Source organism: Curvibacter sp. GW821-FHT01G03, from assembly GCF_059422285.1.
Map to the genome: position 1 here is coordinate 1 of NZ_JBWKWP010000032.1, position 46,047 is coordinate 46,047.

The following is a 46,047-nucleotide window of genomic DNA, read 5'->3' on the forward strand; positions in this document are numbered from 1 at the left end:
CTCTGACTTTCGTCAGTTGAATCCCTCGGTCAGTCGATGACTGGGGGTTTTTTTTTGGCATGAAAACCACACGCAAAAAAGCCGCCACCCGAAGGTGGCGGCTTTGGCATTCAAGCGGGTTTGGAGAAGATCAGAAACGCACGCGGATGCCGGCGTCAATACCTGTGGAGGATCCATTCACGTTGGCGGCACCGTTCACGCCACCAAAGCCGGCCGAGCTGAACGAGGCAGCATTGAGGCTGGCGCCACCCGAATTGCTCACGCGCGACACGGTGCCGTAAACAGCGGTGCTCTTTGAGAAGTTGTACACATAACCCACGGCAAACTTGTTGGCCTTGCCGGCGCTGTCGAGTTTGGCGCTGCTCAGTTGGGCCAGCACATTGCCGGTGCCCACCGGTGCATTCACGCCCAGCGACCAGCCCTTGACGGCCTTGGTGTTGCCCAGGCTGATGAAGTCGTTGTACTTCTGCTGTGAGACTGTGGCCAGCAGTTTGGCCACGCCGAAGTCGTACGAGCCGCCGAAGTTGGTGTCGGTGTAGTTGCCGAAGGTGCCGAAGGCACCTAGGCTGTTGGTGGCATTTCCGAACGACTGGGCACCGTTGTTGATGTACTTGGTCTGGCCGTAGGCGGCTGCCACGTCGAACGGGCCCTTGGCGAAGCCGGCGCGCAGACCGTAGTAGCGGCCGTTGTCGGACGAATCCACGGTGGTGCCCGCACTGTTGACCTGGGTGGCGGTGCTGGCCTGGTTGCCGAAAGCGACCGTGCCTTGGCCGTAGAAGCCGCCCAGGTTGGTGGGCAGCAGGTAGCTCACGCCATTGGAGGCCCGCACAAAGGTGGCGGCGGCACCGGTGTAGTTGGTGATGATGGCGCCCACGCTGCCGGCCCCAAAGGGATCGAAGACGGTGTAGTTCCAGAAGCTGGGCACGATGTCGCGGCCCAGGCGTACTTCTCCGAAGTTGCCCGACAGGCTCACGGTGGCACGGCGGTTGAAGGTCAGGCCGCCGGCGGCCACGGCGCCTGTGGAGGTGGCGCCGTTATTGGTGTTGGTACCGCTGCTGCCGATGCCGCTGTTGGCTGCAATGGCGGCTTCCAGCCAGAAACTGGCGGCCAAGCCGCCGCCCAGGTCTTCGGTGCCGCGAAAGCCCAGGCGGCTGGCTGTGTTGCCCGATGGGGCGATGCCGCTTTGGCGGCCAGCGTTGCTTTTTACGCTTTCAAAGGCCAGGTCCACCACACCGAACAGGGTGACGGACGATTGCGCGTGGGCGCTGGCGCCCAAGGCCAGGGTCAGCACGGCGGCGGTAGAAAGGGCGGAGCGGACAAATCGAATCTGCATGGGTTTTCCTGATGGAGTTAATAGGTGAATCGAGGTGAAAGGTGATTTCAAGACCTGAACCCGGTCATGGGGCAGGGGGCGTCGGCCGATTCATTTCGGTCATGGGGCCTCTGTTCAGGTCTTAGGTTGTGACTCTAGAGAGCCCTCGGCCTGGCCCATATCAGGAATTCAAAGAACCATCGATGGATATTTTCGGCACACATGGGTTTTTGAAAGTCGCCTGTCATTAAATGGCTGAGTCTTGGCTTTTCAGATTAATTTGATGTGAATTGCAAGTAATCAAAACTGCATGCATGTGAAATTCAAATGACATCAGCTGGCCCCCTTTCTTCATCAGATATCGATATTCGAACCGGCTGTAGTCAAATCACCACAGTCTGGCTTTTGCCGCACCATGAAAAATGCCGGCCAGGGGCCGGCATGGGGCGAGTGGCTGGGCACCGTGCGGCCGCTCAGTCGCTCAGCAGTTCGCGCAGAAAGCCTTCCGGTCCGTCCAGGCGGCGGGCCGGCCGGCCCAGGGTTTGTGCCACGGTGTCGGTCACCGCGGCGGCCACACCGCTGCTGATCCAGTGATAGAACTGGGCGTGCACCTGTTGCAGGTAGCTGGGGTTGGGGGCCACTGGGGCCGGCGCAGGGGCTTGCCACCGGATTGGTCGGCCGGCCAGCGCGCTCAGGCGCTGGGCCAACTCGGCGTGGTTCAGGGCCTCGGGCCCGGTCAATTCAAGCGGTGTGCTGGGCAGGGCGCCCGGGTGGAGCAGGGTGTGCACGGCCACGTCGGCGATGTCGCGGATGTCGATGTACGACACCTGGGCCTCACCAAAGCCGCCGCCCAGCACATCGCCTGCCCGCAGCGCGGCGGCCAGCGGGGCCAGCACCACTTGGGCCCAGGCGTTGGGGCGCAGCACGGCGTGCGGCAGTCCGCTGTCGGCCAGGGCCTGCTCGACCTCACGGTGGGCGTCGCCGCTCCAGGTGCGGCCGTGCTCCAGGGTCCAGGCCGAGCCCGAGAGCTTGACCAGCCTGGGTACGCCGGCCTGGCGTGCCGCCTGCACAAAGTGGCGCTGGTGCCGGGCCAGATCGGGGCTGATGGGGGAGAGCAGAAACGCCGCCCTCACTCCGCTCAAGGCGCGCTGCAAGGTGCCCGGCTCGCCCAGCTCGCCCTGGCTGAGCTCCACACCGGCCTGGGCCAGGTGGACGGCCAAGGTGTTCTGCCGGCTCAGCACGCGCACTCGCACGCCCTGGGCCAGCAGGCCGGCCACCACCAGGCGACCCAGGCGTCCGCTGCCGCCACCCACCAGCACCGGACGCGGGTCCGGGTGGGGCCGTGGCGGGCTCATGCCGCCTCCGGCACGGGGTGGCTGAGGCTCTCCAGCGGCGTGGCGTCGACCCAGCCGGCCACATCAAAGTCGGCGACCAGAAAGCCCTGCTGCAGCAAGAAGCCCTTGAAATGGTCGACCGCGTCGAGCAACTCGGGTGCCAGGCTCAGACCCAGATGGCGATGCACCTCGGGCCCGTTGCTGGCCAGCACGGCCTCTTCGGTGCTGCCAATCTCGCGGGCCACGAAACGCAGCGTCTCGTCGGGGTGAGCTGCGGCCCACTCGCCGCTGCGGCGCACCACGGCCAGCAGGCGTCGCACCAGATCGGGCCGGTCGCGGGCCAGGGCTTCATCCACCGTCAGCAGCCGTGGGGTGCCGTTGTTGATGCGCACACGCGGGTCGGGATGACGTCCGGTCTCGACCACCGTCTGGGCGCCGATCAGGTTGGCCACCACGATGCCCTCGGCCCCCTTCACGAACACGGCATCGACCTCGCCGCGTTCCAGCGCGCTGATCTCGGCGAAGTAGGGGTGGCGACGGCGCAGGCCATGCAGGCTGGCGTGGCCGGGGCCCAGCAGCACGGGCTCGGTGATCGGCAGATCCACCGGAACGATGTCGCTCCAACTCAGGCCGGCCGTGCCCAGCGCCGAGTACAGGCCCTTGAGCGCGGTGGCCCGGTGGAAGTCGATGGTCTCGCCAGCGCGCAAGGGCACGCCCAGGCGTCGGCCGGCCAGGTCGGCCGCGCTGCGCAGCGTGCTGTCGCGCCGGGCGATCACCGCCTGGAATTCATCGGTCCAGGTCAGGGCCACCAGCCGGGTGGCGGCGCCCTGGGCGCGCGCCCACAACGGCGGGATGTTGCCACCTTGTCGGAACGACCAGGCCAGGTGGTGGCTGAAATGGCTTTCGCGGATGGCCTTCAACGGGCTGTCGATGATCGATTTGACCTGCAGGCCCAGGGGCTGGAACTCGGCCTCCAGCCAGCCCAGGCGGGCGGCGATGCCCAGCGGCGAGGGCACGGGGCATCGGGTGTACCAGAGCACGGTGCCAGGGGCGTCCGTGCTGGTGTCGGCCGGGGTGGCCTCGGTGTTGCTCATGGGGTCTCCGTTCAGGGTCTCAGGCCGCCAGCCACACATGGGCCAGGTTGCCGGCCACGCCCAGCGCACTCACGGTGTGCTGGTGCACACGGGGGCTGGACACGGTCAGGTTGTCGGGCGCCACCAGGGTGATGTCGGGCAGGTCGCGCACGATGGCTTTCTGGATGGCTATCCACTGCGCCTGGCGTTTGGCCAGGTTGGTTTCGATCGCTGCGGCCTCCAGCCATTGGTCGACCTCGGGGTTGGCATAGCCCGAGCCGTTGGAGAACGGCAGGCCGCGCTTGAAGTTCTTGGACCAGTACAGGCGCTGGATGCCCACCGTGGGGTCGAAGGTATTGCTCATGCCGCCGAAATTGAAGTCGAAGTCGCGGTCGGTGTAGATGCGCTTGATGTAGGTGCTGAAGTCGCTGCTGCGCAGGCTCACCTCGACGCCCACCTTGCCCAGGGCCTGCTTGATGTACTCGCTGGTGCGCAGGCCGCCTTCGTGGGGCATGGGGTCGTGGGTGATGCGCACCCGAACGCCATCGGCCCCGCGCGGGTAGCCTGCCTGGTCCAGCAGCCGGTTGGCGCGATCAGGGTCGTACACTGGCACGGCCAGGTCGGCATGGAAGAAACGCTTCAGGCCCGGCGCCACCGGCCCGGGAGGCGAGCTGGCCAGACCGTACCAGGCCGTCTTGACGATGGTCTGGCGGTTCAGCGCGTGAGCGAAGGCCTGGCGCACCCGCACATCCTTGAAGAAGGGGCGCTCCAGGTTGAACTCGAGCCGAAACACCGAGTTCACGTACTGGTAGCCCTCGCTGCTGAAATGCAGCTTGCCGGCCGCCCGCAGCCGGCCGACATCGGCCAGGGCCACCGGGGTGTTGGGCGCCAGGTGCACCTCGCCCGCCTCGAGGGCAGCGCTGCGCGCGGCGGCGTCGGGGATGAAGCGGATCACCAGGCGGTCCAGGTAGGGGCGCGGCTTGTCCCAATAGTCGGGATTGCGCTCCAGCACCAGGTGGCTGCCGCGCACCCATTCCCTGAAGCGGTAGGGCCCCGTGCCAATGGGGGCGTTGTTCACCGGGTTGGACTCGGCCCGACCGGTGCTGTAGAGGTGCTTGGGCACGATGGGTGATTCTGAGGCGGCCAGCGCGCTCAGCAGGTAGGGCACCGGGGCCGACAGGCGCAGTTCCACCGTCAGCGGGTCGGGCGTGCGCACTTCACTGAGGTTGGCGAAGGTGGCGCGGCCACGCGGATGCACTTCCTTGAGCAGGTTCAGCGAGTGCGCCACATCGGCCGAGGTGAAGGGCTGGCCGTCATGCCACAGCACCTTGGGGCGCAGCTTGAACACATAGCGCAGGCCATCGGGCGAGACCTGCCACGACAAGGCCAGCTGGGCTTGCGGGTTGAGGTCGAAATCGTAGTCCAGCAAGCCCTCAGTGACCTTGGCGCTGACGAAGTAGCTGTTGTTGGCCGTGTGGGCGATGGTGGTCAGCACCGGCGGCTCGGGGAAGATGGCCAGCACCAGGGTGCCACCGCGTTGCGGCGCGAGGGGCGGTGTGGCCGCCTGGGTCGGGGCCCAGGGCAGCAGGGCGCCCAGGCCGGCGGCGCTGGTCTGGGCCAGCAATTGACGGCGTGACAGGCCTGTGCCGGCTGTATCAGCTTCGGCGGTGGCGTGGAAGGGGTTCATGGCGTGTTCCCTTCCTCGTTGCTGTGCCAGCCCGGGGGCACGATGAAGCCGGCTTGCTGGGCCTCCAGCAACTCGGCAAAGCGGATGGGTGTCAGGTCTTCCAGGAAGGGGCCCACGGCCTGCCCGCCGATGGGCAGGCCATCCTCGTCCAGCCCGAGCGGAAAGCTGGTCGCGGGCAGGCCGGGCAGCACCGGCAGGCCGGCCCAGTGGAACAGGTCCAGAAAGCGCACTGGGCGCACACCGTCGGCGAAGGCCACGGGGTAGCTTCGTTCGTCCTTGGGCTCTTGCTGGTTGTGCTCGAAGGCGGGCAGTGGGGCCACGGGGCTGAGCACCAGGTCGAACTGCTCGAACAGGCGTGCCCATTGCGCGCGTACCTGCAGGCGGGCCTCGTCCAGGCGCAGCCAGTCGCGGTGGCTCAATGAAAACGAACGCAGCCAGGCAGCGTCGGCGCTGTGGTCTTCGGGCGTCAGGGCTGCCAGACGCTGTTGTGCACCGGTACTGAGCGCTGGCGGGTCGGCCAGCGATGAGCCCAGCAGGCTGCGGTAGAGCGCGTGCGCGGCCACCAGATCGGGCAGCAGGCCGGGGGCCAGTTCGCTCACCCGGCTGACCCGGCCGCCCGCGGCCTGCACGGCCTGCTTCAGCCGCTGGCTGACCGACTGCTCGCTGAGGCTGGCCTCCGTGCCCGGCCATCGATCGATCAGCAGCAGGCGGAAATCGCTCAGCCGTTGATGCCGTGGCGCCGGCAGGGTGGCGCGCCAGGTCTTGTTGCGACGTGGGTCGCAGTTGAGCAGCAGCGGCAAGGCCAGCGCCAGGTCGGTAGCGCTGCGGGCCAGCGGGCCCGCCACGGCCAGGTCGCGTTCACCTTGGCGGCCGGCGGGCAGGCCGGTGCCCAGCAGGCTGATCAGGCCCTGGCTGGTCTTGTGCCCATAGACGCCCGTGAAATGGGCCGGAATGCGGATCGAGCCCCCGATGTCGGTGCCCAACTCCAGCGCCACGAAGCCAGCAGCGAGGGCGGCGGCCGAGCCACCGGAGGAGCCGCCCGGCGTGCGGGCCGGGTCCCAGGGGTTGCGGCTCAGACCGTAGACCGCGTTGTAGCTTTGCAGATCGGCCAGCGCCAGGGGCACGTTGCTCTTGCCCAGCACGATGGCGCCGGCCTCGCGCAGACCGGCCACGGCGGCACTGTCCTGCGCGGCCAGGTTGCCGGTCTGGGCCGGGTTGCCCACCGTGGTCGGCAAGCCGGCGACATCGAAGTTCTCCTTCACGCTGACCGGCACGCCCAGCAGCGGGCGGCGCTCGCCCCGCGCCAGCGCGGCATCGGCGGCCCGGGCGTCAGCTCGGGCGCGCTCCAGGTCCAGCACCACGAGGGCGTTGATGGCCGGGTTCAGGCGCGCAATGCGTTCGATGCTGTGCTCCAGCAGTTCGCTGGCGCTGACCTGGCCTTCGGCCAGGGCGCGTGCCTGCTCGGTGGCCGAGGCATGGCTCAGGCGGTTGAGCAAGGCAGTCTTCAGGTGATGGGTGTCGGCGGGTGCGTTCATGGGCGGCTCGCTTTCGGTGAATCTGGTGGGATGGTGTTGCTGGCAGGAGCGGCTTACTTGCCGCCTTCCACCCAGGTGTCGGACCAGTCGCCCGCGTGCAGGTCGATGCTGTTGAAGAAGTTGTGCACGCGCTTGTTCAGGGCCGAGGGGCCGGGCACGGTCACCAGTGGGTACACCGGCAGCTCACGCCCCACGATCTGCTGGATCTGCTTGAACTGGCCTGCGCGCTTGCCTTCGTCCACCTCCACCGCGGCCTGGCGGAACAGCTCGTCCACCTGGGGGTTGTTGTAGTGGGCCGCGTTGATCCAGATCAGCGGGTTCTTGACGCCGTCGGACCAGTAGATGCGTTGCACGCCCACGATGGGGTCGAACAGGCGGCCCAGGCCATTGATGTTCAGGTCAAAGTCGCGGGCGGTGTAGACACGCTTGAAGAAGCTGGCCATGTCGCCGTCCTGCAGCTCGGCCTTGATGCCCACGCGCCCCAGCGCATTGCGCAAAAACTCCGAGCTGCGCTTGAAGTCGGCACCCGGGATGTTGGTGATGCGCAGCGCAAAGCGCTGCCCATTGGCCTGGCGCGGGTAGCCGGCCTGGTCCAGCAACTGGTTGGCCCGGGCCACGTCGTAGGGGTACTGGAAGGTGCTGTCGTCGTAGTAGCTCGACAGCACGCTGGGCACGGGCGAATTGACCACCTCGGCGCGCTTGTAGTAGACCGTGGTGCGCAGGGCGTTGCGGTCGATGGCGTGCGCAATGGCCTGGCGCACCTCGGGCTTGGCCAGGATGGGGTGTTCCACATTGAACTCGAGGAAGGCGGCATTGTTCAGGAAGCCGTCGTAGCTGTCATCCACCTGCACCTTGGGGTTCTGGGCCAGGCGGTCCAGATCGGCCAGGTTGATGTTGGTGGCCACGTCGATTTCGCCGGCCTCCAGCGCGGCCACGATGCTGGCGCGGTCACCGATGAACTTGATCACGGCGCGGTCCAGGTAGGGCTTGCCAGCCTGCCAGTAATGGGGGTTTTTCTTGAGCAGCACATGGCTGCCCCGCACCCATTCGGCAAACACGAAGGGGCCGGTGCCGATCGGCGCGCTCTGGTTCGGGCTGGTCAGCGGGTCGGCCTCGGTGTAGCGGTGGGCCGGCACGATGGGCAGCTCGGCTGAGCTCAGCGACTTCAGCAGGAAGGGCGTGGGCTTGCTCAGCACCAACACGGCGGTCAGCGGATCGGGCGTGTCCACCCGCTCGAGGTTGGCCAGGGTGATGCGGCCGCGCGGGCCCTGCTTTTTCTGGGCCAGCAGCGAGAAGCGCACGTCGACGGCGCTGAAGTCCTTGCCATCATGCCATTTCACGCCGGGGCGCAGCTTGAAGGTGTAGCGCAGGCCGTCGGGGCTCACCGTCCAACTGGTGGCCAGCAAGGGCTGGGGCTTGAACTGGCTGTCGTAGCGCAGCAGGCCCTCGACGATCTTGGCGCTGATGTTGCGGATGCGGGTGTTGGTGTCGAGAAAGGACACCAGCGATGGCGGCTCCAGGTCGGTGGCCAGGGTCAGGGTGCCGCCGCTTTGCGGTTTGGCGGCCGTGGCCTGGGCGCTGGCATTCAGGCTGGTGCCGGTCAGGGGCAGGGCGGCCAGCAGCAGGGCGATCAGGCGGCGGTTGAGTTGGGGCAGGCGCTGGGTCATGGTGGGTTCCAAAGTCGGTTTCTCTTGGTGTGATTTGGGTTTGATGGGGGGCGGTCAGAGGCGCAGGCCGGCCTGTTTGAGCAGCGGCAGGATGCGGTCGCCGAAGTACTCGAGGTCGGGCTTGAAGTCATAGAAGCTCAGTTGCAGGCCGTCCACGCCGGCTCGGTGCAACTGCACGAATTGCTCGACCACCTGTTCGGGTGTGCCCACCACTTCGATGTTGCCGCCGATGGCCCGGCGGCTTGGCGGGTCGATGCCGACCCGGCCTTTCCAGGCATGGGCGTCGCTGGCCAGGCTGTTGAAGCCCTGGGGCGTTGTCGGGTCCTGGTGGGCCACGATGGCGTCGTAGTAGGCACGGGTCTCGGCCTCGGTGTCACGGCTGATCACCAGCGGGTTCAACAGTGTGCGCACTTCGCGGCCCTGCTGACGGGCACGGGCCTTCAGGTCGGCGATGTGGGCGGGCAGGGCCTGCACGGCGCTCGCAAAGTCCGAGCCCGCCGGGCTGGTGATGAAGACGATGTCGGAGTAGCGGGCCGCGTACTCGAAGCCGGCCACCGAGCCGGTGGCGTTGACCAGCACCGGGCGGCCATAGCGGGGCTTGGGGCTGACGAACGCGCCCTGCAGCTTCCAGCTCGATTCGCGGCCATCGTAGCTGAAGTTCTCGGGGTCGCTCCACAGGCGTTGCACCACCTCGATGAACTCTGCCGTCAGGTCGTAGCGGTGGTCGTGTTCGATGCGGTCCCAGCCAAACATGCGGTGCTCCAGCTCACGGTGCCCGGTGACCACGTTGATGCCCCAGCGCCCACCCGAGATGTGGTCCAGGGTAGCGGCCCACTTGGCCAGGTGCAGCGGGTGCAAGGGGCCATACAGCACGTGCAGGGTCGAGATGAGGATGATGCGCTGCGTCACCGAGGTGAGGGCTGCGGTGGTCATGAATGAGTCGAGGGCGTTGCCATCGAACACGCCGCCATAGCCCCCCTTGGGCAGCCACTGCGACAGCGCGAACACCAGGTCAAAGCCCAGCGCCTCGGCTTTCAGCACCAGATCGCGGTTGTAATCGAAGCGCCAATCGGTGCTGCGCGGCAGTGTGGAAGCGCTCCAACCACCGGCCTGGATGGGCAGGAACAGGCCCAGCAGCACGGGCTGCTTCAGGGCTTGAGACAGCGGGCTGTCCGGGAAATCGGTGGGGGCGGCAAAGCGGTCCAGGCCGACCAGGGCCCCGGCATGAGATGGCAGTGACATGGTGTTTGAAGCGTGCTCGGGCAGGTGACAAGTGAGAGCGCATTCTGGGTCGCGGCGCTTCAGGTCCGCTATGCCGATTTCGGATGTCGATTCTTGGAAATCGTTGCTGGGCGGGGCTTGCGCGGGGGTGGTGCGTTCCTAGAATGAAAAAAGACCGCGTCACGGCAGGCCTGCGGCGCCTGTCGGCCGTGCCCTTTCTCCAACCTGGAAACCCATCCCATGACCTATCGTTACCTGGGCCGCAGCGGCCTGCGCGTGTCCCGCCTGAGCCTGGGCACCATGATGTTCGGCGGTGCCACCGACGAGCCCACCTCGCACCGCATCATCGCCAGTGCCCGCGAGCAAGGCGTCAACTTCATCGACACGGCCGACGCCTACCAGAAGGGCCGCACCGAAGAGGTGGTGGGCCGCGCCCTGCAGGGCGACCGAGACCACTGGGTGCTGGCGACCAAGCTGTCCAACCCCATGGGCCCGGGGCCCAACCAGCGCGGCACCTCGCGCAAGTGGATCGTGCAGGCGGTCGAGGCCAGCCTGAAGCGTCTGGGCACCGACTACATCGACTTGCTGTACCTGCACCGGGCCGACTTCGAGGCACCCCTGGGCGAGGCGGTCCGTGCGCTGGGCGACTTGGTGCGCGCCGGCAAGCTGCGCTATTTCGGTCTGGCCAACTTTCGGGGATGGCGCATTGCCGAGGTCGCCCACCTGGCGGATGCAGAGGGCATCGACCGCCCCGTGGCCAGCCAGCCCTTGTACAACCTGGTGGACCGCAGTGCCGAGGTGGAGCAACTGCCCGCCGCCGCTCACTACGGCCTGGGTGTGGTTTCTTACAGCGCGCTGGCGCGCGGTGTGCTGACCGCCAAGTATGACCCCGATGCGCCGCCGCCCGCTGATTCGCGGGCAGCACGTGCCGACAAGCGATTGCTTGAGACCGAGTGGCGCCCCGAATCGTTGCGCATCGCTCGCCAGTTGCGTGAGCACGCCGAAGCCCGCGGCATCACGCCGGCCGAGCTGGCCGTGGCCTGGGTGCTGAACAACCGGCTCATCACCTCCTTCATCGCCGGCCCGCGCACCGAAGCGCAGTGGCAGGCCTATGTGAAGGCACAAGACGTGGTGCTGACTCCAGAGGACGAGGCCCTGGTCAACCGGCTGGTGCCGGCAGGGCACAGTTCTACCCCTGGGTATACCGACCCTGGGCACCCCGTCGAGGGTCGGGTGCCGTTCGTGTTGCCGACAGCGTCCTGAGGACCCCAGGTGGCTTGGCCGCCCGTTGATTTCCAAGATTCCATCTCTGAAATCCGTCTAAGTCGGCGCCGGGGGCGTCGATAGGATTTGCGCGATCCCTCCCCAGGCACTGTCTGCCGGGGCGGTACCTGTTGTCTTCTGGAGTGAGCATGCTGATCCGATTGACACGCGAGGGGGCTCGCCCCGTCGCCATGCTGGCACTGTGCGCCGGCCTGGGGCTGTGCGGCGTGGCCGGTGCACAGACCGCTGCCGGTAAGGCCGTGCAGCCCGTGCATGGGGGCACTTTGCAGTTCGGCGTGGTGCCCGAGGCCGCCACCATCGTCTCGATCGACAACACCTTCGGCTTTCCGCAGAAGGTGGGCACCAAGGTGGTCGAGGGCCTGCTGGCCTATGACTTCGAATTCAAGCCCGAGGCGCGGCTGGCCACGCGCTGGCAGGTGTCACCCGACGGGCTTCAGTACCGCTTCGAGCTGCGGCGGGGGGTGAAATGGCATGACGGGCGCGATTTCACATCGGCTGACGTGGCGTTTTCCATCCTCACGCTCAAGGAGTTCCATCCGCGCGGTCGGGCCACCTTTGCCAATGTATCGGAGGTGCGCACGCCAGATCCTTACACCGCCATCATTGTGCTCAGCAAGCCGGCGCCCTATCTGTTGACCGCCCTGGCCTCCAGCGAATCACCCATCGTGCCGCGCCATCTGTATGAGGGCACGGACATCCGCACCAACCCCTACAACACCAAGCCTGTTGGCACGGGGCCTTTTGTCTTCAAGGAGTGGGTCAAGGGCAGCCACATCATCCTGGAGCGCAACCCCGACTATTGGGACAAGCCCAAGCCTTACCTCGACCGCATTGTGGTGCGCATCATCCCCGATCCGGCGGCTCGCGCTGCGGCGCTCGAGTCGGGCCAGCTCGATCTGGCCGGCGACACACCGGTGCCACTGGGCGATGTGGCCCGCCTGCGCACCCTGCCCACGCTGGACATCACCACGCGGGGCTACGAGTACGGCGGCCAGCAGTCTCAGTTCGAGTTCAACCTCGACACGCCCGTGCTGGCCCATCCCAAAGTGCGATTGGCGATCGCCCATGCGGTTGATCCCAAGGCCCTGGTCAAGACGGCCTGGTTCGGCTTTGCCGAGGGCTCGCCCACGCCCATCACGCCGGTGCTCAAACAGTTCAGTGATCTGCGCATCAGCCCGCATGCCTACGATCCGGCCTTGAGCGAACGCCTGCTCGACGAGGCCGGCTTTGCCCGCAAGGCCGATGGCAAGCGCTTCGCGCTGCGCCTCACTTACAACCCTTACTACCAAGAAGGCAATCGGCGCACCACCGAGTACCTGAGGCAGGCCTTGAACCGCATCGGCATCGACGCCAGCATCTCGGCCTATGACTTCGGCAGTTTTGTCAAGGCGGTCTACACCGATCGCAACTTCGACATCGCCGTGAACAACCTCAACAACAACTTCGATCCCACGGTGGGTGTGCAGCGGGGCTACTGGTCGAAGAACTTCAAGCCGGGCCTGGGCTTCTCGAACGCCAGCCATTACGCCAATCCCGAGGTCGATCAGTTGCTGGAAGCGGCGGCCATCGAGCCCGATCTGACGCGCCGGCGTGGGCTGTTCTTCCGCTTCCAGCAGATCATCCATCAGGACTTGCCCGTGGTGAACCTGGCCGCCTTCCAGCCCGTGACCGTGGCCCAGAAGCGGGTGCACCGCCACACCCTGAACTCGAACGGCCTCAACGATTCATTTGCCGACCTTTACCTGGCGCCCTGAGCGCAACCTGGAGACCGACCCATGGCCAAACGATCTGGCTTTCTGCGCTTTGGCGCCTTTCTGTACCCCACCGGCCACCACATCGCGGCCTGGCGTCACCCGGATGCCTTGCCCGGCGCAGGCCTCAACATCCGCCACTACCGCGAACTGGCCCAGATCGCTGAGGCCGCGCGTTTCGACCTGTTGTTCCTCGCCGATGGCGTGGGCACCCGGGGCGACCGGCCTGAGGTGCTGAGCCGCACGGCACACAGTTATGTGTCGCAGTTTGAGCCTTTGACCTTGCTGTCATCGCTCTCGGCCGTGACCGAGCGCATCGGCCTGGTGGGCACAGCTTCGACCAGCTTCAACGAACCTTTTCACATTGCGCGCAAGTTTGCTTCGCTGGACCACCTCAGCGGTGGGCGCTCGGGCTGGAACCTGGTCACCTCGTCGAGCGAGTTCGAGGCGCGCAACTTCAATCGGGAGCACCACCTGGCCCACGCCGATCGGTATGAGCGCGCGAGCGAATTTGCCGATGTGGTGCTGGGCCTGTGGAACAGTTGGGATGAAGGCGCCTTTGTCTGGGACAAGGCGGGTGGCCGGGTGTTTGACCCGGCGCGTCGGCACGTGCTCAACCACAAGGGCAAGCACTTCTCTGTGCAGGGGCCTCTGAACGTGGCGCGCTCGCCGCAGGGCCGGCCGGTGGTGGTGCAGGCCGGATCTTCCGAAGCGGGCAAGGCGTTGGCGGCGCGCACGGCCGAGGTGGTCTTCACCGCTCAGCAGACCCTGCAGGACGCAGTGAGCTTCTATGCCGATCTCAAAGGCCGCATGGCGGCCCATGGGCGCGACCCGGCCAGCCTGCTGGTGATGCCTGGGGTGTTTCCGGTGGTGGGCAGCAGCGAGAGCGAGGCCAAGGAGAAGTTTGAACAGTTGCAGTCGCTGATCGACCCGGTGCTGGGCTTGTCGCTGATCTCGGGACTGACCGGCGGGGTGGACCTGTCGGGGTACGACCTGGACGGCCCCATCCCCGAGCTGCCCGAGACCAATGCCAGCAAGAGCCGGCAAGACCTGACGCTGAAGCTGGCCCGCAGCGAGAACCTCAGCATCCGCCAGCTCTACCTGCGCGTGGCGGGTGCCCGGGGGCACTGGCAACTGGTGGGAACGCCCGAGCAGATCGCCGACCAGTTGGAAGAGCGCTTTGTGAACTATGGGGCCGACGGCTTCAATGTGATGGCGCCCGTGCTGCCCAATGGCTTGCGCGACTTTGCAGAGCGTGTGTTGCCCGAGTTGCGTCGGCGGGGCCTGGCGCGCCGTGAGTATGAGGGCACGACACTGCGGGATCACCTGGGTTTGTCGCGCCAGGTGGCTTGATCTGCGGCGGTCAGCGCTTGCGGGCGCAGGTCTCGGCCTGGTTGGCACTGACCAGGACCGTGGCGGGTTTGAGCGAGAAATGGCCTGATCGGTGGTTGCAGGCCTCGCACATGGGGATGATTCTTTCGCCACTCACGGCAGGGTTGATCACATGCGCGCCCAGGGTGGGGCGGCTGGCGCAGGCTTGCACCGCGCATTGCGCTGGCCAGGGGCGACCCGAGAAGTTGAGCCAGTGCTGCTTCCAGGTCTGGCAGCTGCAGGCCCGTTCGGCGGTGCCGGCTTTGTTTGACCAGCCATCGTTGGTGATTGTTGGGGACATGAAGGCCTCCTGAGGGTTCGGGAAGCCACGGTTCTAAGGTTCAACCCCGCGTGGGCCCACGCCCTGACGACCAAGGTGGTTGTTCATCGGTCGGGCGGCGGGCTTCAGGCACCGCCGCTTCAGCCCAGCTTGTAAGTGGACAGCAGCAAGCTGGTCTCGGTGTTGGCGATGCCAGGCACGGTGCGCAGGGTGCCCAGCACGCGGTCGAACTCTTCGAGGTTGTCGGCCCGGATCTCGGCCAGCAGATCCCAGCGGCCATTGGTGCTGTACAGGGCCACGATGTTGGGATGGCCGCGCAGGGTGCGTTGCACCTCGGGGCCATGCGCGCCCTCGACGGCGATGCTGGTCATGGCGCGGATGCGCTGCGCCTCGGCGGCCGGTCGCAGGCGCACGGTGTAGCCCACGATGGTGCCGTCGGCTTCCAGTCGGGCGATGCGGTTCTGCACCGTGGCCCGGGCCACGCGCAGTTTGGCAGCCAGGGCGACCACTGGCAGGCGGGCGTTGTCACGCAGCAGGGCCAGCAATTGGCGGTCGATGTCGTCCATGGGCAGATTGACGGTTGAATAAAGCAATCTGTGCATTAAACCGTAAAAAGTGACAGATTGAAGGGTTCATTTTGGCGCGTCTCACGGGAAAAATTCTGTCATCCCCACTGGCTGAGCGCAGCCTGAAAGACCCTGCCATGACCCGCTTCATCGATGTCCCGACCATGTCTCGCCTGGTGCAGGAGGTGGGCGTGGCCCGCTTTGTGGGCGAACTGGCCGATGCCATCCGCGACGATTTCGTGCGCTGGGCCGATTTCGACAAATCGGCCCGCGTGGCCAGCCACTCCGACATCGGTGTGATCGAGCTGATGCCCGTGTCCGATGCAAAGCACTACGCCTTCAAGTACGTCAACGGTCATCCTGGCAACACGGGGCGGGGCCTGTACACGGTGATGGCCTTTGGGGTGCTGGCCGAGGTGGCCACGGGCTACCCGGTGCTGTTGTCGGAGCTGACCCTGGCCACCGCGCTGCGCACCTGCGCCACCTCGCTGATGGCAGCACGGGCCCTGGCCAGACCCGATTCACGCTGCATGGCCCTGATCGGCAACGGGGCGCAAAGCGAGTTCCAGGCCCTGGCCTTTCACCACCACCTGGGCATTGATGAGATCGCTGCGTTCGACCTCGATCCTCGGGCTACCGACAAGTTGGTGCGCAACCTGGCCCATTGCCCCGGGCTGCGGATCCGGCGCGCCAGTTCGATCGCCGATGCCGTGCGCGGGGCCGATGTGGTGACCACGATCACGGCCGACAAGCGCTGCGCGACCATTCTCACGCCCGAGATGATCGAGCCCGGCATGCACCTGAACGCGGTGGGGGGCGACTGCCCAGGCAAGACCGAGCTGCATGCCGATGTGTTGCGGGCCGCTCGCGTGTTTGTCGAGTACGAGCCGCAGACCCGGGTGGAGGGTGACATCCAGCAACTGCCGGCCGACTTCCCGGTGGTGGACCTGTGGCGGGTGCTGGCCGGCACTGAAGCCGGGCGCCAGAGTGCCGAACAGGTCACAGTGTTTGATTCGGTGGGCTTTGCGCTGGAGGACTACGCCACCTTGCGCTACGTGCTGGCACAGTCCACCCGCTACCAACTGGGCGTGGAGGTCGAACTGGTGCCTGAGGCCGATGACCCCAAGGATCTGTTTCGCCACACCCGTGCCAGTGCCGCGCGGGTCGCCTTGCGCCGCGTGGCCTGAGCGGCCACGGCCGCCCCGCGCTTTTTCCCGTTGCTTGCACACCGTTGAGCCCATGCCTTCCATGCCCTCGATCCAGGCCCCGGCGGCCGTCGTGATGGTGCGTCCGCACCACTTCACCCCCAACCCTGAAACCGCGGCCGACAATGCTTTCCAGCAGGCGGCCGAGCGTGAGGCGGCCCAGCGCATCGCCGAAGCCGCGCGTGACGAGGTCACCGCAGCAGCGGCCCGGCTGGAGGCCGAGGGTGTGCGGGTGCATCTGTTTGAGGACCATGGCGAGCGCGACACCCCCGATTCGGTGTTCCCGAACAACTGGTTCTCCACTCACCCGGGCGGCCATGTGGCGCTGTATCCCATGCACTCGCCCAGCCGCCGGCGTGAGCGCCGCAGCGATGTGATCGAGATGCTCAAAAGCACTTATCGGGTGCAGGACGTGATCGATTACTCGGGGCTGGAGCCCGACGGGCTGTTTCTGGAAGGCACAGGCGCCATGGTGCTGGACCACGTGGCCCGGGTCGCCTACACGGCCCGCTCCAACCGGGCCGATGCGGTGGCCCTGGAGCGTTTCTGCACCCATTTCGGCTTCGAGCCCCTGGTGTTCGACACGGCCGACGCCCAGGGCCAGCCGATCTACCACACCAATGTACTGATGTGCATTGCCACCCATTTTGCGCTGGTCGGTCTGGACCTGATCCCCGATGCCAGGCGTGCCGCCGAACTGCGGGCCCGGCTGGAAGAGTCGGGCCGCGAGGTGATCGCCCTGAGCGCAGGCCAGATTGCCGAGTTTGCAGGCAACGCGCTGGAGTTGTCAGGCCGGGAAGGGCGCCTGCTGGCCCTGTCGCAGCGTGCCCACGACAGTCTGACGCCGACCCAGAAGGCCCTCATCGGCCAGAGTGCCCGGCTGCTGCCGCTGAACGTGCCCACCATCGAGATGGCCGGTGGCTCGGTGCGCTGCATGCTGGCTGGGATTCACCTGGCGCCCCGGCGTTGACCCGGGTCGCGCGGGCAGTATCAAATGCCCGTGAGGCCCTGGCAGCACTTGGGGTCGCTTTGATCAGGCGGGGGTGCCAGGGGTGCGCCGTGTGGGTCCGCATGTCACTCGGATCGGCTCACATTTTGAGCCGTATGGGGTGAAATGCGGCTCGCACCGAGGCCATCCCTCGTGAAAAGCCCCACTCAAGCCCACGCTCAGGCCGTCACAGCGTCCAGCGTGGGGTAGTCGGTGTAGCCCTCGGTCCCGCCGCCGTACAGCTTGTCGGCGCGCAAGGGGTTCAGCGGGGCGTCTTCGCGCAGGCGTCGCACCAGATCGGGGTTGGCGATGAAGGGGCGGCCGAAGGCCACCACATCGGTGGTGCCGCTGGCCACGGCCTCCAGGGCCTCGCTGCGGCTGAAGCCGTTGTTCACGATCCAGGTGCCCGGGAAGGCGCGTCGCAGCGCGGCGTAGTCAAAGGCAGGGGCCCCTTCAGGCTGGCGCGCCCCACCGGTTTCGCCCTCGATCACGTGCAGGTAGGCCAGGCCCAGCGAAGCCACCTGTTGCACCACGTGGCCATACAGGGCCTGGGCCTGGCTGTCCACCGGGGCGCTGCCGCCGAAGGTGGTGATGGGGCTCAGGCGCAGACCCGTGCGGCCGGCGCCGATCTCGGTGGCCACGGTGCGCACCACTTCCAGCAGCAGTCGGGCGCGGTTTTCGATCGGGCCACCATAGGGGCCGCTGCGGTCGTTCACGCTGTCGCGCAGAAACTGCTCCAGCAGGTAGGTGTTGGCGCCGTGCACTTCAACGCCGTCAAAGCCGGCTTCGATGGCGTTGCGTGCGGCGCGGCGGTAGTCCTCCAGCAGGGCCGGGATCTCGTCATCCGCCAGGGCCCGAGGGGTGGACACGGGCACAAAGCCTTCGGCGGTGAACGTGTGGGTCTTGGCGGCCACCGCGGTGGGCGACACCGGGGCCGCGCCGCCCGGCAGCAGCGAGTTGTGCGAGATGCGGCCCACGTGCCACAGCTGCAGCACGATGCGTCCGCCCTGGGCGTGCACGGCGTCGGTCACCTGCCGCCAGGCCACCACTTGCTCGGTCGAGTAGATGCCGGGGGTGTCGAGGTAGCCCTGCGCCATGGGGCTGATCTGGCTGGCCTCGGCAATGATCAGGCCAGCGCTGGCGCGCTGGGCGTAGTAGTCGGCCATGGCAGCCGTGGGCACGCCGCCGGGGGCACGGTTGCGGGTCAGTGGGGCCATGGCGATGCGGTTGGGCAGGGCGATGTCGCCGGCTTGGACGGGGTCGAACAAGGTGGTCATGAGGTCAAGGACTTTCAGGTTGAGAGAGCCACAGGGGCCCGGGTTGAGGCAGACAGAGAAAGGCAAAGGGTGGGGACGACCGCGGTGCCAACGGCCCGGGGCGCCTGGGTGCGGCGGGTGATGGCGTGAGTGTTGTCCATTTAAATTAGACCGGTCGTCTAGTTTGGGTTTCAAAAAATCCTGAAAGGCTGAGCCGATTCAAGGGGTGAGGAGTTGCCGAGTGAACGCCATGGCCTGCTCCAGCGATTGGGTCTGCCGGTGCACCTTGCTCAGCAGGCTGGCACCCAGCCACAGCTGGTAGAGCAGACCCGCGGTGGCCTCGGGTTCGAGCTTGGCCATCGAGCCATCGGTCTGCCCAGCGCGGATCACCTCGGCCAACCGTGCCGTGACGCGCTGGGTGCCGTCATGCAGCGCCATGCGCATGGGTTCAGACAGGTCGGACACTTCGGCACTGAGTTTCACCACCTGGCAGGGCTGGTCGCCGCCGCTGGGGCATTGGGTGGACTGCCATTGCTGCCAGTAGGCGAGCAGGCGTTCGCGGGCGTTCAGATCGGTGCGTTCGAACAGGCTGTCGATGCGGCCCAGATAGCCTTCAAAAAACGATTCGAGCAAGGCTTCGCCAAACTGCTCCTTCGATTTGAAGTAATGGTAGAACGATCCCTTGGGTACCTCGGCCGCCTGCAGGATCTCGTTCAGACCCACGGCGGAGAACCCCTTGCTGGCAATGATGCGATTGCCAGTGTCCAGAATGTGCTGGCGGGTGTCGGCGTGGGCGGGTTTCATAGGAGTGAATGGTACGGATGTATTAGACCAGTCGTCTATTAGCCAGTGAATATCCCAATCGTTCATGGGGTTTTGCGGTGAGCCGAGGGCCTGACCCGGTGCTTGGCCGTGCAGAGGAGGGGGATCCCCCGCCCAAGAGGCAAAAGGCAAAAGGCGCTCGCAACAAGGCCGCATAAGCGCCGCGCCGAGGCTGCACGGATGGCGGTGTCACGGATCAGGCGTATAAATTGCGCAAGGTCATTCTTCGGGGCGCTCACCTGCCCCACAGTTTCAGACATGTCCGCATCCCCGACCGAGCCTTCCCAAGCGACAACGCCACCCACCGGCCTGGAGCCTGCCGCAGCGGCCCAGCGTCTGCGTGACGAGGGCCCCAACGAACTCGGTGTCAGCCAGCGGCGCACGCTGCGCGACATGGCCTGGGATGTGGTGCGTGAGCCCATGTTCCTGTTGCTGCTGGGCGCGGGCGTCATTTACCTGGCCATGGGCGATGCCCATGAGGCGATGATCCTGTTGGGTTTCGTGGTCGTCATCATGACGATCACGGTGCTGCAGGAGCGCCGCACCGACCAGGCCTTGAACGCATTGCGCGACCTGTCCAGCCCGCGGGCCCTGGTGGTCCGTGGCGGTGTGGCGCAGCGGGTGGCGGGCCGCGAGGTGGTGCGCGAAGACCTGCTCATGATTGCCGAAGGCGACCGCATACCGGCCGATGGCACCCTGCTGCAGGCCCATGAGCTGGCCACCGACGAATCCATGCTCACCGGCGAATCGGAATCGGTGGCCAAACAACCTGGCCAAGCCGTGTACGCCGGCACCCTGGTGGTCAGCGGGCAAGGGCTGCTTCAGGTCACCTCGACTGGCCAGCGAACCGAGCTGGGCCGCATCGGTCAATCGCTGGACACCATTGCCTTGCAGGCCTCGCCGCTGCGCGAAGAGATGGCCAGGCTGACGCGTCAGCTGGTGTTCATCGGCCTCGCGTTGTGCGCCTTGCTGGTGGGCCTGCTGGGCGTGTTGCGGGGCGATTGGCTGCAGGCCGTGTTGTCAGGCATCACCCTGGCCATGGGGCTGCTGCCGCAAGAGCTCCCGGTGATCATGATCGTGTTTCTGGCACTTGCCGCCCGGCGCATGGCCGCCCAGCAGGTGCTGACCCGGCGCCTGAATGCCATCGAGACGCTTGGCCAGACCACCGTGCTGTGTGTGGACAAGACCGGCACGCTGACGCAGAACCGCATGGCCGTGGCAGCCTTGTGTGCCGGCACCCAGACACTGAACACCCTGGACCCGATGGCAGAGGGCCCTGACGCGCTGCCCGAGGCCTTTCACGAGCTGTTGGAGTACGCGGTGCTGGCCAGCGAGATCGACCCGCACGATCCCATGGAGCAGGCCTTTCACCGCTTTGCAGGGGCCCATCTGGTGGGCACCGAGCACCTGCACCCCGAATGGCGCCTGGTGCGCGAGTACGAGCTGTCGCCTGGTTTGCTCGCCATGTCGCACCTGTGGCGTGATCAGAACGGCCCGGTTGACTGGGTGGCCTCCAAAGGCGCGCCGGAAGCCGTGGCCGATTTGTGCCACCTGCCTGAGGCTGAGCGTTCTGCGGTCAGCGCGCAAGCGGCGCAACTGGCCGACCAGGGCCTGCGGGTGCTGGGGGTGGCCAAGGCCCGGCACCGCAGTGCCCAGGACTGGCCGGCCGGCCAGCACGATTTCGAGTTTGTCTGGCTGGGCCTGGTCGGGCTGGCCGACCCGTTGCGACCTGAGGTGCCGGCCGCCATCGCGCAGTGCCGTCAGGCCGGTATCCGGGTGGTCATGATCACGGGAGACCACCCACGCACTGCCCGGGCCGTGGCGGCCCAGGCGGGCATGGCGCACGATCAGGTCATCACTGGCGACGAACTGGCCAGCCTGTCCCCCACTGACCTCGCGGGCCGCCTGGGCCAGGTCAGTGTGTTTGCACGCATCAGGCCCCAGCAAAAGCTGGCCTTGGTCGAGGCGCTCAAGGCCCAGGGCGAAGTGGTGGCCATGACCGGCGACGGCGTCAACGACGCACCCGCGCTCAAGGCGGCGCACATCGGCATCGCCATGGGGCAGCGTGGCACCGATGTGGCCCGCGAGGCGGCCTCTCTGGTGCTGCTGAACGACGACTTCTCAGCGATCGTGCAGGCCATTGCGCGTGGCCGGCTCACCTTTGCAAACCTGCGCCAGGCCATGGTCTACACCCTGGCCGTGCATGTCCCGATCATCGCTTTGGCCCTGCTGCCAGCTTTGTTCGGCCTGCCGCTGGTGCTGGCGCCCCTGCACATTGCTTTCCTGGAGTTGGTGATCGACCCGGCCTGCTCCATCGTGTTCGAGGCCGAGCCTGGGGCCACCGGTCTCATGGACCGGCCGCCGCGGCGCACCGACGAACCGCTGCTCAGCCCGCGCCACGTGTTGCTGAGTTTGTTGCAAGGGGGGGCGGTCAGTGGGGCGGTGGTGGGCGCCTATGCATGGCTGCTCAGCCAGGGCCACCCGGCGGGCCTGGCCAGCACGGTGGCCTTTGTGTTGCTGGTGGTGGCCAATGCCGTGTTGATCCTGCCCAGCCGCCAGGGCCGCGTGAACGGGCTGAGTTTGTTCAAGGGCCTCACACCGGTCAGCCTGTGGGTGCTGGGCGGCACGCTGCTGGCGCTGTGTGCCATCACCACCGTGCCCTGGTTGGCGGCCCCGTTCCACTTTGTGGCGCTGGCGCCCGGGCCCTGGCTGACGACGCTGGCGGCCGGGTTCAGCCTGATGCTGGTCTTTGTGGGCAGTCAGCGGCTGCTGGGCAAAAGGCCGGGTTGACAGCACTTGGCGGCCGGGTGGCCTGTGGGCCTGCGTCAAGCCATCAGGGTTGCGCCACACGCGCCCGTGCGGCGTGCAGCTTTTTGTAGCTGTCGAGCAGGCGCTTGTGGCGGTCCAGGCCATCGAGCTGCAGGCTGGTCGGCGTCAAGCCAAAGAAGCGAACCGTGCCGTCGACCGAGCCCGTCACGGCGTCCATGCGCGGGTCGCCGAACATGCGACGGAAGTTGACCATGTAGTCGTCGAGTTCCAGGTCTTCGTCCAGGACCACATCGAGCACCGCATTCAACGCTTGGTAGAACAAGCCCCGGTCAACCGTGTTGTCGTTGTACTGCAGGAAAGACTTCACCCCTTCGTGGGCTTCCTCCAACCTTTGCAAGGCCAACTGGATCAGCAATTTCAACTCGAGAACGGTGAGTTGCCCCCACACGGTGTTTTCGTCGAAATCAATCCCGATCAGGGTGGCAATGTCGCCATATTCGTCCAGCTCTTCGTTTTCCAGGCGATCCAGCAGGGCCTCCAGTTGATCGTCGGTCAATTGATGCAGATTCAGCAGGTCGTTGCGGAACAGCAAGGCCTTGTTGGTGTTGTCCCAGACCAGGTCTTCCACGGGATAGACCTCCGAATAACCCGGCACCAGAATTCGACACGCTGTGGCGCCCAATTCATCATGCACCGCCACATAGGTTTGCTTGCCCATTTTGTCGAGGATGCCGAATAAAGTGGCCGCTTCCTGCGCATTGGAATTTTCACCCTTGCTAGAAAAATCCCATTCGACAAATTCAAAGTCAGATTGCGCGCTGAAAAACCGCCAAGACACCACGCCGCTGGAATCAATGAAGTGCTCCACAAAATTATTGGGTTCAGTCACCGCATTGCTGATGAAGGTGGGTTGAGGCAAGTCATTGAGCCCTTCAATGCTGCGACCTTGCAGCAACTCTGTCAGGCTGCGCTCCAGTGCCACCTGCAGGCTAGGGTGTGAACCAAATGAGGCAAAAACGCCCCCCGTGCGAGGGTTCATCAAGGTGACGCACATCACGGGGTAACGCCCCCCGAGAGAGGCATCCTTCACCAGAATCGGAAACCCTTGTTCCTCCAGGGCTCGAATGCCCGCCAGAATGCCTGGGTATTTCTCCAGGACCTGCGCCGGCACATCGGGCAGGGCCATCTCGCCCTCGATGATTTCACGCTTCACCGCGCGCTCGAAAATCTCTGACAAGCATTGCACCTGCGCTTCGGCCAGCGTGTTGCCGGCACTCATCCCGTTGCTGGCATAGAGGTTTTCAATCAGATTGGACGGAAAGTACACCACCTTGCCATCCGACTGGCGCACATAGGGCAGTGAGCAGATGCCACGCGCGGCGTTGCCAGAGTTAGTGTCGACCAAATGCGAGGCACGCAACTCGCCGCTCGGGTTGTAGATGGCCAGGCAATGCTCATCCAGGATTTCAGGTGGTAATTTGTCTTTTTTACCGGGCTTGAACCAACGTTCATTCGGATAATGAACAAAGCTGGCTTCGGCAATGTCTGACCCCCAGAATGAGCCCGCATAAAAATGATTGCAGCTGAGCCGTTCAATGTATTCGCCCAGCGCTGATGCCAGGGCGCTTTCCTTGGTGGACCCCTTGCCGTTCGTGAAGCACATGGGTGAGTGCGCATCGCGAATATGCAGCGACCAGACATTCGGAATGATGTTGCGCCAAGAGGCAATTTCTATTTTGATGCCCAAGTTGGCCAGCAAGCCAGACATGTTGGCGATGGTTTGCTCCAGAGGCAGGTCTTTTCCGGGGATGTAGGTGGCAATATCAGAGGTTGAATTAACCGTCAGCAACGATTGCGCATCGGCATCCAGATTTTCTACTTCTTCGATTACAAACTCGGGGCCGGTCTGAACCACTTTTTTGACCGTGCAGCGCTCAATGGAGCGCAAAATACCCAGGCGATCCTTGGCCGTGATGTCCGGTGGCAACTCCACCTGAATCTTGAATATTTGCTGATACCTGTTTTCTGGATCGACAATATTATTTTGTGACAACCGGATGTTTTCGGTCGGTATGTTTCTGGTGTTGCAATACAGCTTGACAAAATACGCGGCACACAGGGCGGAGGATGCTAGAAAATAATCAAAAGGCCCTGGGGCCGACCCATCGCCCTTGTAGCGAATGGGCTGATCGGCGATCACCGTGAAGTCATCAAATTTGGCTTCAAGACGAAGCTTATCCAGAAAGTTGACTTTGATTTCCATGGGGAAAATGTCCAAAAATAATATTTGCAGGTTTCGCAGGCCGCATCTCAAATGCGAAAACTGCTGTCATGGTTGCAGGCGTCGCGCAGCAATCGGGGGTGAGATCGTTGGCATCTGATCACCCGATTGTCCATGCAGACATGGAACGCAGGTTGGAGCTTGAAAATAGGCCTTTGGGTATGACGAGGGCACCGGTTCAAAGGCCGGTGTGAAATGCTGCAGGCAGCGGGCCTGGTCAAACGCCCCCTGCTGCATCCCCGCCCAGTGAGCCATAGGGCGCGAACGGGCTCTCGTGCTCGTCCACCGCCAGGGCGCGGCCCACAAAGGGAAAGGCGCGCTGCGGGCAGTTATGTCGTTCGCAGACCTTGCAACCCATGCCGATGGGCGTGGCGGCCGCCGGGTCTTGCAGATCCAGGCCGCGCGCATAGACCAGGCGATGCGCGTGGCGCAAATCGCAGCCCAGTCCGACCGAGAAGGTGCGCCGCGGTGAGCCATATCCGGCCTCGCCGTGGGTGACCGCGTGTGCCACCCACAGGTAGCGGCGACCGTCGGGCATGCTGGACAGCTGTGCCAGGATCTGACCCGGGCGCGAGAAAGCCTCGTACACATTCCACAGCGGGCAGGTGCCACCGATGCGGCTGAAATGAAAGTGGGTGGCTGACTGGCGCTTGGAGATGTTGCCAGCCCGGTCCACCCGAACAAAGGAGAAGGGCACGCCCGGTGCGCCCAGGCGCTGCAAAGTGCTCAGTCGGTGGCAGACCGTCTCCAGGCCGACGCCGAAGAGCCGGCCCAGCAGCTCGATGTCGTAATGCAACGTCTCGGCCGCCTGCAAAAAACGTCCATAGGGCAGCAGCAGTGCGCCTGCGAAGTAGTTGGCCAGGCCCAGGCGGGCCAGTTGGCGCGCTGGCTCATGGCGGGTGAATGGGGTCACCTGGGTCAGGGCATCAAGCTCGGCGGGGAACTCAGTCAGCGCCAGCTGGGTGGCCATCTGGAAGGCTTTCTGGGCGGGATCCAGGCGGCCAGCCAATGTCAGTGTCGAGTGCCTGGCATCGAAGCGGCGCTTGCTGCCTTGCGGCCCCGGATCGTGCCGCACCAGGATGCCGTGCCCGGCCAGGCGCTGCGTCAGCCAGGCGAGCCGCGCGATTGGGTCATCCCCACTGTCGGCCTCTGCTGCCAGGCGCTCGGCTGCGCGGTCCAGACCGTCGAAGTGGTTCTGGTGGTTGAAGAAGAAATCCCGCACCAACTCGAAAGGTTGGTGGACGACAGGTTCATCCAGGCTTCGGTTGTCGCCCAGTTGCAGCGACAGGGCTTCCAACCGGCCCTGCAGTTCGTGCTGGCGCCGCCGCATGTCGATCACCGCTCGCGCCACCGCGGGCATCTGGGAGGCCAGCTCCTGGAACTCTGGCAGCGAGATGGGCTCCGGGGCTTCGGCCAGGGCTTCTTGCACCCCCGCCATCAGGCGGGCTTCTTCATCCTCAGAGAACTCCTGGATGTCGACACCCAGCGCCCGGTTCAGCTTGAGCAGCACCGAGACCGTGAAGGGGCGCTGGTTCTGCTCCAACTGATTGAGGTAGCTCGGCGACAGGCCCAGGGCCTGGGCCAGGCCGATCTGCGACAGCCCGCGCTCTGCGCGCAGTCGGCGCAGTTTCACGCCCATGAAGGTCTTTTTCATCCGCAGTGGCTTTCCTGAAAATTCGCAAAATTTGCTGATTTGCGAAATTCATTCGCAAATATTCGCCTTTTCAGGCCTGTTTGAACGGGTGCATTTTGCGTAAATTGCGAAGCATGACAAGCCCCCCTGGAACCGTCGAGCTCAGAGAACTGGTGTTGCCCGCCCTGGCCAATCACCACGGCACCCTGTTTGCAGGCCAGGGCCTCCAACTGCTGGCCAAAGCGGCCTTTCTGGCCGCGCGCAGCCTGGCGCAGCGTGAGGTCGTGATGGCCGGTGTCAGCGCTGTGGATTTCCACCACCCCGTGCCGGTCGGCCATCAGTTGCTTTTGCGGGCCTGGGTCAGTCGCGTTGGGCGCAGCTCGATGACGGTCTGCGTCACCGGCCTGGCCGATGCGCCCGGTGTGCCGCTGGACGAGGCCCTCAGGGGCGTGTTTGAGATGGTGGCGGTCGATGCCTCAGGCCGCCCCGCAGCGATGGATCGTTTTGATAACCAACAGGAGACCCCGCATGAGTACCGAGACCGTGCAAGCCCCGGCGCCAGCCACCTTCAAGCCGAAGAAATCGGTCGCCCTCTCGGGCACCGCTGCCGGCAACACCGCCCTGTGTACCGTGGGGCGCAGCGGCAACGATCTGCACTACCGGGGCTATGACATCCTGGACGTCGCCACCACCTGCGAGTTCGAAGAAGTGGCCCACCTGCTGGTGCACGGCAAGCTGCCCAACCAGGCCGAGTTGGCCGCCTACAAAGGCAAGCTCAAGTCCTTGCGCGGCTTGCCGGCGGCGGTCAAGACCGCGCTCGAGCAACTGCCCCCGTCCACCCACCCGATGGATGTGATGCGCACCGGCGTCTCGGTGCTGGGCTGCGTCAAGCCCGAGAAGGAAGACCACAACCACCCCGGCGCGCGTGACATTGCCGACAAGCTGATGGCCTCGCTGGGTTCGATGCTGCTGTACTGGTACCACTTTGCCTATAACGGCAAGCGCATCGAGGTGGAGACCGATGACGACTCGATTGGCGGCCATTTCCTGCACCTGCTGCATGGCGCGAAGCCGCGCGACAGCTGGGTGCGCGCCATGCACACCTCGCTCATCCTGTATGCCGAGCACGAGTTCAATGCCTCCACCTTCACCTCGCGCGTGGTGGCTGGTACCGGCTCTGACCTGTATTCGGCCATCTGCGGTGGCATCGGCGCCCTGCGCGGGCCCAAGCACGGTGGCGCCAACGAGGTGGCCTTCGAAATCCAGAAACGCTACGACAACCCCGATGAGGCCGAAGCCGACATCCGTGACCGCGTCGAACGCAAGGAGGTGGTGATCGGCTTCGGTCACCCGGTCTACACCGTCGGTGACCCGCGCAACGGGGTGATCAAGAAGGTGGCCCACGAGCTGTCGCTGGAGCAGCGCAACACCAAGATGTTCGACATCGCCGAGCGCCTGGAATCGGTCATGTGGGAGGCCAAGAAGATGTTCCCCAACCTCGACTGGTTCAGCGCTGTCAGTTACCACATGATGGGCGTGCCCACCGACATGTTCACGCCCCTGTTCGTGATCGCCCGCACCTCGGGCTGGTCGGCCCATGTGATCGAGCAGCGCATCGACGGCAAGATCATCCGCCCCAGTGCCCAGTATGTCGGCCCCGAAGATCAGGCGTTCGTGCCCCTGGATCAGCGCACCTGAGCCCATCCGCGCCACAATTCCTCTTCAGCAACCTGCCATGAATTCCTGTTTCAGATCCCCTTTGCCAGGCCTGGGCCTGAGCTACTTCGACGCCCGCGCCGCGGTCGATGCCCTGCAGCCTGGCGCGTGGGCGCGCCTGCCTTACACGGCTCGGGTGCATGCCGAAAACCTGGTTCGCCGGGCTGACCCGACCCAGCTCGACCGCTACCTGCGCCAATTGATCGAGCGCCAGCGCGAGATCGACTTTCCGTGGTTTCCGGTGCGCGTGGTATGCCACGACATCCTGGGCCAGACCGCCTTGGTGGACCTGGCCGGCCTGCGCGATGCCATCGCCAACGAGGGGGGCGACCCGGCCGCCGTGAACCCGGTGGTGCCGGTGCAATTGATCGTCGACCATTCGCTGGCCGTGGAGTGCGGCGGCTTTGACCCCAAGGCATTTGCCAAGAACCGGGCCATCGAAGACCGGCGCAACGAAGACCGCTTTCACTTCATCGAGTGGACCAAGAAGGCCTTTGCCAACGTGGATGTGATCCCGGCGGGCAACGGCATCATGCACCAGATCAACCTCGAGAAAATGTCGCCGGTGGTGTACGTGCAAGACGGTGTGGCCTTCCCCGACACCTGCGTCGGCACCGACAGCCACACCCCCCATGTGGACGCGTTGGGCGTGATCGCCGTGGGCGTGGGCGGGCTGGAGGCCGAGAACGTGATGCTGGGCCGCGCCTCATGGATGCGCCTGCCCGACATCGTGGGTGTGCGCTTGACGGGGCGCCGCCAGCCCGGTATCACCGCCACCGACATGGCGCTGGCCCTGACCGAGTTCCTGCGCGCGCAGAAGGTGGTGGGCGCCTATGTCGAGTTCTTTGGCGAAGGCGCCGACAGCCTGTCCATCGGTGACCGCGCCACCATCTCGAACATGTGCCCCGAGTACGGTGCCACGGCAGCGCTGTTCTACATCGATCAGCAGACGCTGGACTATTTGCGCCTGACCGACCGCAGCCCCGAGCAGCTTCAGCTGGTGGAGACCTATGCCAAGACGGCCGGCTTCTGGCACACCGATCTGGCCACGGCCGAGTACGAGCGGGTGCTGAGCTTTGACCTGGCCCGTGTGGTGCGCAACATGGCGGGCCCCAGCAACCCGCATCGGCGCCTGCCCACCACGGCGCTGGTAGAGCGTGGCATTGCCGGCCCCGACAAACTGGCCGCCGCCCGCGCCGAAGAAGCACAGGGCCTGCTGCCCGATGGCGCCGTCATCATTGCTGCCATCACCAGTTGCACCAACACCAGCAACCCGCGCAACGTGATCGCCGCCGCCTTGCTGGCCCGCAACGCACGCCGCCTGGGCCTGGCGCGCAAGCCCTGGGTCAAGTCCTCGCTGGCCCCGGGCTCCAAGGCCGTCGAGATGTACCTCAAAGAAGCCGGCCTGCTGGCCGATCTGGAGGCCCTGGGCTTTGGCATCGTGGCCTTTGCCTGCACCACCTGCAACGGCATGAGCGGGGCCCTAGCCCCGAAGATCCAGCAAGAAATCATCGATCGCGACCTGTACGCCACCGCCGTGCTGTCGGGCAACCGCAACTTTGATGGCCGCATCCACCCCTATGCCAAGCAGGCCTTTCTGGCCTCGCCGCCGCTGGTGGTCGCCTATGCCATTGCCGGCACCATCCGCTTCGACATTGAGAACGATGTGCTGGCCGTGGTGCAGGGCCGTGACATCCGCCTCAAGGACCTGTGGCCCAGCGATGAAGAGATCGATGCCATCGTGGCCCAGGCCGTCAAACCCGAGCAGTTTCGCGCGGTGTACGAGCCCATGTTCGCCCTGCGCCGCGACGACGGCGAAGCCGTGCGCCCGCAGTACGACTGGCGCCCGCAGTCCACCTACATCCGCCGTCCACCCTACTGGGACACCGAGGGCGTAGGCGCGCTGGCGGCCCACCCGCGCACCCTCAAGGGCATGCGCGTGCTGGCCTTGCTGCCCGACAACATCACCACCGACCACCTCTCGCCCTCCAACGCCATCTTGCCCGACAGCGCGGCCGGCGAGTACCTGGCCCGCATGGGCCTGCCTGAGGAAGACTTCAACTCTTATGCCACCCACCGGGGCGACCACCTGACCGCCCTGCGGGCCACCTTTGCCAACCCGCAACTGGTCAACGAGATGGCCGTGGTCAACGGCCAGGTGCAAAAGGGATCGCTGGCCCGCATCGAGCCCGAGGGGCAGGTGGTGCGCATGTGGGAGGCGATCGAGACCTACCTGAACCGACGCCAGCCCCTGATCATCATTGCGGGTGCCGACTACGGCCAGGGCTCCAGCCGCGACTGGGCTGCCAAGGGCGTGCGCCTGGCCGGGGTCGAGACCGTGGTGGCCGAGGGCTTCGAGCGCATCCACCGCACCAACCTGATCGGCATGGGCGTGCTGCCACTGGAGTTCCTGCCCGGCACCACCCGCCTGACGCTGGGCCTGGATGGCCGAGAAACCTACGCGGTGGCCGGTGAGTTGGCGCCGCGCGCGCCCCTGACCCTGGTGGTGACGCGCCGTGATGGCAGCCTGCTTCAGGTGCCGGTGCGCTCGCGCCTCGACACGGCCGAAGAGGTCTCGGTCTACCAGGCCGGCGGCGTGCTGCAACGTTTTGCCCAAGACTTTCTGGCCCAACTACAAGGAGCCGCGGCATGAGCCATGCACCCCAGATCAAGATCGCCGCCACCTACCTGCGTGGTGGCACCAGCAAGGGCGTGTTCTTTCGCCTGCAAGACCTGCCTGCGGCGGCCCAGGTACCGGGCACGCCCCGTGACCGCCTGCTGCAGCGCGTGATCGGCAGCCCTGACCCCTTCGCCAAGCAGATCGACGGCATGGGCGGCGCCACCTCGTCCACCTCTAAAACGGTGATCATCTCGCCCCCAACCCAACCCGGGCACGATGTGGACTACCTGTTCGGCCAGGTGGCCATCGACAGCGACTTTGTCGACTGGTCGGGCAACTGCGGCAACCTGTCGGCCGCCGTGGGGCCGTTTGCCATCGCCAACGGCTTCATCCCGGCCGACCGCATCCCCGACAACGGGGTGTGCACCGTGCGCATCTGGCAGGCCAACATCCGCAAGACCATCGTGGCCCATGTGCCCATCACCCATGGCCAGGTGCAGGAGACGGGCGACTTTGAACTGGACGGCGTGACCTTTCCGGCCGCCGAGGTGGCGATTGAGTTCCTCGACCCGGCCGACGAAGGCCAGGGTGACGACGGTGGCAGTGCCATGTTCCCCACCGGCCAGTGGGTGGACACGCTGGATGTGCCCGGCGTGGGCCGCTTTCAGGCCACCTTCATCAACGCCGGCATCCCCACCATCTTCCTCAACGCCGCCGAGCTGGGGTACACCGGCACCGAGCTGCAAGTGGCCATCAACGGCGACGCCGCCGCGCTGGCCCGCTTCGAGACGATCCGTGCCCACGGCGCCCTGCGCATGGGCCTGATCCGCGACCTGGGTGAGGCTGCCAAACGCCAGCACACGCCCAAGATTGCCTTTGTGGCCCCGCCGGCCAGCTACACCGCCAGCAGCGGCAAACCGGTGCAGGCCGGCGAGATCGATCTGCTGGTGCGCGCCCTGTCGATGGGCAAGCTGCACCACGCCATGATGGGCACGGCGGCAGTGGCCATCGGCACGGCGGCGGCCGTGCCAGGCACCCTGGTCAACCTGGCCGCGGGCGGCGGTCCGCGCGAGGCGGTGCGCTTTGGCCACCCCTCGGGCACCCTGCGCGTGGGGGCCCAGGCCGAGCTGCGCGACGGCCAGTGGCTGGTCACCAAGGCCTTGATGAGCCGCAGCGCCCGCGTGCTGATGGAAGGCTGGGTGCGTGTGCCCGGCGATGCCTTCTGAACGCGCGCCCCTTGATTCCAAACCTCACCGGATTCCAGTTCATGTCCCCACGTCAACAACTCAAACAACTCGTCGAAGCCCGCCGTGGCCTGATCGTGCCCGGCGCCTTCAATGCGCTGTCGGCCAAGGTCATCGAAGACCTGGGCTTTCAGGCCATCTATGTCACCGGCGCCGGGGTCACCAACATGTGGTTCGGCATGCCCGACCAGGGCTTCATGGGTCTGGCTGAGATCGCCGACCATACCGCGCGCATCCGCGATGCGGTGAGTGTGCCCCTGCTGGTCGATGCCGACACCGGCTTTGGCAACGCCCTCAATGTCTACCACACGGTACGAACCCTGGAGCGCGCCGGCGCCGACTGCATCCAGCTCGAAGACCAGGTGGCGCCCAAGCGCTGCGGGCACTTTTCAGGCAAGGAGGTCATCTCCACCGAAGAAGCGGTGAGCAAAATCAAGGCCGCCGTCGACGCTAGGCGTGACCCCAACCTGCTCATCATGGCCCGCACCGACGCCGCCGCCACCCACGGCTTTGAGGCCGCGGTGGAGCGCGCCCAGAAATTTGCCGAGGCCGGTGCCGACATTTTGTTTGTCGAGGCAGTGACCCAGGCCGAAGAGGTGCGCGCCTTGCCCCAGCGCCTGGCCAAGCCCCAGCTCATGAACATGGTGATCGGTGGCCGCACCCCCATCTTCAATGCCGAGCAATTGGGTGAACTGGGCTACGGCATCGTGCTGTATGCCAACGCGGCCCTGCAAGGCGCGGTGGCCGGCATGCAAAAGGCCTTGACGGTGCTGCGCGACGAGAAGGAGGTGCAGGAGTCCAGCGGCTTGGTCACGCCGTTTGCCGAGCGCCAACGTCTGGTGGGCAAGCCCGGCTGGGACGCCCTGGAGAAGCAGTACACCTGAGTGTCGGGCGGGTCCAAGCCAGGAGCACCATGCGGCGTTGCGCCTGAACAGGCGTATGACAAAGCCAAAGGGGCGTGTCCTGTGATGGGCACCCCTTTTCTCGCTCATGGTCCGGACGAATGGGAAATATCGGCCGGGGGCGGTCTGCTGGCCTTTGGGAGCGGGGGGGGCAGCTTTAGGCTGACAGCTGTCTGTTGCATCCAAGGGGTGATAGTCAGCTGATGTCGAAAGCGGCCAAACTGCGAAACTGTTTCGCACATGGCGAGCCAACGACCTAGGTGGCGATCAGTTATTCCGCGCTCAGTCGTGCTGCTACGCCCATTCTCCGTCGGCTCGGTTCAAGCCGCCCATAGCAGGCTGTCTAATTTGCCCGCGGGTACAGCTCGGCGTCTCCTTTACATCGGCCGCTTGTGCTCGTCCTCAAGGGGCAGTAGCTCCATAGCCGCAGTTGGACCGGCTGAGGGCGACTTGCACTCCCGCCGCAGCTCCTCCGCGTGCACTCCCAGACTCAGATAGATGAGGGCCTCACGCGCCAGCTGAAGCACATGCAGACTCCGCTGTTCTAACTGCACTCTTGAAATTGAGTATGCGAGCGTGTCCTTGAAAGGGTCAATCGCGGTTGATGCGGCGGACCACTCCGGTACTTTCAGCCAGTGCACCTTTATGTATTTATGCTCCAGGTGATGCCGCATCTGCGCGAGCTCCTCGGCTTCCGGCTCCGCAACCTCAGACAAGCTGTTTTCGAACAAATCCTTGCTGAGCCAATAGAGCCCACGCAGCGACCAGTTGCGCGAGGCCTCCAAGGACTGTCGAACTCGCGGATTCTTGTCGTTGCCTTCCAGCCAAATCTTCTTGAAATTGACCTGATTTTCCTTGATGCCAAGTACCAGGTAGTGATTTAGGAAGTAGGCGACCTTATCCAGCAGCGAGTAGGCAAGCCTGAACGCCGTCTTGAGCTTCTCTACCGCTAGACCGAATGCGGTGTAATCGAGGGTGTTGGTCAAGAGCACTTGGCTGTCCGAAAAGTGCGACTCACCTTCAACGAGCCCTTCGTAGAGAAGCCAACGCGCGGTGGCGAACTCCTGCTTGAGTTGGTTGTAGAAGCCGATCAAGACCGGCGGCTCTCCAACGGCAACCCTGAGGTCAGGCAATAGAAGAACGTCTTGCGCGGCAATCGAGTAGGGCCCCAGATCATTAAGTGGGTTCAAAAAGAGGGTTTCGTTCAAACACCACTCCCTATACGCGCGCTCCGCATCATCGCGTCCGAGGTCGAACTTCTCCTCCAAGTTCTCAAGAGCAGAGGCGACAGTGATGCTCTGTCCGACTAGGTCCATCTGTCTCTCGAGGTGCTTGTTCAATACCGACACGTCACCAAAGCTCGGATGCTTCTCCATGTGGGCCAGAGCCATCTTCATCTCCCTGTGGGCAAAGGCCGCAATCAGCGCCTTGTGCCCGTGGTCGTAAAGTGCGTCCGCGTAACCCAGTACAGCCCGAGCGCGGTTGCCACGAGCCATCCAGAAGCTTGAAAGCTCATGCAACGCCTTGGTGTACACGCGCTGGCCAGCGACCGGACGCCCAAGCGTATCGAGTTGATTACCAAGATTGGTCAGAACCTGGCACCGGTGGAAGTCCACCAGCCCGTCGCGACGCTCCGCTCGAAGGGCGCGTCGCAGGTGGTACACCAGCTTCGTCGCAGCCGGCTGGTCCCATTGCCACGCCGCCTCTACAGTCTGCTGTGAAGCCATTTGACGGAACGCCCATGCGTTTGCGCGGAAGTAGTCCAGCCGCGTTCGTTGCAGGGAATCCATCCGTAGTTCCAACTCGTCACACCATCGCAGGGCCGTGGCGACACCAAACAGGCTGCCGTCGTCACTTGCGAAGTCCACGAGCTGCGCAACCACGTCGAGTGCCGCTTCGGAGTCCAGGGAAGACAGGTTCTCGAGCGCAAGGATTTCCTCGAGTGAATTCATAGTGTCCCTCTCACATGAACGTCCCGTTGACCATTACTCGAATGCGGCGCAGCAGATGATTGGCCTGCGCGAAGTTGTCCAGTCGGCACATCGTGAAAGAGCCTTTGGTGTAAGAGTATGGGCGGCTCATCTTTTGGTCGATCATTAGTCTCCAACGATACCCGAACGTTTCAGCCGAGAATGTGAGGTACTCCAGTATGGGAATACCCTCGTGTCGCGACCACTGCCCGCATTCAACCTGCAGAAGATTAGGCCCCATGGGGGAGCTCAGTACCACGGCTTTGAGGAACTGTGCACTCAGCTCCTTTCTCTTGAGCCCAGGCCAACGAGCGCATCCTTCCATCGAAAGGGCGGCAGTGCCGACGGGGGCGTTGAGGCGTACGTCGAGTTTGATACCGGCGACCAGCATTGCCTACAGGCGAAGTTCTATAGTCAGTTCACTTCCGGCCTCGCCAGCAAGCTGACAGCCTCGCTTACCCAAGCACTCGACAACCATCCAAGGCTCGTTAAGTACATCGTCTGCCTGCCGTTCAACTTGCGTGACCCCGGGCTAGGCCCAACCAAAACGGAACTTGGCAGATGGCGAGTATGGAGGGATGAGGCGCAGGCTGAGGCGCGGAGGCGATCACGGGTGCTCGAGATCGAGCTTTGGGATGCGAGCGCTATCCACATGAAGCTTACGTCCAGCGACGGTCGCTACGCCGGAAGGTTGAGGTACTGGCTCGACCACGAGGTCTTCACCGAAAGTTGGTTCACCCTGCGCTGGCAGGAGAGCAAGGCAATCCTCGGGGAGCGCTACCTTCCTCAGTTCAATGTTGATACACCAGCTCGTCAACTCATCGAAGCGCTTGTGCGGAGCCCCGACTTTTTTGCCCACTTAGAAGCATTGTCAGAGCAGGCGCTCGACGTTGTAGCGAGCGTGCGCGGTTCGCTTGCGGGGGCAGTCAGAGCATTCCCGGCAGCAACCCCTCCTGCGATTGACTTTCTGGCTCCGGTCGTTGATTTATTTGGCGTGTTGAACCCTCGCGACATCGCCATCGAAGGCTTCTATGACGTAGAGGCGTGGCGAGATGCTGCGAAAGTGGCGCGCCAGTCCGTGAGCGACCTCCTACGTTGGTCTTGGGATGTAGCCAGCAAGCCGACCGACGACCACTGGCGCTGGCTGTCTCACTACACATACAAGCTCATTGACCTGCTGGATGACATCTCCCTGGAGGTAGCAAGTGAAAGGTGGGATGCAGCGAACAGGACGGCGCTCTTCTTGACCGGGCCAGGAGGCGCTGGAAAGTCGCATCTCCTTGGGGACGCAGTTCAGTCCATCTTGGAGGGCAAGCGACCCGCAGTGCTTGTACCGAGCAGCGTACTGGGCGCAAATTCGACAGGCTGGTTGAGCGTCGCTGAAAGGCTCGGTCGCGGGGCGCCGCTGAGTGTCGACGAGCTTTTGGGTGCGCTGGACGCGGCAGGGCAGGCTGCGGAAACACGAGCGCTTCTGGCGATTGATGCAATCAACGAAGGACCAGCTCGTCACTGGTGGCCTGAGCAACTGGCTGAGTTCCTCATCGAGGCGCAGCGCTATCCCTATGTGTCTGTCGTGCTTACCTGCCGGGACACCTTCGTTGATCGGATAGTGACGACTAGCGCTGCGAGCACTCTCGCGTCGAAATGGGCTCGCGGAGTTGTAAGGGGCTTCGAAGACTCCACTGGCGAACTGGCTCGGCGTTACCTCAAGATGCGCGGAGTTACTGGGTGGCTGGGGGTGCGACCGGGCCCGGAGTCGGCCAATCCCCTGTTCCTACGTACCTGCTGTGATGCCGTAATCGCAGCAGGAGGGCATGAGCTACCTCGAGGTCTTGAAGGCATCACTGCGATGTTCTCCTTTTACAAGGGGGAGGTGGCAAGCTCAGTGGGGCGCAGACTCGGGACGATACCTCGAATGCGGGTTGTCGAACGGTTCGTCGCCAGATTCGCGGAGCTTGTAGCGGCTTCCGCTGACAGATTCCTTCTCTATGAGGACGCATACAAGCTGGCCGAAGACACCTTTGCTAGTGGAGGCGTCGCGGACAAGAACCTTCTAGCGGCGCTAGAGGCCGAGGGATTACTTGCTGTCGAGCCCGGTGTCGGCGCCGACCCTAGTCTGGACTATGTTCGCTTCACGTTCGAGCGTATGAGCGACCACGAAATCGCCCGAGCAATCCTTCGTAAGCACTTCGAGCACTACGGGCTCGCTGACGCTTTTACCCCAGGCACGCCGTTGGGGGACACCCTAAGAAGCCCGGACTGGGGGCTAGGGAGCGTCATCCAGGCGCTGGCAATCCAGATTGCCGAAGAGCACGGCGTTGAGTTGGGAGACATCGTACCGGCACGGTACGCTCCAGGCATATGGGGCGGGCGCGAGAACTTTCTTGACACGGTGCACTGGCGCTCCGCGCGGAGCGTCACCCACAGAACGCTTCACTGGATTGAAGATGCTATCGACACAGACGGGTTGGCGGGCTTTTACATCGAATTCGGTCCGCAGATTGGCAATGCCTTCAACGCCGATTGGCTCCATCAGCGGCTGGCGGGCTTGACGATGGTTGAGCGCGATGTCGATTGGACAGTGACCGTCAATCGCCTTGGATTCGAGGAAGGGGGGGCCATTCAGACGGTTGTCGACTGGGCCTTGGCCAGCGGTCGGAGAATCGGTGACCCTGTGCGTGTCGAACTTCTCGGTACTACTTTGACCTGGCTGCTGACGGCGAGCCATCGGGAGGTTCGAGACAAGGCGACGAAGGCCCTCGCTTGCGTACTAGCCGGGAATTCGACGGCTTCGCTGAGGTTGCTCGAGAAGTTCCAGGCTGTCGACGATGGCTACCTTCATGAGCGACTATATGCGGCAGTCTATGGGGCGGCATTGCAGGCGAGTTGGCCTGCGGCTGAGTACGCACCAATCGTCGATTTTGTATTGAAGCGTTTCTTCGGACCTGACGCAACAACTCACGTGCTCACGCGGGACTATGCGAGAGGCATCGTCGAAGTTGCCGTGCGCATGGGTGCTATTACCGACAGCCAGGCGGCGGTCGCTCGACCACCGTACCAAAGCCGTTGGACTGTTGACCTCGTCCCGGAGGAGGCTCTCGCCGGTTTCGTGTGGCCTGTGGGCAGCGATATCAGCGATGGCGTCGTAAGTTCGTGTCTGCACGATGACTTTGAGCACTACACCATTCCAAGCAGAACTCAGAGGTTTGGTTGCTCACCTAGAGAGGCCCCGCGTGCCATTTCAAACTACCAGTTGGCGGCCCTCTGGCGCAAGCATTTCGACTCTTGGGCTGAAGGGGCGGCGCGAGAGGCGTTTGAGGCGCTTCTCAACGCCAGGCGCGAGGTAGTCGTCGCAGGCCGGAGCAACTGGGAGCGTCGGAGCAAGTTGGAAGACGCAGCCAAGTTGGTACTCGAGCGTTTCAAGACCGAGGTAGGAGTGCTGGTTGCTGAGAACTTCAGAGTCTGCACTTCCTCAGGCGACCTACTTGTGCCTGAAGCTGACTATGTCGATGGGCGCGCCCACTTCGACAGGTTGTGGGCGGCCAAGTGGGTAGCTAAACGCGCACACGACCTTGGTTGGTCTGCCAAAGAATTCGAAGGCGCCGAGCGAGCATTTCGACCCACACGAGATCGTATGGACCATCGAATCGAACGGCTGGGAAAGAAGTACCAGTGGCTTGCTTTGCACGAACTCGTTGGGCGCCTGTCAGACAATGCACAGCTTCTCACAGGTTGGTCGGAAGGTAAGTCTGAACCGTACCAGGGGCCATGGCAGGTGAGTGCCAGAGACATTGACCCGTCGATGTTGCGTAGGACTACCAAGGACGATGGCTGGAAAGCGTGGTCCCCTACATGGTGGTCGCCCAAGCAAGCGAAATTGCTTTGTCGTACACCACAGGAGGCCGTGCAGTGGCTTACCTCTGAAGTTGATGTCATCAATGACGAAAAGCTCATTGATCTCATCGACATTGATGGGCGACGTTGGCTGTCGCTGCACGGTGCGGGATCCTGGAGCCGCATGGGGAAGCGTCAACATCAGCAGGAGGTGACGCGCAAATCGTGGGTCCACCTACATTGCTTGATCGTCAGTCCGACCGACGAAGAGAAGCTAGTGGCCGCACTCACCAATAGCAAGGCCGAGCATCATCCAGACCTTCCTGATGGTGAAGGGTACTCGGAAGCATTCCTTGGGGAGTTCGGCTGGCATCCCTCCGTCAAGGTTCTAGACGAGTGGCACGCAGCCAGCGATTGGCAGCAAAGGCTCCCGCGGCTCCTGGTGCCGACCATGCGGTATTCCCACTCAAAGGGATACGACTACTCCACCGATGGGACCTGCAACTTTCGGATGCCAGGGGCTTGGCTCAGCGCAGGTCTGGGACTACGACTTTCAAACGGGGCCGACCTTACATGGACAGACGGAAAGCGAACGACGTTCTTTGATCCGGCGGTGACGCTGGATGGTCCGTCGGTAGCCTTAGTTGACAGGGATGCTTTCCTTGGGCTCGTGCAGCGCGAGGGATTGCGAGCGGTGTGGGTGCTCTACGGCGAGAAAGAGCTCTACGGCCCGGACTCTGGTGGAGATGCGTTTGGAGGCAGGCTTCATCATCTTGGTGTGTATCGACACGAAGGTGCTGATAACTGGAAGGTCGAAAAGCATCGCTGGCATCTGAAGCCAAGCGCTGGTCAGCTTGCGGCATTCATGAGGTGCTGCTGACCGATAGGAGGTGGATCGCTTCACGGTGGCGATCGAATGCGCAGCCTTTGAGTTCAGGTATCAGGGTCTAATGACTGTTTGGTGCTACAAAGCGTGATTACACCAATCGGTGGTCACCGACGACAACCGCTGCACAACTGTCGTTGAGGTTCGTTGCGCATATTCGGATCCCCCCTCAGTGCGCAGCCTTCGCCCCTCCCCCCCCGGGGGTCCCACACAGCCCAATCAGGTCAGCTCTGCCCGCAGTGCCTGGGCCGCCGCCACCATGTGCGTCAGCGCCGGGATCACCTCGGGCCATTGGCGGGTCTTCAGGCCGCAGTCGGGGTTGACCCACAGGCGCTCTGAGGGCACGCGTTCGGCGGCCTTCTTCATCAGATCGATCATGTGCTGCTCGCTCGGGATGTTGGGCGAGTGGATGTCGTACACGCCGGGGCCGATCTCGTTGGGGTAGCTGAAGTGATCAAAGGCATCGAGCAGTTCCATGTCTGAGCGCGAGGTCTCGATGGTGATCACGTCAGCATCCATGTCGGCGATGGAGGCAATGATGTCGTTGAACTCCGAATAGCACATGTGGGTGTGGATCTGGGTTTCGTCGCGCACTCCGTTGGCGCTGATGCGAAAGCTCTCCACCGCCCAGTCGAGGTAGCTCTGCCATTGGGCCCGGCGCAGCGGCAGGCCTTCGCGCAGGGCGGCCTCGTCGATCTGGATCACGCGCACGCCGGCCTTTTCCAGGTCCAGCACTTCGCTGCGGATGGCCAGGGCCAGTTGCCGGCACGACTGCGAGCGCGGTTGGTCGTCGCGCACAAAAGACCAGTTCAGGATCGTCACCGGGCCGGTCAGCATGCCCTTCATGGGTTTGGGGGTCAGCGACTGGGCATGGGTGGTCCACTCCACCGTCATGGGGTGCGGGCGGCTGATGTCGCCGAACAGGATCGGGGGCTTCACGCAGCGCGAGCCATAGGATTGCACCCAGCCGAACTGGCTGAAGGCATAGCCGTCAAGTTGCTCGCCAAAGTATTCGACCATGTCGTTTCGCTCGGCCTCGCCGTGCACCAGCACGTCCAAGCCCAGGGCCTCCTGCTCGCGTACCGCACGCTCAATCTCCTGGCGCATGGCGGCTTGGTAGGCCGGCAGGTCCAGCCGTCCAGCCTTGAATTCGCTGCGTGCCTGGCGGATCTCGGCCGTCTGCGGGAACGAGCCAATGGTGGTGGTCGGAAACTTGGGCAGCTTCAGCAGCGCAGCCTGTTTGGGGGCGCGGTTGGCATAGGTGCTTTCACGGCGACCCAGGTCTTGGGTGATGCGGGCCACGGCCAGTTTGACGGTGGGGTTGTTGACGCGTGGCGAGGCGCGGCGGGCCGCCAGGGCGGCCTGGTTGGCGTCCAGGGCCTCGCGCACCGCCTCGCGGCCCTCGTTCAAGGCCTGGGCCAGCACCTGCAGCTCGACCAGCTTCTGGCGCGCAAAGGCCAGCCAGGACAGGATCTCGGCATCCAGCTTTTGTTCACTGGCCAAATCCACCGGCACGTGCAGCAGCGAGCATGAGGGTGCGATCCACAGGCGCTGACCCAGTTGCTGAGCCAGGGGCTCCAGCCAGTCCAGGGTGGTATGGAGGTCGGTTTTCCAGATGTTGCGGCCATTGATCACGCCCAGCGACAGCACCTTGTGCGCGGGCAGCAGGTTGATCAAGGGTTGGACGCCTTCGCGGTCGTTGATGGCGTCCACATGCAGGCCGGCCACCGGCAGGTTGGCTGCGAGGTAGGCGTTTTCTTGCAACTGGCCGAAGTAGGTGGCCAGCAGCAGCTTGACCTTGGCCGCCTTGAGGTGGTGGTAGGCGGTGTTGAAGGCATGTTGCCAATCGGCATCCAGCTCGGTCGCCAGAATGGGTTCGTCGATCTGCACCCATTCCACGCCCTGGGCGGCCAGGGCGTCGAGCAGCTCGGCATACACCGGCAGCAGGCGCTCCAGCAGGCTCAGTCGATCCGAGCCGTCCTTGCTCTTGCCGATGGCCAGGTAGGTGATCGGGCCGATCAGCACGGGCTTGGCCTTCACGCCCTGGGCCTGGGCCTCGGCCAGTTGCGCCAGCAGGCGGCTGCCATCGAGCTTGAACGCGGTGGCCGCCGTGAACTCGGGCACGATGTAGTGGTAGTTGGTGTCGAACCACTTGGTCATTTCGCCGGCCGCGACACCGCCACCACAGCCACTACCGCAGCCCGCATGGGCCTCGGCCGTCTGTGCCGAGCGGCCGCGGGCCACGCGGAAGCAGTTGTCCAGCGCGTCGCCCTGAAAGCCGCGCACCCGCTCGGGCAGATTGCCCAGGGTGAAGCTCAGGTCCAGCACCTGGTCATAGAACGAAAAGTCGCCCACGGGGGCCAGGTCCAGGGGGGCCTGATCGGCCCAGTTCTGCTGTCGGAGGGCGGCCCCCAAGGCCTTCAGATCGTTCAGTGTGGATTGACCCTTCCAGTACGCCTCCAGGCCGAACTTGAGTTCGCGTTGGGCGCCGATGCGGGGAAAGCCGAGGTTGTGTGTGCGGACCATGCTGTCTTCTTCAATGTCATCAAGGTTGGAGATGACGCAAGGTTAGAGACGACATGCGATGACGTAAAATGATCTTATTTCAGAGTTCGATAAATTTTGCTCATGGATCGGCATGATTGAACGCATTCACCTGGCCATCATCCAGGCCGTGGATCGGCAGGGTTCGATGACGGCCGCAGCCTCGACCCTGTGCCTGACGCAGCCCGCGCTGAGCCACGCCATGAAAAAGCTGGAGCAGTTGATGGGCACCGACATCTGGTTGCGCGAAGGCCGCAGCCTGCGCCTGACCCAGGCTGGCGAGTACTTGCTGGCAGTGGCCAACCGGGTGCTGCCCCAGTTGGATCTGGCCGAGGCCCGCATGAAGCAGTTTGCCCAGGGTGAGCGCGGCACGCTGCGCATTGGCATGGAGTGCCACCCCTGCTACCAATGGCTGTTGAAGATCGTGGCGCCCTACCTGGCGGCCTGGCCCGATGTCGAAGTGGACGTGAAGCAGAAGTTCCAGTTCGGGGGCATCGGTGCGCTGTTTGGCTACGAGATCGACCTGCTGGTCACGCCCGACCCGGTGTTCAAGCCGGGCCTGCATTTCGAGCCGGTGTTTGACTATGAACAGGTGCTGGTGGTGGGCCGGGGCCATCGGCTGGCTGACCACCTCTTTGTCGAGCCAGCTGAACTGGCGTCTGAAGTGCTGTTGAGCTACCCCGTATCGCCCGAAAGGCTCGACATCTACCAGCAGTTTCTGGTGCCTGCGGGCGTGCTGCCCCGGCGCCACAAGCCGATCGAGAACACCGACATCATGCTGCAGATGGTGGCCAGCGGGCGGGGCGTGGCCGCGTTGCCACGCTGGCTGGTGCAAGAGTACGCGGCCCGCTTGCCGATCCAGCCGGTGCGCCTGGGTGAGCAAGGCATTGCCAAGCAGATCTACCTGGGCGCCCGCGAGGCCGATGTGCAGGTGGACTACCTGCAGGCCTTTGTGGCGCTGGCACGCAGCAGCGATGTGCGGGGGGGCACCGCGAAGGCCCCGGCGACCTGAAACGGCCCCCGGGCCGCTGCCTCAGGTCACAGCACCCGCTGCGAACGCCGCCACACCCCCAGGCGGGCGGCATCCTGGATCAACTGCTCCCGAAAATCCGGGTGTGCGATGTTGATCAGGGCTTCGGCCCGCTGCCAGGTCGATTTGGCCTTCAACTGGGCGCAGCCGAACTCGGTCACCACGTAATGCACCAGCGAGCGCGGGCAGGTGACGATGGAGCCTGGCGACAGCGTGGGCACGATGCGCGAGGCCAGCGTGCCATCTTTTTGCCGGTAGGTGGAGTTGAGGCAGATCAGGCCCTTGCCGCCTTCCGATTTGTAGGCGCCCAGGATGAAGTCCAACTGCCCACCGGTGCCCGAGATCTGTCGGGTGCCGGTGGACTCGCTGGACACCTGGGTGAACAGGTCAATCTCGATGGCGTTGTTGATCGCCACCACCTTGGGGTTGCGGCCGATCACGCAGGGGTCGTTGGTGTACGACGCGGGGTAGATGGCGGCGGCCGGGTTGTTGTGCAGAAAGTCGTAGAGCTTTTGCGAACCCATGGCAAAGGTGTAGACCATCTTGCCGCGGTCCAGCGCTTTGCGTTGGCCGGTGATGCGGCCGGCCTCGTACATGTCCACATACGAGTCGGCCAGCATCTCGGTGTGCACCCCGAGGTCTTTCAGGTCGCTTTGTGCGATCAGCGCGCCCACGATGTTGGGCAAGGCACCGATGCCCAGTTGAATCGTGGCGCCGTCTTCCAGCAAGCCCATGACGTAGCCGGCGATGGTGGTGTCCGCCGCACCGGCCTGGGTGGCCGGCAGTTGCAGAAGGGGGCTGTTGGGGCCCTCGATCACGCCATTCACCTGGCTCAGGTGGATGCCCTCATCGAGCCCGCCCAGACAGCGCGGTGCGCGGGTGTTCACCTCCACCAGCACCTTGCCGGCCTTGCGCAGGTAGGCGGGCGTGAGCGAGCAACTGGTTGAGAGGTTGAAGAAGCCATGGGCATCCATGGGCGTGACCTGCACCACCGCGACCTCGGGCTCTTCGTACAGCATCACGTTCTGCGGGCCCTGGTGGTAGCACAGGGGGATGTAGCTGGCCAGGCCTTTTTCAGCGGCCTGGCGTGCCAGGCCCGAGAAATGCCAGTCGTTCCAGACGAAGGCCTCGCGTTGGGGGTCGGCTTCAACGCACTTCAGAGGTTTGGCGCGGGTGGTGGTGATCAGGTTCACGTCACGCAGCACGCCGGCGCGCAGGGCCAGGGCCGCGTCAAAGGCCTCCACGCTCTGGGCAAATTCGCCCAGAAACACGGTGTCACCCGATTGCACCAGGGCCGCGGCGGCGTCAGCGCTCAGTCGTTTTTGCCGGTAGAGCGCCTGCAGGTCTTGTGTCATGTTGGCAGATCCGAGGCAGGTCAGAACAAATCGGCGGGCATGGCCTGGGTGTTGCCCCCGGCTTGCACGATGGCGCTGGCCAGGGCATCGGCCAGGGGCAACAGTGACTGGGCATAGAACACCGCGGTGTGCACCTTGGCACCGTAGAAGGCGGGGTCTTCGTTGCGCTTTTCCAGGGCCACCATCAAGGCACGGGCCATCTGCCAGCCGCACAACACGTAGCCGGCCAGCTTGAGGTAGCTCACCGCGCCGGCGTACACCGACTTGGGGTCGGTCTTGCCATGGGCCAGCACGTGCGCCACGACAGCTTCCAGCGCCTGCCGTGCCGGGGTCAGGGCCGCGCGCATCAGCGCGCATTCGGGCTCGCCATGCACGGCCAGGTCTTCTTCGGTGCTGGCCACCAGGGCGCACAGGTGCTGCGCCATGGCGCCGCCATCGCGCAAAGTCTTACGCCCCACCAGGTCATTGGCCTGGATGGCGGTGGTGCCCTCGTAGATGCTCAGGATGCGGGCGTCGCGGTAGTGCTGCGCCGCGCCGGTTTCTTCGATGAAACCCATGCCGCCGTGCACCTGTACGCCCAGGCTGGTCACGTCGATGGCCAACTCGGTGCTGAAGCCTTTGACCACCGGCACCAGGTAGTCGTACAGCGCCTGGTACCGGGCACGCCGCTGCGCATCGGGGGCGTGGTGGGCCTGGTCGCTGGCGGCGGCCGTCACATAGGCCAGGGCGCGTTCACCCTCGGTCAGCGCACGCATGGTCAAGAGCATGCGCTTCACATCGGGGTGCTCGATGATGGCCACGGGCCCGGCAGAGCCTGCCAGGTCACGGCTTTGCACGCGTTGGCGAGCAAAGGCCACCGCTTGCTGGTAGGCCCGGTCGGACACCGCGATGCCCTGCATGCCCACGGCAAAGCGGGCCGCGTTCATCATGATGAACATGTACTCCAAGCCCCGGTTTTCTTCGCCCACCAGGTGGCCCACCGCGCCGCCATGCTCACCAAACTGCAGCACGGCCGTGGGTGAGGCCTTGATGCCCAGCTTGTGTTCGATGCTGATGCAGTGGGCGTCGTTGCGCGCGCCCAGGCTGCCGTCCGCCTGCACCAGGTATTTGGGCACCACGAACAGGCTGATGCCCTTCACGCCTTCGGGCGCTCCCGGCACCCGGGCCAGCACCAGGTGCACGATGTTCTCGGCCATGTCGTGCTCACCGTAGGTGATGAAGATCTTGGTGCCAAACACGCGGTAGCTTCCATCGTCCTGACGCTCGGCCCGGGTGCGCACGGCGGCCAGATCCGAGCCGGCCTGGGGTTCGGTCAGGTTCATGGTGCCGGTCCACTGGCCCGAGATCATCTTCTCCAGGTAGATGCGTTTGAGCTCGTCGCTGCCCGCCGTCAGCAGGGCTTCGATGGCACCATCGGTCAGCATGGGGCACAGCGCAAACGACAGGTTGGCCGCATGCAGCATTTCCATGCAGCCCGTGGCGATCAGCTTGGGCAAGCCTTGGCCACCGTGCTCGACGGGATGCACCACCCCTTGCCAGCCGCCGGCCGCGAATTGTTCGAAGGCCTGCTTGAAGCCCGGCGTGGTGCTGACCTCGCCATCCTTCCAGGCCGACGGGTTCTTGTCGCCGGGCGCGTTCAGAGGTGCGACCACGCCTTCACAGAACTTGGCAGATTCCTCCAGCACGGCTTCGGCGGTGTCCCGGCCGTGGTCTTCAAAGCCGGGCAGGGCGGCGATGCCATCAAGGCCGGCCAGGTAGTCCATCACGAACAGCATGTCCTTGAGGGGGGCTTGGTATGTCATGTCTCTCTCCAGAGTGTCTTGGGGTGTCGGGGGCGCCTGAGGCCGGGGGCCTCAGGTCAAGGCTCACAGGGGGGCGTTCAAAGCTGGCTGATCAACTCAGGCACAGCCG

Annotated in this window: 29 protein-coding genes and 1 pseudogene; 13 read left to right on the forward strand and 17 right to left on the reverse strand. The window is 64.5% G+C overall.

All coding sequences use genetic code 11. The features are described 5' to 3' along the window. Window positions 1-130: 130 nt before the first annotated feature. From AC07VS_RS27780 to AC07VS_RS27810, 7 genes are all read right to left on the reverse strand, one after another. On the reverse strand, window positions 131-1,333 hold the full coding sequence (locus tag AC07VS_RS27780) for a porin (RefSeq protein ID WP_494752574.1): 1,203 nt from the start codon (window positions 1,331-1,333) through the stop codon (window positions 131-133). Window positions 1,334-1,785: 452 nt separating this feature from the next. Further along, window positions 1,786-2,667, reverse strand: coding sequence for an NmrA family NAD(P)-binding protein (locus AC07VS_RS27785; RefSeq protein ID WP_494752575.1), 882 nt, complete (start codon window positions 2,665-2,667; stop codon window positions 1,786-1,788). Then, window positions 2,664-3,740 (reverse strand): ABC transporter substrate-binding protein, encoded by a 1,077-nt coding sequence (locus AC07VS_RS27790; RefSeq protein WP_494752576.1) that lies wholly within the window; start codon window positions 3,738-3,740, stop codon window positions 2,664-2,666. The genes AC07VS_RS27785 and AC07VS_RS27790 overlap by 4 nt, the downstream gene beginning before the upstream one ends. 19 nt (window positions 3,741-3,759) lie before the next feature. Further along, complete coding sequence (locus AC07VS_RS27795; protein WP_494752577.1) at window positions 3,760-5,406, reverse strand: ABC transporter substrate-binding protein; 1,647 nt, start codon at window positions 5,404-5,406, stop codon at window positions 3,760-3,762. Beyond that, entirely contained in the window at window positions 5,403-6,941 is a 1,539-nt protein-coding gene (locus tag AC07VS_RS27800) for an amidase (protein ID WP_494752578.1), read from the reverse strand. The genes AC07VS_RS27795 and AC07VS_RS27800 overlap by 4 nt, the downstream gene beginning before the upstream one ends. 53 nt (window positions 6,942-6,994) lie before the next feature. After that, a complete protein-coding gene (locus tag AC07VS_RS27805; RefSeq protein ID WP_494752579.1) occupies window positions 6,995-8,608 on the reverse strand; it encodes an ABC transporter substrate-binding protein in 1,614 nt (537 codons plus the stop codon). A gap of 54 nt (window positions 8,609-8,662) precedes the next feature. After that, complete coding sequence (locus tag AC07VS_RS27810; RefSeq protein ID WP_494752580.1) at window positions 8,663-9,850, reverse strand: LLM class flavin-dependent oxidoreductase; 1,188 nt, start codon at window positions 9,848-9,850, stop codon at window positions 8,663-8,665. A gap of 219 nt (window positions 9,851-10,069) precedes the next feature. On the opposite strand from AC07VS_RS27810, the gene AC07VS_RS27815 reads away from it, so the two are divergent. The 3 genes from AC07VS_RS27815 (at window position 10,070) to AC07VS_RS27825 (ending at window position 14,217) form a co-directional block, all read left to right on the forward strand. Next, window positions 10,070-11,092 carry an aldo/keto reductase gene (locus tag AC07VS_RS27815; protein WP_494752581.1) on the forward strand — a complete coding sequence of 341 codons (1,023 nt, stop codon included), beginning with the start codon at window positions 10,070-10,072 and terminating at the stop codon, window positions 11,090-11,092. A gap of 149 nt (window positions 11,093-11,241) precedes the next feature. Beyond that, complete coding sequence (locus AC07VS_RS27820) at window positions 11,242-12,867, forward strand: ABC transporter substrate-binding protein (protein ID WP_494752582.1); 1,626 nt, start codon at window positions 11,242-11,244, stop codon at window positions 12,865-12,867. 21 nt (window positions 12,868-12,888) lie between these two features. Beyond that, entirely contained in the window at window positions 12,889-14,217 is a 1,329-nt protein-coding gene (locus AC07VS_RS27825; RefSeq protein ID WP_494752583.1) for an LLM class flavin-dependent oxidoreductase, read from the forward strand. Window positions 14,218-14,227: 10 nt separating this feature from the next. Here the strand turns inward: AC07VS_RS27825 and AC07VS_RS27830 are convergent, their stop codons facing one another. Beyond that, the gene (locus AC07VS_RS27830) at window positions 14,228-14,536 is read right to left on the reverse strand and encodes a hypothetical protein (RefSeq protein WP_494658518.1); all 309 of its coding nucleotides are present in this window, start codon (window positions 14,534-14,536) and stop codon (window positions 14,228-14,230) included. 119 nt (window positions 14,537-14,655) lie between these two features. Further along, window positions 14,656-15,081, reverse strand: a complete 426-nt coding sequence (locus AC07VS_RS27835; RefSeq protein WP_494658517.1) for an Lrp/AsnC family transcriptional regulator — start codon at window positions 15,079-15,081, stop codon at window positions 14,656-14,658. 137 nt (window positions 15,082-15,218) lie between these two features. Between AC07VS_RS27835 and ocd the strand changes: the two genes are divergently transcribed. Together ocd and ctlX are read left to right on the forward strand one after the other, a co-directional pair. Further along, window positions 15,219-16,268 (forward strand): ornithine cyclodeaminase, encoded by a 1,050-nt coding sequence (gene ocd / locus AC07VS_RS27840; RefSeq protein ID WP_494752584.1) that lies wholly within the window; start codon window positions 15,219-15,221, stop codon window positions 16,266-16,268. A gap of 52 nt (window positions 16,269-16,320) precedes the next feature. Next, on the forward strand, window positions 16,321-17,256 hold the full coding sequence (gene ctlX / locus AC07VS_RS27845) for a citrulline utilization hydrolase CtlX (RefSeq protein WP_494752585.1): 936 nt from the start codon (window positions 16,321-16,323) through the stop codon (window positions 17,254-17,256). 197 nt (window positions 17,257-17,453) lie between these two features. On the opposite strand, the gene AC07VS_RS27850 is transcribed toward ctlX, so the two are convergent. Both AC07VS_RS27850 and AC07VS_RS27855 read right to left on the reverse strand, forming a co-directional pair. Continuing rightward, window positions 17,454-18,551, reverse strand: coding sequence for an alkene reductase (locus AC07VS_RS27850; protein WP_492349755.1), 1,098 nt, complete (start codon window positions 18,549-18,551; stop codon window positions 17,454-17,456). A 198-nt stretch (window positions 18,552-18,749) separates the two neighbouring features. Continuing rightward, entirely contained in the window at window positions 18,750-19,334 is a 585-nt protein-coding gene (locus AC07VS_RS27855) for a TetR/AcrR family transcriptional regulator (RefSeq protein WP_492349756.1), read from the reverse strand. 276 nt (window positions 19,335-19,610) lie between these two features. On the opposite strand from AC07VS_RS27855, the gene AC07VS_RS27860 reads away from it, so the two are divergent. Then, the gene (locus AC07VS_RS27860; protein ID WP_494752586.1) at window positions 19,611-22,142 is read left to right on the forward strand and encodes a cation-translocating P-type ATPase; all 2,532 of its coding nucleotides are present in this window, start codon (window positions 19,611-19,613) and stop codon (window positions 22,140-22,142) included. Window positions 22,143-22,185: 43 nt separating this feature from the next. Here AC07VS_RS27860 and AC07VS_RS27865 read toward each other — a convergent pair whose 3' ends face one another. After that, window positions 22,186-24,384, reverse strand: a complete 2,199-nt coding sequence (locus tag AC07VS_RS27865) for an OsmC domain/YcaO domain-containing protein (RefSeq protein ID WP_494752587.1) — start codon at window positions 24,382-24,384, stop codon at window positions 22,186-22,188. A 235-nt stretch (window positions 24,385-24,619) separates the two neighbouring features. Then, complete coding sequence (locus AC07VS_RS27870; protein ID WP_494752588.1) at window positions 24,620-26,056, reverse strand: short-chain fatty acyl-CoA regulator family protein; 1,437 nt, start codon at window positions 26,054-26,056, stop codon at window positions 24,620-24,622. 113 nt (window positions 26,057-26,169) lie between these two features. Here AC07VS_RS27870 and AC07VS_RS27875 point away from each other — a divergent pair. The 5 genes and pseudogenes from AC07VS_RS27875 to AC07VS_RS27895 form a co-directional block, all read left to right on the forward strand. Then, a pseudogene (locus AC07VS_RS27875) lies at window positions 26,170-26,559 on the forward strand (acyl-CoA thioesterase); the annotation flags it as partial. A 4-nt stretch (window positions 26,560-26,563) separates the two neighbouring features. After that, window positions 26,564-27,733, forward strand: a complete 1,170-nt coding sequence (gene prpC / locus AC07VS_RS27880) for a bifunctional 2-methylcitrate synthase/citrate synthase (RefSeq protein WP_494658509.1) — start codon at window positions 26,564-26,566, stop codon at window positions 27,731-27,733. A 37-nt stretch (window positions 27,734-27,770) separates the two neighbouring features. Then, window positions 27,771-30,404, forward strand: coding sequence for a Fe/S-dependent 2-methylisocitrate dehydratase AcnD (gene acnD, locus AC07VS_RS27885; protein WP_494752589.1), 2,634 nt, complete (start codon window positions 27,771-27,773; stop codon window positions 30,402-30,404). Beyond that, window positions 30,401-31,597 carry a 2-methylaconitate cis-trans isomerase PrpF gene (gene prpF / locus AC07VS_RS27890; protein WP_494752590.1) on the forward strand — a complete coding sequence of 399 codons (1,197 nt, stop codon included), beginning with the start codon at window positions 30,401-30,403 and terminating at the stop codon, window positions 31,595-31,597. Before acnD ends, prpF begins: the two co-directional genes overlap by 4 nt. A gap of 41 nt (window positions 31,598-31,638) precedes the next feature. Next, complete coding sequence (locus AC07VS_RS27895; protein WP_494752591.1) at window positions 31,639-32,499, forward strand: isocitrate lyase/PEP mutase family protein; 861 nt, start codon at window positions 31,639-31,641, stop codon at window positions 32,497-32,499. A gap of 395 nt (window positions 32,500-32,894) precedes the next feature. On the opposite strand, the gene AC07VS_RS27900 is transcribed toward AC07VS_RS27895, so the two are convergent. After that, window positions 32,895-34,469 carry an LA2681 family HEPN domain-containing protein gene (locus AC07VS_RS27900; protein ID WP_494752592.1) on the reverse strand — a complete coding sequence of 525 codons (1,575 nt, stop codon included), beginning with the start codon at window positions 34,467-34,469 and terminating at the stop codon, window positions 32,895-32,897. A gap of 631 nt (window positions 34,470-35,100) precedes the next feature. On the opposite strand from AC07VS_RS27900, the gene AC07VS_RS27905 reads away from it, so the two are divergent. After that, window positions 35,101-39,201, forward strand: coding sequence for an NACHT domain-containing protein (locus tag AC07VS_RS27905; RefSeq protein WP_494752593.1), 4,101 nt, complete (start codon window positions 35,101-35,103; stop codon window positions 39,199-39,201). A gap of 225 nt (window positions 39,202-39,426) precedes the next feature. Here the strand turns inward: AC07VS_RS27905 and metE are convergent, their stop codons facing one another. Beyond that, window positions 39,427-41,733 (reverse strand): 5-methyltetrahydropteroyltriglutamate--homocysteine S-methyltransferase, encoded by a 2,307-nt coding sequence (gene metE, locus AC07VS_RS27910; protein ID WP_494752594.1) that lies wholly within the window; start codon window positions 41,731-41,733, stop codon window positions 39,427-39,429. Window positions 41,734-41,845: 112 nt separating this feature from the next. Here metE and AC07VS_RS27915 point away from each other — a divergent pair, with 112 nt between their 5' ends. Further along, window positions 41,846-42,763 (forward strand): LysR family transcriptional regulator, encoded by a 918-nt coding sequence (locus AC07VS_RS27915; protein WP_494752595.1) that lies wholly within the window; start codon window positions 41,846-41,848, stop codon window positions 42,761-42,763. 26 nt (window positions 42,764-42,789) lie between these two features. Here AC07VS_RS27915 and AC07VS_RS27920 read toward each other — a convergent pair whose 3' ends face one another. Then, complete coding sequence (locus AC07VS_RS27920; protein ID WP_494752596.1) at window positions 42,790-44,136, reverse strand: acetyl-CoA hydrolase/transferase family protein; 1,347 nt, start codon at window positions 44,134-44,136, stop codon at window positions 42,790-42,792. 20 nt (window positions 44,137-44,156) lie between these two features. Further along, window positions 44,157-45,938, reverse strand: a complete 1,782-nt coding sequence (locus AC07VS_RS27925; protein ID WP_494752597.1) for an acyl-CoA dehydrogenase — start codon at window positions 45,936-45,938, stop codon at window positions 44,157-44,159. Window positions 45,939-46,047: the final 109 nt, after the last annotated feature.

Bases quoted from the DNA above. Each gene is read 5' to 3' on its own strand.
- AC07VS_RS27780 (WP_494752574.1), bottom strand. From the start codon at position 1,333: ATGCAGATTCGATTTGTCCGCTCCGCCCTTTCTACCGCCGCCGTGCTG.
- AC07VS_RS27785 (WP_494752575.1), bottom strand. From the start codon at position 2,667: ATGAGCCCGCCACGGCCCCACCCGGACCCGCGTCCGGTGCTGGTGGGT.
- AC07VS_RS27790 (WP_494752576.1), bottom strand. From the start codon at position 3,740: ATGAGCAACACCGAGGCCACCCCGGCCGACACCAGCACGGACGCCCCT.
- AC07VS_RS27795 (WP_494752577.1), bottom strand. From the start codon at position 5,406: ATGAACCCCTTCCACGCCACCGCCGAAGCTGATACAGCCGGCACAGGC.
- AC07VS_RS27800 (WP_494752578.1), bottom strand. From the start codon at position 6,941: ATGAACGCACCCGCCGACACCCATCACCTGAAGACTGCCTTGCTCAAC.
- AC07VS_RS27805 (WP_494752579.1), bottom strand. From the start codon at position 8,608: ATGACCCAGCGCCTGCCCCAACTCAACCGCCGCCTGATCGCCCTGCTG.
- AC07VS_RS27810 (WP_494752580.1), bottom strand. From the start codon at position 9,850: ATGTCACTGCCATCTCATGCCGGGGCCCTGGTCGGCCTGGACCGCTTT.
- AC07VS_RS27815 (WP_494752581.1), top strand. From the start codon at position 10,070: ATGACCTATCGTTACCTGGGCCGCAGCGGCCTGCGCGTGTCCCGCCTG.
- AC07VS_RS27820 (WP_494752582.1), top strand. From the start codon at position 11,242: ATGCTGATCCGATTGACACGCGAGGGGGCTCGCCCCGTCGCCATGCTG.
- AC07VS_RS27825 (WP_494752583.1), top strand. From the start codon at position 12,889: ATGGCCAAACGATCTGGCTTTCTGCGCTTTGGCGCCTTTCTGTACCCC.
- AC07VS_RS27830 (WP_494658518.1), bottom strand. From the start codon at position 14,536: ATGTCCCCAACAATCACCAACGATGGCTGGTCAAACAAAGCCGGCACC.
- AC07VS_RS27835 (WP_494658517.1), bottom strand. From the start codon at position 15,081: ATGGACGACATCGACCGCCAATTGCTGGCCCTGCTGCGTGACAACGCC.
- ocd (WP_494752584.1), top strand. From the start codon at position 15,219: ATGACCCGCTTCATCGATGTCCCGACCATGTCTCGCCTGGTGCAGGAG.
- ctlX (WP_494752585.1), top strand. From the start codon at position 16,321: ATGCCTTCCATGCCCTCGATCCAGGCCCCGGCGGCCGTCGTGATGGTG.
- AC07VS_RS27850 (WP_492349755.1), bottom strand. From the start codon at position 18,551: ATGACCACCTTGTTCGACCCCGTCCAAGCCGGCGACATCGCCCTGCCC.
- AC07VS_RS27855 (WP_492349756.1), bottom strand. From the start codon at position 19,334: ATGAAACCCGCCCACGCCGACACCCGCCAGCACATTCTGGACACTGGC.
- AC07VS_RS27860 (WP_494752586.1), top strand. From the start codon at position 19,611: ATGTCCGCATCCCCGACCGAGCCTTCCCAAGCGACAACGCCACCCACC.
- AC07VS_RS27865 (WP_494752587.1), bottom strand. From the start codon at position 24,384: ATGGAAATCAAAGTCAACTTTCTGGATAAGCTTCGTCTTGAAGCCAAA.
- AC07VS_RS27870 (WP_494752588.1), bottom strand. From the start codon at position 26,056: ATGAAAAAGACCTTCATGGGCGTGAAACTGCGCCGACTGCGCGCAGAG.
- prpC (WP_494658509.1), top strand. From the start codon at position 26,564: ATGAGTACCGAGACCGTGCAAGCCCCGGCGCCAGCCACCTTCAAGCCG.
- acnD (WP_494752589.1), top strand. From the start codon at position 27,771: ATGAATTCCTGTTTCAGATCCCCTTTGCCAGGCCTGGGCCTGAGCTAC.
- prpF (WP_494752590.1), top strand. From the start codon at position 30,401: ATGAGCCATGCACCCCAGATCAAGATCGCCGCCACCTACCTGCGTGGT.
- AC07VS_RS27895 (WP_494752591.1), top strand. From the start codon at position 31,639: ATGTCCCCACGTCAACAACTCAAACAACTCGTCGAAGCCCGCCGTGGC.
- AC07VS_RS27900 (WP_494752592.1), bottom strand. From the start codon at position 34,469: ATGAATTCACTCGAGGAAATCCTTGCGCTCGAGAACCTGTCTTCCCTG.
- metE (WP_494752594.1), bottom strand. From the start codon at position 41,733: ATGGTCCGCACACACAACCTCGGCTTTCCCCGCATCGGCGCCCAACGC.
- AC07VS_RS27915 (WP_494752595.1), top strand. From the start codon at position 41,846: ATGATTGAACGCATTCACCTGGCCATCATCCAGGCCGTGGATCGGCAG.
- AC07VS_RS27920 (WP_494752596.1), bottom strand. From the start codon at position 44,136: ATGACACAAGACCTGCAGGCGCTCTACCGGCAAAAACGACTGAGCGCT.
- AC07VS_RS27925 (WP_494752597.1), bottom strand. From the start codon at position 45,938: ATGACATACCAAGCCCCCCTCAAGGACATGCTGTTCGTGATGGACTAC.